Below are 48,817 nucleotides of genomic sequence, written 5' to 3'. Positions count from 1 at the left end.
CTCTTGGGCACACAGCCCAAGAGCCGGAGCTTTTTTGCGTTGGGGTAAGGTCAGGGGGCATCGTTGGCTCATTTCCTACTGGAGGCCCCCGGGTGGAGGTCCAGGAGACCCGTGTCCAGACAGACCGGGTCCTCACCATCCCGAACATCCTCAGCATGGCGCGTCTCGTCGGCGTACCCCTGTTCCTGTGGCTGATCCTCCGGCCCGAGTTCGGAGGCCCGCAGAGCGACGGCTGGGCCCTGCTCGTGCTGGCTTTCAGCGGGATCAGCGACTACCTGGACGGCGAGCTCGCGCGGCGCTGGAACCAGATCAGCCGACTCGGCCGGCTCCTCGACCCGGCCGCTGACCGGCTCTACATTCTCTCGACTTTGGTAGGTCTCACCTGGAGGGAGATTCTTCCCGTCTGGTTGACCGCTGTACTTCTCGCCCGTGAGCTGGTTCTGCTGGTCATGGTCGGCATCCTCAGACGTCACGGCTATCCGCCGCCGCAGGTGAACTTCCTGGGGAAGGCGGCCACCTTCAACCTGATGTACGCCTTCCCGCTGCTCCTGCTCAGTGACGGAAGTGGGTGGCTGGCGTCACTCGCTGCTATTTTCGGATGGGCGTTCGCCGGATGGGGTACAACCCTCTACTGGTGGGCAGGAGTCCTCTACGTGGTACAGGTCCGCCGCCTGGTTCGTGCGGACGCCACGGCCGCCGACTGACCTCGCCGATTGGCAGCTGAAGTGGCTCGATGGCCCGCCGACGAAAAGTGCGGGACAATCTGGACGGGTGAAGTCGGCTAGACCGTCATCTCTTTAGGAGGACGCTTCCGACATGAAGGCCGTCGTGATGGCCGGAGGCGAAGGCACACGCCTTCGCCCAATGACCTCGAGCATGCCCAAGCCGCTCCTGCCGGTGGCCAACCGGCCAATCATGGAGCATGTGCTGAGGCTGCTCAAAAGGCATGGGCTCAACGAGACCGTCGTAACTGTTCAGTTCCTGGCATCGCTGGTCAAGAACTACTTCGGTGACGGCGAGGAGCTCGGGATGGAGCTCAGCTATGCCAACGAGGAGAAGCCACTCGGTACCGCCGGAAGCGTCAAGAACGCAGAGGAGGCGTTGAAGGACGACACCTTCCTCGTCATCTCCGGTGATGCCCTCACTGACTTCGACCTCACCGAGCTGATCACCTTCCACAAGGAAAAAGGCGCGCTGGTCACCGTCTGTCTGACGCGTGTGCCCAATCCGCTGGAGTTCGGCATCACCATCGTCGACGAAGAGGGCAAGGTCGAGCGCTTCCTGGAGAAGCCGACCTGGGGCCAGGTCTTCTCGGACACCGTGAACACGGGCATCTACGTGATGGAGCCCGAGGTCTTCGACTATGTCGAGGCCGACGTGTCCGTCGACTGGTCCGGAGACGTCTTCCCGCAGCTGATGAAGGAGGGCAAGCCGGTCTACGGCTTCGTCGCCGAGGGCTACTGGGAAGATGTGGGCACGCACGAGAGCTACGTGAAGGCCCAGGCCGACGTGCTCGAAGGCAAGGTCGACGTCGAGATCGACGGATTCGAGATCTCGCCGGGCGTGTGGGTGGCCGAAGGCGCGGAAGTGCATCCCGATGCCGAACTTCGCGGCCCTCTCTACATCGGGGACTACGCCAAGGTCGAGGCCGGCGCCGAAATCCGCGAACACACCGTCATCGGGTCCAACGTCGTCGTGAAGACCGGGGCCTTCCTGCACAGGGCCGTCGTGCACGACAACGTGTATGTCGGTCAGCACAGCAACCTCCGCGGCTGTGTCGTGGGAAAGAACACCGACATCATGCGGGCGGCCCGGATCGAGGACGGCGCTGTCATCGGCGACGAATGCCTGATCGGTGAAGAATCGATCGTGCAGGGCAACGTACGGGTCTATCCCTTCAAGACCATCGAGGCCGGCGCCTTCGTCAATACGTCGGTGATCTGGGAGTCCCGTGGGCAGGCGCACCTGTTCGGTGCGCGTGGGGTGTCCGGAATCCTGAACGTCGAGATCACGCCCGAGCTGGCCGTGCGCCTGGCCGGCGCTTATGCCACGACGCTCAAGAAGGGGTCCACCGTCACCACGGCCCGTGACCACTCGCGTGGTGCCCGTGCGCTGAAGCGGGCGGTCATCTCCGCGCTTCAGGCCAGCGCCATCGACGTACGGGACCTGGAGAACGTGCCGCTGCCCGTGGCGCGGCAGCAGACCGCGCGGGGGAGTGCCGGCGGGATCATGATCCGGACCTCGCCCGGAGTGCCGGACTCCGTCGACATCATGTTCTTCGACGGGCAGGGCGCGGATCTGTCGCAGGGGAGTCAGCGCAAGCTGGACCGGGTGTTCGCGCGCCAGGAGTACCGGCGGGCGTTCCCGGGAGAGATCGGCGACCTGCATTTCCCGGCCAGCGTCTTCGACTCGTACACCGGGTCGTTGCTGCGCAACGTGGACACGACGGGGATCTCCGAGTCCGGGCTCAAGGTCGTGGTGGATGCATCGAACGGCAGTGCCGGACTGGTGCTGCCGAGTCTCCTGGGCAAGCTCGGGGTGGACTCGCTGACCATCAATCCCGGCCTGAACGAAGCCAGGCCCACGGAGACGGGTGACCAGCGGCGCTCCGGGCTCGTCCGACTCGGGGAGATCGTGGCCTCGTCGCGGGCGGCGTTCGGCGTGCGGTTCGACCCCGTGGGTGAGCGGCTCTCCCTCGTCGACGAGAAGGGCCGGATCATCGAGGACGACCGGGCGCTTCTCGTGCTGCTCGACCTGGTGGCCGCCGAGCGGCGCAGCGGCCGGGTCGCCCTGCCGGTGACCACGACGAGGATCGCCGAGCAGGTGGCGGCGTACCACGGGACGCAGGTCGAGTGGACGACGACCTCGCCGGACGACCTCACCCGGGTGGGGCAGGACGAGACGACCATCTTCGGCGGGGACGGCAAGGGCGGGTTCATCGTCCCGGAGTTCAGCAGTGTCTTCGACGGCACGGCGGCCTTCGTGCGGCTGATCGGGCTGATCGCGCGGACGCAGCTCACCCTCAGCCAGATCGACGCGCGGATTCCGCGGGCGCACGTCCTGAAGCGGGATCTGGCGACCCCGTGGGCGGTCAAGGGCCTGGTCATGCGGCGGGTCGTCGAAGAGGCCGGAGACCGTTTCGTGGACACCACCGACGGTGTACGGGTGGTGGAGACGGACGGGCGTTGGGTGATGGTGCTGCCGGACCCGGCCGAGGCCGTCACCCATCTGTGGGCGGAGGGGCCTGACGACGCCTCCGCGCAGGCCCTGCTCGACGAGTGGGCGTCGGTCGTGGACAGCGCCGGGCGCTGAACCACGCGCACGCGTGCGTGCCGGACAAGTGTCCCCAAGGGGGCCTGTCCGGCACGCCGGTGGGGCCATTCGGAGGTACTGGGCGCGACGTGCGACGATGTGCGGCATGCCGCAGCAGCCCCCCGTTCGGAGCACACCCGCGCGCGTGTCGCGTCCGGACGCGTCCATGTCGCTGCTCACCAACGTCATGGACCACAGCCTCGACGACGGGTATGCCGAGGCCGCCGCCCGTAAGCGGGCCGAAGGCGTCGGCGGTCTGCCCAGGACGGTGCGGGCGAAGCTCGGTCTTGCCGTGGGCCTGGTGCTCGCGGCTCTCGTGGTCACCGTCGGTGCGGCGCAAGCGCGGGTGGCCGCACCGGTCGTGGCCAAGGAGCGCGAGGAGCTCATCGACCGTATCGACAGCGAGACCGATGCGGCCGACAAACTCGAGAGCACCGTCGACAAGCTGCGCGACGACGTGAGCGACCGGCAGCAGGAGGCGCTCAAGCAGAGCGGCGGCAGTGGCCAGGGGGGCCTGGTGGGCATCCTGTCGGGCGCGGTCGAGGTGCACGGGCCCGGCGTCAAACTGGTCGTGGACGATGCCAAGGAAGCCACCACGGGCGGTGACGGTGACCCGCGCGAGACCTCCGGTTTCTCCGACACCGGGCGGGTCCGGGACCGTGACATGCAGCGTGTGGTGAACGGTCTGTGGGCGTCGGGTGCCGAGGCCGTCTCCATCAACGGGCAACGGCTGACGGCGCTGTCGGCGATCAGGGCCGCGGGCGAAGCGATACTGGTCGACAACAAACCGCTGGTGCCGCCGTACACGGTGTTGGCGGTGGGGGACGGGAAGAACCTCAGCACGCGGTTCCAGAACAGTGCCGACGGGCTTTACCTGAACGCCTTGCAGGAGAACTACGGCATCCGGACGGCCATCTCCGTGGCGGACGACGTCCGGCTGCCCGCCGCACCGAGTGTGATCGTACGCACAGCGCAGCCGAGAACTGAGAAGGGCACATCGTGATCGCCGTACTGGGCCTCGTCGTGGGAGTCGTGGCCGGCCTGTTGGTCCAGCCCGAGGTTCCGGCAGCCGTCGTACCGTATCTGCCGATCGCCGTGGTGGCGGCGCTGGACGCCGTGTTCGGCGGGCTTCGGGCCATGCTCGACGGCATCTTCGACGACAAGGTGTTCGTGGTGTCGTTCCTGTCGAACGTGGTGGTGGCCGCGCTGATCGTGTTCCTGGGTGACGAGTTGGGCGTGGGATCGCAGCTGTCCACCGGAGTCGTGGTCGTCCTCGGTATCCGGATCTTCTCCAACGCCGCGGCGATCCGTCGACACGTCTTCCGGGCGTGAGGTCGATGAGCAACCAGGACGAGACGCCCGAGTACCGGCTGCGCAAGGAGCTGCCCGACGAGGTCCCCGTGACGTCGTCCGCGGACGGACCGGCCGAGAAGCCGGCCGAGCCCGTGCTGACCGGCCGGCAGCGGCTCGTGCAGGGCCTCTGGCCGCCGCGGGTGTCCAGGGCCCAACTCATCGTCGCCCTGTTGCTGTTCGGCCTCGGGTTCGGCCTGGCCGTCCAGGTCGCGTCCAACAGCGACAGCGGAAACGCGCTGCGCGGTGCGCGTCAGGAAGATCTTGTCCGCATCCTGGATGAACTCGGCGACCGCAGTCAGCGTCTTGAGGACGAGAAGCAGGGACTCGAGAAGCAGCGGCAGGAGCTGGAGAACAGCTCCGACCAGGCCGAGGAGGCCCGTAAGCAGACGGTCGAGAAGGAGAAACAACTCGGCATTCTGGCGGGCACCGTGGCTGCTCAGGGGCCGGGGATCACGATGGCCATCGATGACACGAAGGGGACGGTCGAGGCGGACATGTTGCTCGACGCGATCCAGGAGCTGCGCGCGGCCGGGGCCGAGGCGATCCAGGTGAACGGTGTGCGTGTCGTCGCCGGCACCTTCCTGACGGATTCCGGCAAGAGCGTGAGCGTCGACGGGAACAAGATCAACACGCCCTTTCGTTTCAAGGTCATCGGCAACCCGCAGGACCTTGAGCCGGCGCTGAACATCCCTGGAGGAGTGGTGCAGACTCTTGAGAAGGAGCAGGCCACGGTAACCGTCGAGCGGTCGGACAAGATCGTCGTGGATGCCTTGCGAGCGGCGAAGCAGCCTGACTACGCTCGGTCGTCGGGCCGGTGAACCGGGGGCGGATGGGGGGTATCCGGCAGGGGCATGAGGTTGCGGGGGGTCGACGCACCGATCGCGTGGTGCGTGGTGGAAACTGTCTGGTGGGCACGGACGTTGTGAAGGTGTCCGGGAAGACCGGTGTATTCAGTCAGGGTTCGTCCTGCCCCACGGGCGGGTCTGTTTCGGTCAAGGGGAATCGCCCGTGAAGTTGTTTGCGAAGTTGTTCGGCAAGAGCGCGCGAGAGGGCAGCGACAACGCGACCGCTCGTCATCGCGCACAGCCCGACGCGGAAGGTCAGCGGCCGCTTTTCAGGGATCAGGTGGGTGGTCCGGGTGGCGACATTTCCGGTGGCCAGGGCGCGGCGTCTGTTGACCCTGCGCAGGCCGGCGGCATAGGTTTCGGCCAACCGTCAACCTCGAGTGCGGGTGGAGGGTTTTCCCCTATGTCGGCCCTGGTGTGTACGAGGTGCGGTAACCGCAATGCGGAGAACAGCCGCTTCTGTTCCAACTGCGGCGCGCCGCTGCGCCCCGGGCTGACGCCCGAGCGTGCGTCGGAGACGACCTCCACGATCTCCATCTCCGGTCTCGAGGCCTACGACGCCGAGGTCACCGGTCAGACGCAGTTGCCCGCGCTCTCGCCCGAGGCGCAGGCCGCGGTCGACGCGCTGCCGCTCGGTTCCGCCCTGCTCGTCGTGAGGAGGGGCCCGAACTCGGGCAGCCGGTTCCTTCTGGACGGTGATCTGACCACGGCCGGTCGGCACCCGCAGAGCGACATCTTCCTGGACGACGTGACGGTCTCGCGTCGCCATGTGGAGTTCCGGCGCAATCCGGACGGCACGTTCAAGGTGGCGGACGTCGGCAGTTTGAACGGCACGTACGTCAACCGGGAGCGGATCGACGAAGTTCCTCTGTCGAACGGTGACGAGGTGCAGATCGGCAAGTACCGGCTGGTCTTCCACGCAAGCCAGCGGGGCTACTGACCCTCCTCCGGGCGCCGTCCGGGGGGACTCCCCAGGGAAGGTCCATGCTTCAAACACCGAGGGGCGGTGTCGGACACGGCACCGCCGCCGCGGACGGTGGTCCGATGAGCATCGGCGCCGTGCTGAACGCGCTGCGCGACGAGTTTCCCGAAGTCACCATCTCCAAGATCCGTTTCCTGGAGTCGGAAGGCCTCATCGAGCCGCAGCGGACCCCTTCGGGGTACCGGAAGTTCAGCGTGCAGGACGTCGAGCGCCTCGGCCACGTCCTGAGGATGCAGCGGGACCACTATCTGCCGCTCAAGGTCATCCGTGAGCACCTGGACGCCTTGGAGCGCGGTGAGGCCGTGCCGGTGCCCACCGTGGGCCGGCAGCGGGACGGCGAGGCCGTTCCGGAGCCGTCGGAGGGGCCGACGGCCCCCCGGATCGGCCGGTCCGAGCTGCTGGCGGCCGCGGGGATCGGTGAGCCGGAGCTGGCGGAGTGGGAATCGTACGGTCTCGTCACGCCCTTGGAGGACGGGGTCTACGACGCGGAGGCGGCCACGGTGGCCGCGCTCGTGGCCGAGCTGGGCAGGTTCGGGATCGAGCCCCGGCATCTGCGGGTGATGAAGGCGGCGGCCGATCGTGAGGCCGGGCTCGTGGACCAGGTGGTCGCCCCGCTCAGGCTCCACCGCAATCCGCAGACCAGGGCGCACGCGCAAGCCCGTACCAGGGAGCTCGCGGGGCTCACGGTGCGGCTGCACGCGGCGCTGGTGCAGACGGCGCTCGGGGTACGGCTGCCCTGAGCGGGCGGTCTGGCCCTGGGCGGATCGGTCACCCGTTCCCGGCCCGACTACCCAAACGTCCCGGGCACGGCCTAGGGTTGCTGTGTGAACGAGCTCGATGTCGTAGGTGTCCGGGTCGAGATGCCCTCCAACCAACCGATCGTGCTGCTGCGCGAAGTGGGAGGCGACCGTTACCTTCCCATCTGGATCGGGCCGGGTGAGGCGACGGCGATCGCCTTCGCCCAGCAGGGCATGGCTCCCGCGCGACCGCTGACCCACGACCTGTTCAAGGACGTGCTGGAAGCCGTCGGCCAGGAGCTCACCGAAGTGCGCATCACGGACCTGCGGGAGGGCGTCTTCTACGCGGAGCTGGTCTTCGCCAGCGGGGTCGAGGTCAGCGCGCGTCCGTCGGACGCCATAGCGCTGGCGCTGCGTACGGGGACACCGATCTACGGCAGTGACACGGTGCTCGACGACGCGGGGATCGCCATCCCGGACGAGCAGGAGGACGAGGTGGAGAAGTTCCGCGAGTTCCTCGACCAGATCTCGCCCGAGGATTTCGGCACCAGCAACCAGTAGTCGGCGGCGACCAGGAGCCGGCACGTACGCGAAACGCGGGCGTCCCGCACGGGGGCGCCCGCCCGGTTTTTGGGCAAATGCCAATGGCGAGTGAGAGCGTCCTACGGCTACTTCTCAGCGCATTCGGCTAGCCTTTCCCCGCGGCGGGGTGCGGGAAACCACTCTCAGGGTGATTATCACTCGGCGTGCCGAGTGTGGCGATCGTTGACGCACCCCTGGTGACTGCCTACCGTCGACAAGGCAGGTCAAGGACGGAGGTCGGCGTGAGAAGCAGCGGCGACGGTACGGCTGGGGGTGCCCCCGGACTCGGTCTCGGGGGGAGCGGTCCGTACCCTCCCTCAAGCTCTCAACCGCGCTTGAGCAGGGGGTACCCCCAGCAGAGCAGCGCGGCCGATCACGCTCCCCAGCGACCGGCGGCCGTGCCGAGCAGCGGAGGGGCGACGTCCATGGCGTCCGAGCAGATCGGCTATCGAGGTCCGACGGCCTGCGCGGCCGCAGGGATCACCTATCGGCAACTGGACTACTGGGCCCGCACCGGGCTGGTGGAGCCGAGCGTGCGACCCGCCCACGGGTCCGGCACGCAACGTCTGTACAGCTTCCGCGATGTCGTCGTCCTGAAGATCGTCAAACGGTTCCTCGACACCGGGGTGTCGCTGCAGAACATCCGCACCGCCGTGCAGCATCTGCGGGAGCGCGGGTTCAGCGACCTGGAGCGCATGACGCTGATGAGTGACGGCGCCACGGTCTACGAGTGCACCTCGCCGGACGAGGTCCACGCGCTGCTCCAGGGCGGTCAGGGCATCTTCGGGATCGCCGTGGGCGTGGTGTGGCGGGACGTCGAGAGCGCGCTGTCGCAACTGCACGGCGAGCGCGTCGACACCGGGGAGACGCTGGTCGGGCACAACCCGGCGGACGAGCTGGCACGTCGGCGCAACCGGGCGGTCTGAGGTCCTGCGAGAGGGCGACGGGCGGCTGTGCGACGTCATTGTCAGTGGTGTGGTGCAGCATCGGACATGTGAGAAACGCGCCCACCATCCTGCATCTCGACATGGATGCCTTCTTCGCTCAGGCGGAGCAGGCATCCAAGCCGAGTCTGCGCGGGAAAGCCGTGGTCGTGGGCGGTCTTGGGCCCCGCGGAGTGGTGGCGACCGCGTCCTACGAGGCGCGGGTCTTCGGGGTGCACTCGGCGATGCCCATGGCCCAGGCGCGTCGGCGGGCTCCGAACGCGGCGTATCTGGTGCCGCGCTTCGCGTTCTACCGGTCGATCAGCGAGCAGGTCATGCAGCTTCTGCGGGCGCTGTCGCCGCTCGTGGAACCGCTGAGCCTGGACGAGGCCTTCGTGGACCTGGATGCCGGGGGAGCGGCCTGGGACGGTGAGTCGGCCCGGCTGGCAGGCATCCGACTGCGCGAGGACATACGGGCCGTGACCGGGCTCACGGGTTCGGTGGGGCTGGCTTCCTGCAAGATGCTGGCGAAGATCGCTTCCGAGCAGGCGAAGCCCGACGGACTGGTGCTCATCGAGCCGGGGACCGAGCGGGCCCTGCTCGGCCCCCTGTCGGTGCGGACGCTGCCGGGGGTCGGCCCGGCGACGGGGGACCATCTGAGACGGGCCGGAATCATCACGATCGACGAGATCGCCGAGGCCGGTGAGGACGAGCTGGTGCGGCTGCTGGGCAAGGCGCACGGGCACGCGCTGTACGCCATGGCGCTGGCCCGCGACGACCGGCCCGTGGTGGCCGAGCGGGAGGCCAAGTCGGTGTCGGTGGAGGACACGTACGACGTGGACATCCACGACCGGGTCCGGGTGGAGCTGGAGGTGCAGCGACTCGCGGACCGGTGTGTGCGCCGGCTGCGGGGGGCCGGCCTGTCGGGGCGGACCATCGTGCTGAAGGTGCGGCGGTACGACTTCTCCACGCTCACCCGGTCCGAGACCCTGCGCGGGCCCACCGACGATCCGGCCGTGGTCCGGGAGGCGGCGGCCCGGTTGCTGGACTCCGTGGACACCACGGGCGGGGTGCGGCTGCTCGGTGTGGGCGTCAGCGGGCTGGCTGACTTCACGCAGGAGGATCTGTTCGCGCAGGCCGCTGAGGAGCGGGCGGACGGGCATGAGGAGGATCCAGCGGACGAGCCCGTCCGCGAGGTGCCGGTGCCGGTCGAGCACCAGTGGCGCCCCGGCCACGACGTGCGGCATACCGAGCTCGGGCACGGCTGGGTGCAGGGGAGTGGGTTGGGTCGGGTCACCGTGCGGTTCGAGACACCCGAGTCGGAGCCGGGACGGGTACGGACCTTCCGGACAGACGATCCGGGACTCCAGCCTGCGGATCCCCTGCCGTTGGTGCGACGAAGGCCTGATGCCGAGGGCGGGGAGGCGTCGGGAGAGGCGTCCGGGCCGTCGGATGCGGAGGGGGAATTACCGATGGTGGAGTTCGGGAACTCTCTGCGAGGCGGATCTGTTACACAGAGTGAAGATGTTCGAAAGTGTGGGGTGAGTCGGAGTGGTGGCGGTGTCCCGCGGGGTGGCGCCGGTGACGGATGAGGAACCGCATGAATCTGCACGGAGGTCGGTTCACGGACCCGGCCGGGGTGTCGTCGGCGCGTGAAGCCGAGATGCGGCGGGTGGTGGACCGCGTCACCCGGTGGGCCGCGAACCGGAGCGATGTGGTGGGGCTGCTTCTCGTCGGGTCCTGTGCGCGTGGGGCCGCGCGTCCCGACTCGGACGTGGACCTCGTGGTGTTGTCGACGGCCCCTGCCCGGTACGCCGAGGACGACGGGTGGACGCGCGAGCCGGCCCTGGGTGAGGTGGTCCGGGTCCAGGAATGGGGGCCCCTCACCGAGTGGCGGTATGTCACCGTGTCCGGTCTGGAGGTCGAGGTGGGCGTCGCTTCCGTCCGCTGGGCACGGATCGATCCCGTCGACGACGGCACCCGCAGAGTCGTCACGGACGGCGCCCGGCCGCTGTACGACCCGGCCGGGATTCTCGGCGCGCTGATACGGGCCTGTGCCTGAGTCTCAGTCTCAGGGCCTGTGCCGGAGGCTCCGTGCCAGGAGACCAGTGTCAGGACCTGTGGACCTGTGCCTGTGGACCTGTGCCTGAGGGGCTGTGCCCGGGAAGCTCAGCTCTCGTCGGTGCCCGCCAGGCGGCCGAAGTCGTGGTCGGGGAGTGGTGGAGGGGCGCCCACGTCCAGGCCGTAGTGGTGGTAGAGCTGGAGTTCCTGTTCCGGGGAGAGGTGGCGGCCGACGCCGAAGTCGGGAGCGTCCTTGATCAGGGACCGGTCGAAGGGGATGTGCAGGGTGCCCTCCACCAATCGGCTGGGCTCCAGAGGGACGAAGGCGTCGCGGGAGAACAGACCGGTACGTATGGCAGCCCACTCCGGTGCGCCGGTAGCGTCGTCGAGGTAGACCTCGTCGATCGTGCCGATCTTGGTGCCGTTGCGGTCGAACGCCTTGCGGCCGATCAGGTTGCGCGGATCGATGTCCGTCTGCACGGGCCCTCCACTTGGTCGCAACTCATCCGTAAGCACTACAAAAGAGCACATTGGGACGGGCGGCCACTCGAGCGAGCCTCCATGACCTCGCTGGTAGTCTGACAACGGCTGCTGACACCGCGCGGGAGAGTCCTCCGGACACCATCGGAGGCGCCGAAGGAGCAAATCCTCCCCGGAATCTCTCAGGCTCACGTACCGCGCGGTCGAGGTCACTCTGGAAAGCAGGGCGGGTCGCCGACGGCGTCGACGGCTTCCGCTCTCACCGACGGTGAAAGCCGGGCGCTCTCGGGCGGCCGGTGAAGCTCTCAGGTTGAGATGACAGAGGGGGAGGCCGTCCGGGTACCCGCCGTGGTGACCCTCGCAGGTCGTGTCAGACCAGGAGGCCTCCGTAATGACCGCCCATCGCATTCCGCTCGCAGAGCTCGAGCAGGGAATTCCCTTCGAACAACGCCACATCGGGCCCGACCATGAGGCACAGGCCAAGATGCTCGCGCAGGTCGGCTACGGCTCGCTCGACGAGCTGACCGCCGCCGCGGTCCCGGATGTCATCAAGAACGCCGACGCGCTGGACCTGCCGGGCGCGCGGACCGAGGCCGAGGTGCTGGCCGAGCTGCGCTCGCTGGCCGACCGCAACCAGGTTCTCGACTCGATGATCGGCCTCGGCTATCACGGGACCTTCACGCCGCCCGTCATCCTGCGCAACGTCATGGAGAACCCCGCCTGGTACACGGCCTACACGCCGTACCAGCCGGAGATCTCCCAGGGCCGGCTCGAGGCGCTGCTGAACTTCCAGACCATGGTCGCCGACCTCACCGGGCTGCCGACCTCCGGTGCGTCGCTGCTCGACGAGGGCACGGCCGCCGCCGAGGCGATGGCGCTGTCCCGGCGCATGGGGAAGAACAAGAAGGGCCTCTTCCTCATCGACGCGGACGCGCTGCCGCAGACCATCGCCGTGATCGAGACCCGCGCCGAGCCGACGGGCGTGGAGATCGTCGTCGCCGACCTGAGCGACGGCATTCCGGCGGAGATCGCCGCGCGGGAGATCAACGGCGTGCTCGTCCAGTACCCCGGTGCCTCCGGTGCCGTACGCGACCTCGAAGCGATCATCAAGCAGGCGCACGGGCTCGGCGCGCTCGTCACCGTGGCCGCGGATCTGCTCGCGCTGACGCTGCTGAAGTCGCCGGGCGAGCTGGGTGCGGACATCGCGGTGGGTACGACGCAGCGGTTCGGGGTGCCGATGGGCTTCGGCGGGCCGCACGCCGGTTACCTGGCCGTCCGCGAGCAGTTCGCGCGCAGCCTGCCTGGGCGGCTCGTGGGTGTGTCCGTGGACGCCGACGGGCACCGGGCCTACCGGCTGGCGCTGCAGACGCGTGAGCAGCACATCCGGCGTGAGAAGGCCACCAGCAACATCTGCACGGCGCAGGTGCTGCTGGCGGTGATGGCGGGGATGTACGCCGTCTATCACGGTCCCGACGGACTGCGTGCGATCGCTCGGCGTACGCACCGGTACACCGCGATCCTCGCCGCCGGGCTCGAGGCCGGCGGCGTCGAGGTCGTGCACGGTGCGTACTTCGACACGCTGACCGTGCGGGTGCCCGCGAAGGCCTCCGCAGTCGTCGCCGCCGCGCGGGAGCACGGGGTCAACCTGCACCTCGTCGACGCCGACCACGTGTCGATCGCCTGCGACGAGACGACCGCTCGGGCGCAGGTGGCCGCCGTCTGGGCCGCCTTCGGGGTGGACGGCGACATCGAGGCGCTCGACGTGGCCACCGGGGACGCCCTGCCCGACGGGCTGTTGCGCTCCGACGAGATCCTCACGCACCCCGTCTTCCACCAGCACCGCTCCGAGACCGCGATGCTGCGCTATCTGCGCAGGCTCGCCGACCGGGACTACGCGCTCGACCGGGGCATGATCCCGCTGGGCTCCTGCACCATGAAGCTCAACGCGACCACCGAGATGGAGCCGGTCACCTGGCCCGAGTTCGGGCAGCTGCACCCCTTCGCGCCGGCCGAGCAGGCGGAGGGATACCTGACGCTCATCCGTGAGCTGGAGGAGCGGCTCGCCGAGGTAACCGGGTACGACAAGGTGTCGCTGCAGCCGAACGCCGGGTCGCAGGGTGAGCTGGCCGGGCTGCTCGCCGTCCGGGGGTACCACCGGGGCAACGGGGACGAGCAGCGGACCGTGTGCCTCATCCCGTCCTCCGCGCACGGCACGAACGCGGCCAGTGCGGTGATGGCGGGCATGAAGGTCGTCGTCGTGAAGACCGCCGAGGACGGCGAGATCGACGTCGAGGACCTGAGGACGAAGATCGAGCGGCACCGGGACGAGCTGGCGGTGCTGATGATCACCTACCCGTCGACGCACGGAGTGTTCGAGGAGCACGTCGCCGACATCTGCGCCCAGGTGCACGAGGCCGGCGGACAGGTGTACGTCGACGGCGCCAACCTGAACGCCCTCGTCGGTCTCGCCAAGCCGGGGCACTTCGGCGGAGACGTCTCGCACCTGAACCTGCACAAGACGTTCTGCATCCCCCACGGGGGCGGCGGCCCGGGTGTCGGACCCGTCGCCGTACGGTCGCATCTGGCGCCCTATCTGCCGAACCACCCGCTTCAGCCCGCCGCCGGGCCGGAGACCGGGGTGGGACCGATTTCGGCCGCCCCCTGGGGTTCCGCGGGGATCCTGCCGATCTCGTGGGCGTATGTGCGGCTCATGGGCGGCGAGGGGCTCAAGCGGGCCACGCAGGTGGCCGTGCTGAGCGCCAACTACATCGCCAAGCGGCTGGAGCCGCACTACCCGGTGCTCTACAACGGGCCGGGCGGGCTGGTCGCGCACGAGTGCATCATCGACCTGCGGCCGCTGACCAAGGCGACCGGCGTGAGCGTCGACGACGTGGCCAAGCGGCTCATCGACTACGGGTTCCACGCGCCGACGATGTCGTTCCCGGTGGCCGGGACGCTGATGATCGAGCCCACCGAGTCCGAGGACCTGATCGAGCTGGACCGTTTCTGCGAGGCGATGATCGCCATCCGCGCGGAGATCGAGAAGGTCGGGGCGGGCGAGTGGCCCGCCGAGGACAACCCGCTGCGCGGTGCCCCGCACACCGCGGCCGCGCTGGGCGGGGAGTGGGAGCACGCGTACACGCGTGAGGAGGCCGTCTTCCCGGCCGGTGTGTCGGCCGGCGACAAGTACTGGCCGCCGGTGCGCCGGATAGACCAGGCCTTCGGCGACCGGAACCTGGTCTGCTCGTGCCCGCCGCTGGACGCGTACCAGGACTGAGCGAGCGGGTGAGGGCCCCCGTCCGTTCCGGGCGGGGGCCCTCGCGCGTTCTACGCCGTCGCCAGGGCCACCTCGGTCGCCTTGATCAGCGCGATGACATCGGAGCCCACGAAGAGGCCGAGGTCCTCGGCTGCTTCCTTGGTGATCACGGCGGTGAGTTCGCCCTGGTCCATGGAGATCTTCACGGAGGCCATGACCCCGCCGGTCACCAGGCCCGTGATTGCGCCGGTGAGCTGGTTGCGGATCGACAGGCCGTCGACCCGGGCGGTGGCCAGGGAGACCTCCGTCGCCTTCACCAGGGCTCGGACGGCGGTGCCTGTGGTGAGGGCGAGCTGGTTCACGGCTTCCAGAGTGATGGCCGCGGTGAGGTCCTGGCCGCCGTCCAGACGGATCTTGACGGTGGCCATGACCTCGCCGGTCCGGACGGCGGTGACGGTGCCGGGGAGTTGGTTGCGGATGCTCAGGCTCATGAGCGTCCACGGTAGGCCGCCGGGCACCTTATGTGGGGTATGTGCGGTATGCGTCGCCAGGTCGGGGTCAACCCGTGTGGACGCGGGGGCGGCGGGCGCGGTCCGGTTCGGCCTCGCGCAGCACCTCCCGGGTGACCGGAGCGACCTCGCCCTGGCCGAAGAGGAAGAAGCGCAGGAAGTTGGCGAAGGGGTTGCCCTCGGTCCACTCGAAGTAGATGTGGGGGATGCAGCCGGTGACGTCACGGGTGTGCAGCAGCAGCGCGGCCAGGGCGTTGGAGATGGAGGAGGACTCCAGGGTCAGGACGCGGTAGCGGTTGTGCAGGACCTCGCCGCGCACGGTCAGACCGGCTTCGAACTCGGACGGGTCGACGACGGTGACCTCTAGGAACACGAAATCCTCGCCGGGGATGTCGTTGTCCTGCCGGATCTGTTCGATCTTGTCGCGGTACTCGGCCTTGTCGCGCTGGTCGGGCTCGTTGGCGATGAACCGTATCTTGCGGCTGGCCATGTCGCGGATGAAACGTTCCGCCATGTCGTCCAGCGTCACGCTGGTCACGCGGAGCTCGAAGGCGCGGGCCAGCCGGGACAGCAGGGAGACCAGGATGATCCCGGCGATGAAGCAGGCGCCGATCTTCACGCCGTCGGGGCGCTCGATGACGTTCACGACGGTCACGTAGAGCAGCACCGCCGAGACCACGACGAAGCCGACGGTCCAGCCCCGCTGCCGGGCGCGGCGGGCGGCGATGGTCACCGCGATCGCGGCGGAGGACATCAGGACGAGGACGCCGGTGGCGTAGGCGCCGCCCTGGGCGTCGACGTCGGCGTCGAAGATCCAGGTGACCAGGAAGGCGACGAGGGTGAAGACGATGACCATGGGGCGGACGGCGCGCGCCCAGTGCGGGGCCATGCCGTAGCGGGGGAGATAGCGGGGCATCAGGTTGAGCAGTCCGGCCATCGCGGAGGCGCCGGCGAACCACAGGATGGCGATCGTCGACACGTCGTACACCGTGCCGAAGACGTTGCCCAGATACTCGTGGGACAGGTAGGCGAGGGCGCGTCCGTTGGCCCGGCCGCCGGGCTCGAACTCCTTCTCCGGGATCAGCACCGTGGTGATGAAGCTGGTGGCGATGAGGAAGACGCTCATGATCAGGGCGGCGGTCGTCAGCAGCTTCTTGGTGTCCCGGATACGGCCCGCGGGGTTCTCCGCGGTGTCGGCCGGGTCGCCCTGCACGTGCGGCATGACCGCCACGCCGGTCTCGAAGCCGGACAGGCCGAGCGCGAGCTTGGGGAAGACCAGCAGGGAGACGCCGATCATCGCGAACACGTTGCCGTGCTCGGCGGTCAGGGCGTCGGCCCAGTCGGTGACCAGGTGGCCCTCGGTGAGCACATGCCACAGTCCGACGAACACCACGACGACGTTCAGGCTCAGATAGATCACGACCAGGGCGACCGCGACGCCGATGGCCTCCAGGAACCCCTTGAGGAACACCGCTCCGAGCAGGGCGACGAGGACGAGCGTGATCATCATCTGCCGGTCGTGCAGGGTGCTGGTCAGGTGCGGGTTCTCGACCAGGTGGGTGGAGGCGTCCGCCGCGGACAGGGTGATCGTGATCAGGAAGTCGGTGGCGGCGAAGCCGAGCAGCGTCAGGACGAAGAGTTTGCCCTTCCAGAAGGACAGCAGCCGTTCCAGCATCGCGATCGAGCCCTCGCCGTGCGGGCTCTCCTCGGCCACGCGCCGGTAGACCGGCAGGGCGCCCGCCAGAGTGACGATGACCAGCACGACCGTCGCGACCGGGGAGAGCAGACCTGCCGCGAGGGCGGCGATGCCCGGCTGATAGCCGAGGGTCGAGAAGTAGTCGACACCGGTCAGGCACATCACCCGGTACCAGCGCTGGCCCTTGTGCGGGGGCTCGGGTTCGGCATGCGGTCCCTGGTGGCCGCCCTGCTTGCCCATGTCGGACAGCCCCTCCAGCATCCAGGCGCGCAGGCGGGTGGGAGGCGGGTGCTCGGTGGTGGCCATCGGCGGGCTCCTGATGCGCGGCTCAGCGTGCGGTTTCGGCCATCACGCGGACGGCGGAATCAGCGTAAGCGGAGAGTGATGCCGGGGCCCCTGGATCATGGGCGGGACGGCGTCAAGCTTCCGTTAAGACTGGTCGGAGGTCGATCGGAGGGGCCGTAGGACCCATACACAGCGTCACACGCCGCCGGAATTGTTTCCGACCGCCGGAGCTTCGTCGCGAAGCGCTTCGTAATGTTCGCCGATGATTTCGAATGTTTCGATGACTCTGGACGCCTCGCTGGGCCTTCCTTCGTGAACAGAGCCCCGGATTCCCTGCGTTCAAGGGGTTGCCTCCCGTCGGAGGGTGTCTCTAGGGTGCGGCAGCAGCGAAGCTTTCTGGATCTGGTTCGAAACTTTCGATCTATCAAGGAGCGCATGATGGGCGACCCGGCACTCTCCCGCCGCGGCTTCCTGGCGGCCTCCGCCGCGGCCGGTCTGAGCATGACGGCACTGAGCGCCTGCGGCGGCGACTCGGACGGAGGGTCGTCGGGGACGACCACCATCGAGTGGTGGAACATCTCCACCACCCAGCCGACCAAGGACGTATGGGCCGCTCTGGCCAAGCAGTTCGAAGCCCGGAACCCCAAGGTGAAGGTCAAGATCGTTCAGCTGGAGAACGACGCCTACAAGTCGAAGATGACGGCGCTGACCGCCTCCGGGAAGCTGCCCGACATCTTCCACACCTGGGGCGGCGGTGTCCTGAAGCAGCAGGTCGACGCCGGTCTGGTCGAGGACCTCACGGAGAAGACGAAGGGCTGGGGCGACAGCCTGCTCTCCGTCGCCCGCGAGCCCTACCTGATCGACGAGAAGGCGTACGGCATCCCGTTCGACATCGGCATGATCGGGTTCTGGTACAACAAGGCCCTCTTCAAGCAGGCCGGCGTCAGCGCGCCTCCCACCACCTGGAGCGGCTTCCTCGATGCCGTGCGCAAGCTGAAGGCCGCCGGGATCACACCGCTCGCGCTGGCGGGCAAGGAGAAGTGGCCCGGCATGTACTACTGGGCGTACCTCGCGATGCGCACCGCCGGTGTCGACGCCCTCGGCAAGGCCGGGAACGACAAGGACTTCACCGGGGACGGCTTCGTGAAGGCCGGGCAGCACCTCCAGGACCTCGTCGACCTCCAGCCGTTCCAGAAGGGCTTCCTCGGCGCCGCCTACTCCAGCCCCACCGGCCAGGCCGCCGCCGTCGGCAACGGCAAGGCGGCGATGGAACTCATGGGCCAGTGGGCGCCGGTGGTGGAGGCCGACGCGGGCAAGGGGCTCGGGGCGAACCTCGGCTTCTTCCCGTTCCCGGCGGTCGACGGCGGCAAGGGTGTGATCACCGAGGTGTTCGGCGGCGGCGGCGGGCACGCGCTGCGCAAGGACGCCCCACAGGCGGCCGTCGACTTCCTGAAGTTCTTCGCCTCCGTGGCCACGGACACCGAACTGGTCAAGAAGACCGGGGTGCTGCCCGTCGTACCGGCCGCCGAGAGCGCCATCACCGACCCCAACATCAAGGCCGTACAAGCCCAGTTGAAGGCCGCCACCGGCTTCCAGCTCTACCTCGACCAGGCGTACGCGCCTGCCCTCGGCCAGGAGGTCAACGACAGCGTCGCCGCGCTCATCGCCGGGTCCAAGTCGCCTCAGCAGGTCACCGAGTCGATCACCAAGGTCGCCAAGGAAGAGCAGTAGCAGTCGATGACCTCCACCTTCCTCCCGGACAAGCGAAGCGGCCCGGACGTCGGCCCGCCGCCTCCGTCTCCCGGCTCGGGCCGGGGCCGGACGCGGCGGCGGGCGCTGCACTGGCTCACCGCCGTCGGCTTCCAGGTGCCCGCGCTGGTGCTGTTCGGCACGCTCGTGCTGCTGCCGATGCTGTTCGCGCTGTACGCCTCGTTCTTCCGCTGGGGCGGCTTCGGCATGCCCGACGACTACATCGGCGGCGACAACTTCACCCGGCTCTTCCAGGACCCGGTGTTCCTGGGCGACCTGTGGCGCTGCCTGCTTCTGGTCGGCCTCTCGCTCGTCCTGCAACTGCCGTTCGCGCTCGCCCTTGCGGTCGCGCTCAACCAGCGGATCCGCGGCCGGGCCGTGTACCGGATGCTGTTCTTCGCGCCGTACATCCTCTCCGAGGCGATCACCGGCGTGCTCTTCAGCATGATCTTCGCCCCGGACGACGGCCTCGCCGACCACGTGCTCGGGGCGATCGGCCTGGACGGGGTGGGCGGGCAGTGGTTCGCCGACCCGTCCACCGTCATGGCGACCCTCTTCCTGGTCATGACGTGGAAGTACTTCGGCTTCCACATGATGCTCTACCTGGCCGGACTGCAGTCCGTCCCGGCCGAGTTGACGGAGGCCGCCCTGATCGACGGAGCGGGCCCCTGGCAGCGCTTCCGCCATGTCACCCTGCCGCTGCTCGCGCCGACCCTGCGGATCAGTGTCTTCCTGTCGGTCATCGGCTCGATCCAGCTCTTCGACCTGGTGTGGGTGGTCACCGCGGGCGGTCCCGACCACCACTCCGAGACGATGGCCGTGACCATGTTCCAGTACGGCTTCAAGCGCTACCAGGTCGGCTACGCCAGCGCGATCAGCGTCGCCATGTTCGGCATCAGTCTCGTCTTCGCCCTCGCCTACCAGCGGTTCGTGCTCCGCCGGGACCTTCAGGGCGCCACCACGACCATGCGAGGAGGCGGCTCGTGAGCGTCGTCAAGACCGGCCGGGCGGCTCGCGGGACCGGCCGTACAGCGCGCAGGACCGGCCGGACGCTTCCCCTGCACCTCGTCCTCGGGGTCGTCGGCGCGGTGATGGCCGTACCGCTCGTCTACGCCGTGCTGTCCGGCTTCAAGTCCACCGACCAGCTCTCCCGCAACCCCATCGGCCTGCCCGATCCCTGGATCACCTCCAACTACACGGACATCCTCGGTTCCGGCTCCTTCTGGCAGCTCGTCGGCAGCAGCACGCTCATCGCGGCCGGTACGACGGTGGTGGTCGTCGCGGTGTCCGCGCTCGCCGCGTTCTCCTTCGCCCGGTTCGCCTTCCGCGGCCGGGAAATGCTCTTCACCCTGTTCACGATGGGGCTGATGTTCCCCTTCGCGGTGGCGGCGCTGCCCCTGTTCCTGCTGTTGCGCTCGATGGACCTGCTGGACAACCCGCTCGGCGTGATCCTCCCGCAGGCCGCCTTCGGGCTGCCGATGACCATCGTCATCCTGCGCGGGTTCTTCCGGCAGATCCCCGCCGAGCTGGAGGAGGCGGCCACCCTCGACGGCTGCGGCCCCCTCGGCTTCTTCTGGCGGATCCTGCTGCCCATGGCAAGGCCCGCCCTCGGCACGGTCTCCGTGCTCGCCGTGGTCGGCAGCTGGAACAACTTCCTCCTCCCGTTGCTGGTCTTCAACGAGCCCACCTGGTGGACCATCCCGATCGGCGTCCAGCAGTTCCAGGGCCAGTACTCCGCGGAGTACGCGCGCGTGTTCGCCTATCTCGTCCTCGCCATGGTGCCCGCCCTGGCCTTCTACGCCGTCGCAGAGCGCCAGCTCGTCGGCGGCCTCACCGCCGGCGCCACAAAGGGATGACCCGCGCCCGCGGACCCGTACGGCTCACCCCAGCCCTATCGTGAGGAGTCGCACCATGCCCAGCACCGCCCACGGCACCGCCGCACGCACCCGGCTCAGACTCGCCGGAGCCCTCGCAACCGTCCTCGTCGCCGCCGGTGTCGCCGGCGGGCCCGCCGCCCAGGCGCACGAGGGCCCGGCGCACGGAAAGCCGCGTACGACCCTCGCCGGCCTCGCGCAGCGCCACGGCCGCTACTTCGGCAGCGCCACCGACAATCCCGAGCTCACCGACACCGCCTACACAAGGATTCTGGGCCACGAGTTCGACATGATCACCCCGGGCAACGGCATGAAGTGGTACGCCACCGAGCCGCAGCAGGGTGTCTTCGACTGGACGGCCGGGGACGAGATCCTCGGCCTCGCGCGCGCCCACCACCAGCAGGTCCGCGCCCACACCCTCGTCTGGCACAGCCAACTGCCCGGCTGGCTGACCGGCAAGGAGTGGACGGCGGACGAGCTGCGGGCCGTCCTGAAGAACCACATCCAGACCGAGGTACGCCACTACCGGGGCAAGGTCTACTCCTGGGACGTCGTCAACGAGGCGTTCAACGAGGACGGCACCTACCGCGAGACGGTCTTCTACAAGACCCTCGGCCCCGGTTACATCGCCGACGCCCTGCGGTGGGCCCATGAGGCCGACCCGAAGGCGAAGCTGTACCTCAACGACTACAACATCGAGGCGGTCGGCCCGAAGAGCGACGCCTACTACGCTCTGGCCAAGGAACTGAAGGCCCAGCGCGTTCCGCTGGACGGCATCGGCCTCCAGGCCCACCTCGCCCTCCAGTACGGCTATCCGACGACGCTCGAGGACAACCTCCGCCGCTTCTCCCGGCTCGGCCTGGACACCGCGCTCACCGAGGTCGACGTACGGATGCTGCTGCCCGCGACCGACGAGAAGCTGGCGCAACAGGCCGACTGGTACCGGGACTTGACCGAAGCATGCCTCGCGGTGCGGCGGTGTGCCGGCATCACCGTCTGGGACTACACCGACAAGTACTCGTGGATCCCGGCGTTCTTCCCCGGCCAGGGCGCGGCGCTGCCCTGGGACGAGCAGCTCGCGCCGAAGCCGGCGTACCGGGCGATCCGGGAGGCGCTCAGCTAGCCGGCGCCGCAAGGTGGCGCGTGCTCGAACGGACCACCAGCTCCGTGCCCGGTTCCACCCGCGGCGAGTCCGGGCGCTCGCCGCGGGCCAGGCTCAGGACGGTGCGGGGGGCGAGTCTGCCCATGTCGGCCAGGGGGGTGACGGACGACGGTCAACGGCGGTGCGGACCAGCGGACTTCCGGAGGTCGTCGAAGCCGACCACGCCCATGTCCTCCGGGGCCCGCAGGCCGCGTCGGCGCAGCGCCTCGATCGTGCCGAGCGCCGTCCGGTCGTCCGCCGTGAACACGGCGGTCGGCGGTTCGGGCAGACCGAGCAGGGCGGTGCAGCCGGTGAGGCCGGACTCGGGGCGGAAGTCGCCGGGGACGACGAGGGTTCGTCGACGGCGAGACCGGCCGCCTCCAGGGCGGGCCCGATAGCCACCGAAGCGGGCGCGGGAGCACAGCAGCCGGGGCGGGCCGGCGATCAGGCCGATCCTGCGGTGGCCCAGCGACAGCGGATGCTCGGTGGCCGCGAGGCCGGCGCCCAGTTGGCGGCGCCGACGGCCGGGGTGTCGACGGCGGGGGAGCCCGTCGGGTCGACGACGACCAGCGGGACGCCCAGGTTGCGCAACTGCTCGTGCAGGGTGGGTTCAGAGCCAAAGTGACGAGGATGACGCCGCCGGAGGCGCGGGAGCGCAGGTGCGCCTCCACTGGCGGGCGACGCCCGAGTGGTCGTGGGTCGCGGACACCACCGTGCCCACCCCGGGCGCGTGCGCGACCTCCTCGACCCCTCGGATTATCTCCATCCCCCAGGGGCTGCCGAGGTCCTTGAAGACCAGGTCGAGCAGCGAGGCGCGGGAGCGGGAGACGGCGGGGCGCTTGCGGTAGCCGTGCGGACGCGGCAGGTCCTCGACGCGGGCCCGGCGCCGCGGTGGGAATTCGTACCGGAGACGTGCAGGAGGAGATATCACACCGAGGCGGGTCGGCTACGGGGAGTGAGCGACCCCGGAGACGCGTCGGGGCCGGTTCGCGTGCGGTCCGCGGGCCGGCCCCTCATGTCTGCGGACGGCGGTCCCGCGCCGTCCGGCTGGTGCTCAGGCGGCGGTCACGACCCGGTGGGGGGCGATGACCTGGCCGTCCGGCAGGAGCTCACCGGTGTCCTCGAAGAGCAGGACGCCGTTGCACAGCAGGCTCCAGCCCTGTTCCGGGTGGTGCGCCATGAGGCGCGCGGACTCCCGGTCGGCTGAGGTCGCTGTCGGGCACGGTGGCTGGTGCTGGCACATGGATGGGAACTTCCGCTCTGGCGTGAGGTGTGAGATGGCTGTCGTGTCTGTTCCGCGGCGTGAAACGTCGTTCATGGCCGCCCCCCGTTGTGATAAGTCCGTCGGAACCCAGTGTTGCCCCACGGAGGTCGATCCGCAGGGATTTCGCGGCACCGCTTCTCACAGGTTCATGACGCATCACCCACGCGGGCGGTTCATCTCAACCGCACTGTCACTTCGGATGGTTCCTGGTAGCCGGATGGGGCTAGTCCGGACGGTACGGGGGCGGATTCCGCGCCGCCGGACGCACCGTACCCCGCCACCGGGGCCTCGGTGGCGGGGTACGGGGTGAGGGGTCTGCCGGTCGGCCGGTCGAGCGGTCAGGCCGGTGAACCGAGCAGCGGTGGCGTCGCCGGTGTCACCCGCAGGGTGAGCAGCGGGAGCAACTCGGCGACCCGGTGCGCGCGGTGTGCGGCGATCCCGGGCGGCGCCGGGGCCAGCGGTACCAGGATGTCTGTCGGGGCCGGATGGCCCGTGGTGCCGTCAGAGGCGCTGTCGCCGTGCAGCCAGAGGGTGAGCATGTAGAGCCCGGGCACCGAGAGCAGCCGCGCCTGGAACGGCTGGGCCGTCGATTCGGCCTGGCGCAGGGCGCGTTCGGTGGAGGCGACGTAGGGGCCTTCGAAGAAGTGCGAGAACGCCCAGCCGTCCGGGGTGAGCCGGGTGTCGGCCGCGGCCACGGCGCGGTCGCCGCAGCGGATCACGAAGCGCCAGCCGGCCAGCCGGGTCGCGGCCACGCCTTCGGGGGTGATCCGGTCCAGGACGTGCAGGGGCAGCGGGAGTTCGGGGGTGGTGTCGCCCTGGGCGGTACGCAGGGAGGGAGTACGAGCCTCGCGGACCGCGGTGGGGGAACCGAGTGCCATGAGGACGGAGCGCAGGGCGGGCGCGGGAGCCGGGGGGACATGCAAAGGCATGGTGGATCGCCTCTCATTCGACAGGCACGGTGGCGCGAGGGCGTGGGCGGACGGCGCTGTCAGCTTGCTCTCGACAGGTCGGAGAGGCGGCGGCCGGAGTCTGCGGGTGCGGGGGTGCGCGAGCGGCCCGCCGTCACCTCGACGGCAGGCTCCTTCGACCGTGGGCGCCAACCTTCTCTGCCTTGTTCGCGGAGTTTATACGACATGTGTTCAGACTGTGTTTCGTCTAGTCGATGCCGGGACACTCGGCAAGGGTTCATTCGGTCGGCGATAGGGGTGAATCATCCCGATTCAGAGCGGGTAGCACGGCGATGACCTCGGCTTATGCGCGCCCAGCGGTCGGCCCATTCCTGTCGGCGTTTTTCACGAGTTCCTGATTTCGTGAAAGGGCGCCCGGCGGCATGCCCGGTGAATGTGCCACAGGTCACCGCCGGTGGCTTTCGGTCAGCGTAGCGGGCGCGGGGTCGCGCGGGGGACGTTATCGATCGGCAGGGCTGGGCATCATCCACCCTGAACGGATCATCGGGCGGCCGGGACCCTCGGCCCGCCCACGTGAGGAGGGACGCTTCGATGGGGGAAAAGGTCGTGGCAGGCGCGTTCGACCTGTCCGATCGTCAGCACTACCGGGACAAGCTCCAGCGGTGTCTGACGGGGCTCGAGAGGCTCCTGGCCCAGAAGCGCTTCGACCGCCCCAAGAACCTCATGGGGCTCGAGATCGAACTGAATCTCGCGGGTGCCGACGGCCAGCCGAGAATGCTGAATGGGCAAGTGCTGGAGAGGATCGCAAGCCGGGATTTCCAAACAGAACTCGCCATGTTCAATCTGGAAGTCAACATAGCCCCACACCGATTGGGTGGCCGCGTTTTCGATCGACTCGCGGAAGAACTCCGCACGTCACTGGCATATGCCCATCGAAAGGCGGGCGAGGTCGACGCGGGCATCGTGATGATCGGTATTCTGCCGACCCTCGACCGGGACGACCTGGTCTCGTCGAACCTTTCCGAGGTCGACCGCTACACCCTCCTCAACGACCAGATCGTGGCCGCCCGGGGAGAGGACTTCGCCCTCGAGATCGACGGGGTCGAGCGGCTGTCGTGCACCTCGAAGTCGATCGTGCCCGAGGCCGCCTGCACCTCCGTGCAACTGCACCTCCAGGTCACGCCGGCCCGCTTCCCCGCGGTGTGGAACGCCGCGCAGGCGGTCACCGCGGCGCAGATCGCCGTCGGCGCCAACTCGCCCTTCCTGTTCGGGCACGAGCTGTGGCGGGAGTCCCGGCCCCCGCTGTTCCAGCAGGCCACCGACACCCGGCCGCCGGAGCTCCAGGCGCAGGGCGTACGGCCGCGGACGTGGTTCGGGGAACGGTGGATCAGCTCGGCGTACGAGCTGTTCGAGGAGAACCTGCGCTTCTTCCCGCCGCTGCTGCCCATCTGTGACGAGGAGGATCCCCTGGAGGTCCTGGAGGCGGGCGGCGTGCCCTCCCTCGCCGAGCTCGTCCTGCACAACGGTACGGTCTACCGCTGGAACCGGCCCGTGTACGGCATCGCCGACGGCGTCCCGCACCTACGGGTGGAGAACCGCGTCCTGCCCGCCGGGCCGACCGTGACCGACGTGGTCGCCAACGCCGCCTTCTACTACGGCGTCGTCCGGGCCCTGGCCGAGGAGTCGCGGCCGGTGTGGTCCCGGCTCCCGTTCGAGGCGGCCGCCGCCAACTTCGACGCGGCCTGCCGGTACGGCATCGAGGCGCGGCTGCAATGGCCCCGGCGCGGGCGGCTGGGCGGCGTGACCGAGGTGGACGCGGTGAGTCTCGTACGGGACGAGCTGCTGCCGCTGGCCGAGGCCGGGCTGGACGCGTGGGGCGTGGAACCGGCCGATCGCGATCTGTATCTGGGGGTCATCGAGGAACGGTGCCGGCGGCGGACCAACGGGGCGACCTGGCAGGTGGCCACGTTCCACCGCGCGGTGGAGGCCGGGCTGTCGCGGGACGCCGCGCTGGCGGCGACCACAAGGCGGTACGCGGAGCTGATGCACCTCGGTGAGCCCGTGCACACGTGGCCCGTGGGAGTGCCGGAGGCTGCGCCTCGGGGATGAGGGTCGGGGCGGTCGGGGCTGTCGCGGCTTTCAGGGGCTTTCGGTGTTTCGCCGGCTGCGGGCCGGTGGCCGGTGGGGGCCGGTCGGGCCCACGCGGCGGAGCCGCATATCGAGGCGGCCCCGCCCCTGGGTGGGTGAGCGGTGGGGGCGGGATCCGGTTCGGTTCGAGGTGGCCGGGTGGGTGAGCGGTGGGGGCGGATCCGGTTCGGTCCGGGCCGGTTCTCGCGTCCCTGGGCGGGTGAGCGGTAGGTGGGATGGGGTGTGGGACGGGGCCCCTGCCCGTGGGTGGGGTGGGTGGGGTGGGTGGTAGTGGGATGGGGTGCGGGCCGGGGCCGTACCCCATGGTGCGGGCTCCGTGGGTCCTTTGAGAGGCTCGGCACCCTCCTCGTGGGCCGTCGTGACGGTCGTCGTGGGCCGTCGTGACGGTCGCGGCGCGTCGGCGCAGTCGAGGGCGGGGGTCGCTGCCGCCCGGCCCGTACTGATCGGGCAAGCTGTGACGTCCCACGACGGTGGCGCCCCTCCCGGTCTGCCCGTGGCGCTTTTCCGCCGCACGGCCGACGAAGAGGGAGGTATGCCCCCGTACGGCGTCCGTCCCCCTGACGGCCTGTCGCGCACGATCTTCGTCACTTCTCCCGGGACTCCGGCGAGGCAGCGGTGGGGATGCGGTGGGCTTACGCAACTGGAGGCAGGTGTGCAGGTGGAGGCAGGGTCGGTGGCTGATTCTTTTCCGCGGGAACAGCTCTCGCGACGGATTCTCCGTGACGAGACGCTGCTCGTTCTGGGGGTCTCGCTCGGCGCGAGCGGTGTGTCCGCCCTGATCAGTTTTGTCGGATCGGTCACCAAGCCGGGAGGCTTGAAGGACCAGGCGGCGACCCTCAACGCCTCGGCCGCGCCCGGCCGCCCCTGGCTCGATCTCGCCTGGCAGCTGTTCGGGATCGCCACGGAGCTCGTCCCGGTGGCCCTCGTCGCGCACTTCCTGCTGCGCGAGGGGCAGGGACTGCGGACGCTCGGTTTCGACCGCACCCGGCCCTGGCCGGACCTCGGCCGCGGGGCCGCGGTCGCCGCGGTGATCGGCAGTACCGGCATCGCCTTCTACCTGGCGGCACGGGGCCTCGGCTTCAACCTCACGGTGGTGCCGGAGGCGCTGCCGGACGTGTGGTGGAAATACCCGGTGCTGGTCATGTCCGCTCTGCAGAACGCGATCCTCGAAGAGGTCATCGTCGTCGGCTATCTGCTGCGCCGACTGGGCCAGTCGGGCTGGACGCCGGGCACCGCGCTCGTGGCCAGTGCCGTGCTGCGCGGCTCGTACCACCTCTACCAGGGCATCGGCGGCTTCATCGGCAACATGGTGATGGGCGTGGTGTTCGTCTACCTCTACCGGCGCTGGGGCCGGGTGGGCCCCCTGGTGGTGGCGCACTCCCTGCTCGACATCGGGGCCTTCGTCGGGTACGCGCTGCTGGCGGGCAAGGTGGGGTGGCTGCCGACGGCGTGAGCCACCCCTCCGGCCGGCCCCGGAACCTGCCCTAAGCGAGCAGTTCGCCCTCGATGACGGTGATCGCGCGACCGGTCAGCAGGGTGCGGTCGCCGCGCAGTTCGGTGCGGACGCGGCCGGACCGGGGGGAGGCCTGGAGGCCGGTCAGGGCGGTGCGGCCGAGCCGCTCGGACCAGTAGGGCGCCAGGGCGGTGTGGGCGCTGCCCGTCACCGGGTCCTCGTCGATGCCGAAGTTCGGGAAGAAGCAACGCGAGACGAAGTCGTGGCCCAGGTCCGGGTCCTCGGCGCGGGCGGTGGCGATGATGCCCCGGCGGGAGTGGACGGCCAGGGCCTTGTGGTCCGGCCGCAGGGCGTGGACGGTCTGCTCGTCGGCCAGCTCGACCAGCAGGTCGCCGACGTGCGGACCGGTGTCGAAACAGGCGAGCGGCTCCGCGCCCAGGGCCTCGCCGACCCCGTCGGGGATCGCCACCTCCGTCAGCGGGGCGGTCGGGAAGTCCAGGGTGATCGAGCCGTCCTCGGCGGGCGTCGCGACGAGCACACCGCTGCGGGTGGCGAAGCGCACCGGGCCCAGGTGGGTGCCCGTGGTGTGCAGGACGTGGGCCGTGGCGAGCGTGGCGTGGCCGCACAGGTCGACCTCGGCCGCGGGCGTGAACCAGCGCAGAGCCCAGTCCGCCGCGCCGCCCTCGGGGAGCGGGTGGGCGAACGCCGTTTCGGCGTGATTGACCTCCAGAGCGATCTTCTGGAGGCGGTTGTCGTCCGGGAAGGCGTCCAGCAGCAGGACCCCGGCCGGGTTGCCGGCGAAGGGGCGGTCGGTGAAGGCATCGACGATTCGAATCCGCATGCCGGTGACGGTAGGGGGTGCCCGATCCCTCGGCCACGGCCAATCCGCGAGTCCTGGCCCGGTCACCGAGGGGCCTCGCGGGGAGCACAGCACGCCGTGGCCGGATTTCGTCCGGCCATCGGCACGGGAGCGGGAGCGGGAGCGGGTGCGGGCGAGGTCAGAGGGCTGGGTTCTTGTTCGCCGCCCGGGGCGCGGGGACGTCGTGGCCCGGATCCCGTCAGCCTCCACCGGCCTCCGGCGCGAAGGGGCTTTGGTGCGGCTGGTGTCCGGCTACCGGCGCGCAGCGGCCTCGGCCGGGATGCGGTCGGTCCCGTTACGCAGGGGCCTCGGCCGGGATGCTGCCGGCCCCGTCGGGAACGGGCCTGGCCGGATTTTCGGTGGTCCGACGCTCGTACGCCGTGGCGTCGTCGTGTGTGGACCTTCCGCAGGGCGCCCGGGGCGGAACCCTGGGATGCTGAGGGGGCGCGCTACCCATGACCTGACGAACAGTGGCGGTGAGCGCCATGGCTGGGCTCGAGGACAGCGGTACCGATCCGACGGCGCCGTACGCCGATCCACAGGGGGATCCCTTTCTGCGCACGCGGTTCGTCGCACCGGCCCGGCCGGTGACGTTCCTGCGGCGTGAGCGGCTGGTCCGGCACCTCGACCAGGCCCTGGGGACCCCGTTGACGATGGTCAACGGCGCTGCCGGCGCGGGCAAGACGCTGCTGGTCGCCGACTGGGCCGCGATGTGCGACCGGCCCGTCGCCTGGCTCACCACGGACGCGGCGGGGCAGGGTCCGGGCATGCTGTGGGCGTACCTGCTCCAGGCCCTGCGCGCCTCGGGAACGTCCCTGCCCGCCGGAGTGGGCTGCCCCGCGGACGCGAGCCGTGTGACGCCCAAGCTGCTGGCGCGGCTCGCCGCAGAGCTGAGTACCCGGGACCGGCCCGTGATCGTGGTGCTCGACGAGTACGACCGGGTGGCCGACCCGGAGATCGCGGAGCAGCTGGAGTTCGTTCTGCGCCACGCGGGCGACGGCCTGCGCCTGGTCCTCGTCACCCGTACCGAACCGCTGCTGCCCCTGCACCGGTACCGGGCGGCCGGTGAGCTGACGGAGATCCGGGGCGCGGAGCTGGCCTTCACCTCCGAGGAGGCGGCCGAACTGCTGGAGCTGCACGGACTGCGGCTTCCGGCGCACGCGACGCAGGGTCTCGTGGACCGCACCCGGGGCTGGGCCGCGGGCCTGCGCCTGTGTGCCCTCGCCGCACGCCAGGACCCGGACCCGGAGACGTATCTGAAGGAGTTCGAGGCCGACCGCAGCACGGTCGCCGACTTCCTGCTGGCGGAGGTGCTCAGACGGCAGCCGCCCGCGACACAGGATCTCCTGCTGCGGGTCAGCGTCCTCGACCGGTTCCGTCCCGAGCTGGTGAACGCCCTGACCGAGCGCACCGACGCCGGGCCCATCCTGGCCGACCTGTGCCGCGAGAACGCGTTCGTCGAGCACCTCGGGCAGGACTGGTACCGCCTCCACCCGCTGTTCGGTGAGATCCTCCGGGCCCATCTGCGGATGCGCTCGCCGGGCCTGGAGCCGGAACTGCACCGGCAGGCCGCGCACTGGCTGCGGAGCTGCGGATCCCTCTCGGAGACGCTGGGCCAGGGCGCCGCCGCGGGTGACTGGGAGTTCACCGCCGACGCCCTGATCGACGACCTCGCCATCGGCTGGCTCTTCACCGGCTGGCGCTCGGACGAGATCGCCGACCTGTTCTCCCCGATGGGGCCGGAGACCACGAGCCCCGCCACGGACCTCGTCCGCGCCGCCCGTGACCTCTCCCGGCGCGATCTGGACCGCGGCCTGACGCACCTGCGGCACGCGGAGCAGAGCCTGGCGGCCGCACTGGGCCTGACGGCCGGGCCGGGCGACGTGGCGGACCAGGCACTGTCGGCGGGACGGAGTCCGGAGGGCGAGGTGCCCGGTCTCGTGGCGGCCCGGTTGAGCTGCGCGCTGCTCGAGGCGCTGGCCGCCCGGCTGACCGGCGCGCCGGACCGGGCGGAGAGGGCCGCGGCGGCGGCCGAGACGCTGTGCGACCAGGCACCCGCCCACCTGCTGGAGAGGCATCCCGAGCTCACCGCGCTCCTGCTGGCCCATCTGGGCTCGGCGCGCCTTTGGGCCGGGCGGTTCGAGGACGCGTGTGCCGCCCTGTCGAAGGTCGCCGGGGGCTCGGCCGGGGCTTCGACCGCGCTCGCCCGCGAGGACTCGCTCGGACGGCTGGCGCTGATCGACCACCTGAACGGCTGGCCGGGCAGGGCGGAGCGCAAGGCCCGGGCGGCCATGACCGAGACGGAGCGGTACGGCGTGCCCCAGCCGTCCGGTTCCGGCATGGGGCGGCTGGTACTCGCCGCCGTCGCCGTGGACCGCGACGACCTGGGCCGGGCGCGGACCCTCCTCGACGAGGCGGCCGAATCGCATCCGGCGCTGCGGGACCCCGTGATGGAGGCGGGCCGGGCCATCGCCACGGCCCGCCTGGAACTGGCCCGCGGCGACACACGAGCCGCCCTCAAAGCGGTGGAACGGGCCGTGCCGGCCGCCGTGACCTCCCCCTGGGCGGCGGGCCAGACGGCGCTCGTCGTCTCCGCGGCGCATCTGGCCGAGGGCCGGCCCGAGACGGCTGTCGACGTACTGCGGGCGGTGTCCGAGGAGCAGCCGGCATGCGCGGTGGGGGCCGCGCGGGCCCAGCTGGCGGCGGGCAGGCCCGGGGCGGCGATGGACCTGCTCGACGCTGTGCGGTCCGAAGGCCGTGCGGGGCCCGCGGTGACCGTCCGGGCCACGCTGGTGAGAGCCCAGGCGGCGAACGAGGCGGGGGACACGGCCACCGCGCACAGGCTCGTCGCCCACGCCCTGCGCGAGGCGCGACGTGACGGGCTGCGACGGCCATTCCGCGAGGCCGGTCCATGGATCCGACCGGTGCTGGACGCCGTGTCACCACGGGTGTCGGCGGCGGACCGGCTCAGCCCGGGCGGCCCGGTGTCCGGCGGCCCGCCGATCCCGGTCGTGGAGGAGCTGAGCGGTCGCGAACTCGACGTACTGCGCAGGCTCGCCCTGACCATGTCGACCGAGGAGATCGCGGCCGATCTGTACGTCTCCGTGAACACGGTCAAGACCCACCTCAAGAGCGCCTACCGGAAACTGGCGGTCAACCGTCGCAACGAAGCGGTGCGCCGGGCCCGCGAACTGAAGCTGTTGTGACGAAGACGCACGACACCAAGGACACCGGGCCCTCGCGTATCGCCCGTTGCGGGTGAGGCCGGACCCCGGTGGCAGGACGGACGATCGCAGGGTGAGTGCGCAGCCCGCCAGTCCCAGGCCACCTTGGGGGAGAGCAGCTCATGCGCTACGAGATCCGCGTCGACGGACACCTGTCGGAGGCACTGACCAGGTCGTTCCCGGAACTGGACCATGTGGTCATGTCCGGTCAGACCGTCCTGTTCGGCTACGTCGTCGACGAGGCGCACCTGTACGGGCTGCTCGCTCGCTGCCAGTCCCTGGGGCTGCGGGTGCTGGAGATGCGCCAACTGCCGGAGTGACGAGCCGGGGACCGTCGTCCCCGGCCGTGCGCGAGGAGGAGTCATGAGCGTTTCGCCTGGTCCCGCACCGCACACCGGACCGGACGACCTGTCCGGCGGACCGGACCCCCGGCCGTCCGGCGGGTCGGCTTCCGGGCCGGTGGGCATCGATCCCGCCGCGGCGCTGGGCGTACTCGGGCGGTCCTGGACATGGATCCTCGGCTCGGCGGTCGCCACGCTCGTGCCGGGCATCCTGATCCTGGTCTGGCCGGACGAGACCCTGCACGTCCTCGCGGTCCTCATCGGTCTGTACCTGCTGGTGACCGGCGTGTTCCGGTTCGTCGCGGCCTTCGCCAGGGGGGACCACGGCGAACGCCTCACGGGGCTCCTTCTGGCGGTGCTGTACGTCGTCGCCGGTGTGCTGTGCCTGAGGAACCCACTGCAGACCATCGCGACCCTCTCGCTGATCGTCGGCGTCCTCTGGCTGGTGTCCGGCATCCTGACCCTCTTCACGGCGCTCGCGACCAGGGAACTGCCCCACCGAGGGGTCGTCCTCGGCGCCGCCGTGTTGGCCATCGTCGCGGGGATCGTGGTCCTCGCCCTGCCCACCGAGTCGGCCCGGGCTCTGACCCGGCTGCTCGGTCTGTGGCTGATCCTGCTCGGCCTGGTCGAGGCGGCGGTCGCCTTCGCCTGGCGCGCCGCGCTGCGCAGGGCGCGCCCGGCCGCCGGGCCCGGGGCTCCCGCGGGGCCGGTCTGAGACGGCCGGCGCACTCACCCGCATCGGGTGAGCCGCCGGAACCCCGCCACGCACACCCTGAGAACGGCACCCAACGCCATGTCGGGCCCCGGCCCGGAACGGAGAAAAGACATGAGTGGGGACACGTACCTCGCATACGACTATCCGCTGCTGAGCGCCTTCTGGACGATGCTGGTGTTCTTCCTGTGGATCACGTGGTTCGTCCTGCTGTTCCGGATCATCATGGACATCTTCCGCGACGACGAGCTCAGCGGCTGGGCCAAGGCCGGCTGGCTGGTGTTCTGCATCGTCCTGCCCTTCCTGGGTGTCTTCGTCTACGTGATCGCGCGGGGCAAGAACATGGGGCGCAGGGAGATCGCTCAGGCGCGTGACCAGCAGAAGGCCTTCGACAGCTACGTCCGCGAGACCGCCAAGGGCACGGACAGTCCCAGCAGCAGCGTGGACGAACTCGCGAGGCTCTCCGAGATCCGGGCCCGCGGGGACATCACGGACGAGGAGTTCAACAGGGCGAAGCAACTGGTCCTGAGCGGCTCCGGCCGCTGAACACACAGGACCGGGCCATACGGGACCGGGCCCTACGGAGCCGGGCCCTACGGAGCCGGGCCACGCAGGACCTGGCGGCCCTACGGAGTCGGGCCATACAGGCTCGACCCACACGGACCCGATCCACACGGACGCGATCCACACAGGTCCCAGCCACACAGACCCGATCCACACAGGTCCCAGCCACACAGACCCGATCCACACAGGTCCTGGCCACCCAGACCTGAGCCACACAGAACGAAGCCGAACGAAAACGGAATCGAGGCATCGGGATGACAGCGACACACCCCACCCATGCGGCGTCGGCCGGGCAGCGCACGGCCAAGCAGAACTGGGCCGAGGGCCTGATGGCCTTCGCCGCCGTCATGCTCCTGCTCGCCGGAGTGCTCGACATCTTCCGGGGCATCATGGGGATCGCCGAGGACGACGTATTCCTCTCGACCCGCAACTACGTCTTCGCGTTCGACCTCACCGGCTGGGGCTGGATCCACCTCGCCCTGGGCGTGGTCGCGGTGATCGTCAGCCTGGGACTGTTCCAGTCGGCGATGTGGGCGCGGGTCACGGGCGTGGCCATCGCCGGGCTGATCGTCATCGGCAACTTCCTCTCCCTGCCGTACTACCCGGTCTGGTCGGTCGTGATGATCGCTTTCTCCGGGTTCGTCATCTGGGCGCTGTGCGTGGTGAAGCCGGACCGGTCCGCGGACTGACCCGTGCGGGGCCCGTCCTGTCCGGCACCCTCAGGAAGGCGGTAGACGATGTGCCGTTGGCTCGCCTACTCGGGAACCCCTGTCCTGCTCGAAACGATCCTCTACCGGCCGACGCATTCGCTGATCGACCAGAGTCTGCACTCCAAGATGGGCGTCGAGACGACCAACGGTGACGGCTTCGGTGTCGGCTGGTACGGGCCCGGCGCGGACGACGGGAGCCCCGCCGTCGTCAGGGAGATCGGGCCGGCCTGGAGCAACCGCAATCTGCGGGAGATCGCCGGCCATGTCCGCTCACCGCTGTTCTTCGCCCACATCCGGGCCTCGACCGGCTCGGCGGTGCAGCAGACCAACTCGCACCCGTTCCGGCACGGCCGCTGGATGTGGATGCACAACGGCGCGATCGCCGACTTCCACCGGATCCGCCGGGACCTCGCTCTCGCCGTCGACCCGCAGCTCTTCCTGGACATCGAGGGATCGACGGACTCCGAGATGATGTTCTTCCTGGCGCTCACCTTCGGCCTGGAGGAGGATCCCCCGGGCGCCGTCGCGCGGATGGCGGGCATGGTGGAGCGCACCGGCCACGCGCACGGTGTGGAGTTCCCGCTCCAGATGACGGTGGCCGTGACCGACGGAGAACGGCTGTGGGCCTTCCGTTACTCCAGCCAGGGAGCCTCACGCTCGCTGTTCTACAGCACCCGCGTGGAGACACTCCGGTCGCTCCATCCCGACATGGCGTTCCTGCGCGGGGTCTCCGACGAGACCCGGCTCATCGTCTCCGAGCCCCTGGGCGACCTGCCCGGCGCCTGGAACAAGGTCCCCGAGAGCACCTATGGAGTGGTCCAGCCCGGCGGGGACGAGATCGTGCCCTTCGTCCCGCAGGCGGCGTAGCGCGCAGGAGTCATCGTGCGGTGCCGGGCTCCGCTCAGTGGACGGAGAACCCGCCGTCGACGAAGAGCGCCTGCCCGGTGACGTAGCCGGAGGAGCGGCCGGCCAGGAACACGGCCGCTCCGGCGAAGTCCTCGGCGAGGCCGTTGCGCCCGGCCATCGTGCGCGCGGCCAGCGCCGCCACCCGCTCCGGGTCGGACTGCAACCGCATGTTGAGCGGCGTCAGGACGAAGCCGGGCACCAGCGTGTTGCAGGTGACGCCGGAGGGCGACCACGCCTCCGCCTGGGAGCGGGCCAGTGACTCCAGGGCCCCCTTGGAGACGCCGTACGCACCGCTCTGGACGAACGCCCGGTGCGCCTGCTGGGAGCTGATGTGGATGATCCGCCCGAAGCCCCGCTCTGCCATGCCCGGCCCGAACCGCAGGCCCAGCAGGTAAGGCGCCTCCAGGTTTACCGCCATCGTGGCGTCCCACACCTCCTCGGCCAGCTCGCCCATCGGCGGCCGCAGATTGATCCCGGCGCTGTTGACGAGGATGTCGGGCTCGCCGAACACCTCTGCCGCCTGCTCCGCCGCGGCGCGCACTCCGTCGCGGGTGCTCAGGTCGGCGCTCACCCAGGCCGCCCGGCAGCCGTCCGCCACGAGCTCGTCGACCGTGGCGGCCAGCTCCGCCTCCTTGCGCGCCACGATCACCACGCTCGCCCCCGCCCGTGCGAGAGCTCCGGCGATGGCCCGGCCGATGCCGGAACTGCCGCCGGTCACCACGGCGACCCGGCCGTCCAGCGAGAAGAGCTCGGAGAGGTAGGAAGCCGAAGTGCCGTGCGCGGGGCTGCTGGATGTCATGTCCGCAGCCTAGATGTCCGGACGGTACGACCCTTGCCAAGCGAACAGTACCGATATATCGTTGACGCATCGCGACAGATCAACGATGGAATGAAGGAGTGGTTTGCGATGCGTACCCACGGATTCGAGCGTGGACATGGACAGGACGGCCCCGGGCGCGGCCGAGGCGGCTTCGAGGGACGACGGGCGGCTTTCGGGCCCTTCGGTCCGGGTGGCCCCGGCGGCCCGGGGTTCGGGCCGGGCTTCGGGCCGGGCTTCGGAGGCCCCTGGGGCGGACGAGGGCGCGGCGGGCCCAGGGGGAGGGCGCGGCGCGGTGACGTACGGGCCTCGATCCTGGCTCTGCTCAAGGACCGGCCCATGCACGGCTACGAGATGATCCAGGAGATCGCCGAGCGCAGCGGCGGGGCGTGGAAGCCCAGCCCGGGCTCGGTGTACCCCACCCTCCAGTTGCTGGAGGACGAGGGCCTGATCAGCAGTGCGAGCGACGGCGGCAAGAAGCTGTTCTCGCTCACCGAAGAAGGCCGCACGGCCGCCGAGGACGGCCCCGAGGCCCCCTGGGAGGAGGCCACGCGCGGGGTCGACTGGGAGGCCCTCGGCGAGATCCGCCAGGCCGGCTTCGGTCTGATGGAGGCCTTCGGGCAGGTGTGGAAGACCGGCAGCAAGGAACAGCGCGAGAAGGCGCTCACGGTCATCAACGAGGCCCGCAAGAAGCTGTACCTGATCCTCGCCGAAGAGGGCTGAAGGACCGATAGGCCGTACGGCGATGCCGAGGCGCCCCGCGGAGTCGTCCGCGGGGCGCCTTCGTACGGGGTCCGGGGTGAGCGCCCCGCCCCGGACGAGCGGCACCCGGCCCGGTCAGCCGACCAGTCCGCCCAGCTTGCGCAGCGACTCGTTCAGTGCGGCCGTACCCGAGTCCTTGAGCCTGCCCGCCATCAGTGACACGGCCGCGCCCGTGAACTCGCCGTGGATGCGGACCGTGGTGGCGTCCCCGTCGGGGATCAGGGTGTAGCGGGTCGCGACGGACACCGCCATCGGGCCCTTCCCGTGGATGGCGAGCACCCTGGCGGGCTCCAGTTCCGCCACGGTCCACTCGACCTCGGCCGGAAAGCCCATGAGCTTCATGTTCTCCTGGAAGGTCGCGCCCACTTCGAGGGTCGCGGGGCCGCCCTTGGGAAAGTTGGTGTGGGTCGCGTTCCACTCCCCGTACGTCGGCCAGTCGGTGAGCTGGGCCCACACCTTCTCGGCCGGTGCCTGGATGCGTGCCTCCGCGCTGACTTCGGCCATGCGACCACCTCTTCGTGTCCGGCAACTCGGCTGCGGTGTCGCGGAACGTAGCTCCAGGACCGCCAACATTCAATACTGACGAACCGTCAGGAAATATGGATTCTCTCGGCACCCTACCCGCTCCCCACGTCCGTGGGGCACGTGCGGACGGGCCCGGGTGGTCGCGCGGGGGCGTGTGGCAAGGCGGCGCGCGCTCCGGCGGAGGGAACGGCCTGATCTCATCCCCAGGGAGGAGATCTCGGCGGTCCTGGTCCGCTCTGCGTGGGACGCGAAGATGCTTCCAGCCGGGGATGACGGCACCCGGCCGGGACTGATGGGGTGGGCTGGTGCAATTCCGTACTTCCCGGCTGTCGCCTCACTACCCGGCGACGCACGGCACGGACGACGACCCGAGGCTCGCCGCGGAGCCCGCGGCGGCGCTCGCCGCCGCCCGCCGCCGCGCGGTGCGGGACGGGGACCGGCAGATCGACACCGCCCACCTGCTGCACTCGCTCCTGGAGCAGGATCCGCAGGTGCGGGCAGCCTTCGACGGCGGACCCCGGCTCGCCCGGCTGCTCGGCTACCTCGTCCAGCGCAGCATCGGCTACGGCCTGCGCTGGCGGAGCGGTGTCGAGGACTCCGGGGCCCTGCCCGTCGTGACGGTCGTCGAGGGTCTCTCACCGCTGGCCGCGGCCGCGCTGGAGCACGCGTGCGTGCGGGCCGCCCGGCGCGACGGAGCGCAGGCCCGCGGCGTCGATCTGCTCGCGGCGATCGTCGCGGACCCGCGGGCGCGAGCCGTCGAGGTGCTGACCCACGCGGCCGTCGACGTAGACGAGCTGCGCGCCCGGATCGAGGACGGTCCCGCGCAGTACGAGACCTTCGCCGAAGACGGCGAACCCGCCTCCTGAACCTCCTGTCCGTGCCCCCTCGCCCCACCTCCCTCTCGCCCCACCCCCCTCGCCCCGCCCCGCGCGTCCAGCCGCTGAGACAGGTGTCAACGGGGGTGACGCTCATGTCATCGCCTGTCATCATGTGCCGGTGCGTACGTATGGGAGCAGTGAGAGAAGCCGCGGGAAGGGCGTCGGGCTCGGCCTTGCAGTTGCTTCGGCCATCGCCTTCGGCGGTTCCGGGGTCGCCGCCAAGCCGTTGATCGAGGCGGGTCTCGACCCACTTCACGTGGTGTGGCTGCGGGTGACCGGCGCGGCCCTGGTGATGCTGCCGCTCGCCTGGCGCCACCGTGCGCTGCTGCGCAGCCGCCCCGCGCTGCTCGCCGGGTTCGGCCTGCTCGGGGTGGCCGGAGTGCAGGCGTTCTACTTCGCCGCGATCTCCCGTATCCCGGTCGGCGTCGCGCTGCTCGTCGAGTACCTCGCGCCCGCGCTGGTGCTCGGCTGGGTACGGTTCGTGCAGCGACGGCCGGTGACCCGCGCCGCCGCGCTCGGTGTGGTCCTCGCGGTGGGCGGGCTGGCCTGTGTCGTCGAGGTCTGGTCGGGGCTGAGCTTCGACGCCCTCGGGCTGCTGCTCGCGCTCGCGGCCGCCTGCTGCCAGGTCGGCTACTTCGTCCTGTCCGACCAGGGCAGTGACTCCGGGGACGACGTCCCCGACCCGCTCGGCGTCATCGCGTACGGCCTCCTCGTGGGCTCCGTCGTCCTGACCGCCGTCTCCCGCCCGTGGGGCATGGACTGGTCCGTGCTCGCGCACACCGCGGGCATGAACGGCACCGAGGTCCCCGCCTGGCTGCTGCTCGCCTGGATCGTGCTCATCGCGACCGTGGTCGCGTACGTCACCGGCGTGGTCTCCGTGCGGCGGCTCTCTCCCCAGGTGGCGGGAGTGGTGGCCTGTCTGGAGGCGGTCATCGCGACGGTCCTGGCGTGGGTACTGCTCGGGGAGCATCTCTCGGCGCCGCAGATCGTGGGCGGTGCTGTGGTGCTCCTCGGGGCGTTCATCGCGCAGTCGTCCGCGCCGGCCAAGAACTCCCCGCAGCCGGTGGCCGGCGGTGGTCCCGAAAGGGAGCTGTCGGCCCGTGGCACGGCCGCCTGAGGTGGCGCTCACGTCTTCGGACCGGGTCCGGCGCGCCGTGCGGCCGGGTCGGTCCCGCGTCGGTTGATCACCGTCTGACGGCCGGATCCCCCTCCTACCCGGACGGTCGGGACGCAGCATCTCGCCGGACCGTCCCTACGGCGGCCGAGTGTGCCGACCCGATGGTGGCCGAACGCGCCGTCCCGTGCGTCACCCCGCGCGGTCAGGTCCGGCGTCGCCGCGACAGGTGCTCGTGGGCCGCCGCGTCCCGTGGGCCGCCGCGGGCGGCCAGGCCGGCCGCGATACGGTCCTGGGTCTCGCTCGGCCGGTGGGCCGCGTACTTGAACTTCGCACGTACGCCGGTCACTTCGAGCCGGATGCCCCGGATGCCGGAGAGCATCCGCCCGTACGGTGCCTCACCGACCGCGGGCCGTGCGGAGCCGCCTTCCGGCTGGAAGTGGCCCAACTGGCGTTCGAGCAAAACGGCCTTGGCGGTCGGCTCGTCCACGATGTGCGCCGTGCAGCGGAGTTGGACCGCCGCGTAGAAGCTCGTCGGGGTGCCGTGCTCGGCGGGGGCGCCCGGCGGTGCCTGCCACGGACCGGGTACGAACACGTAGTCGTCGACCACGCTCAGTACCACGGTCGGGTTGGCCTCCAGGGCCGGCCACACGGGGTTGGGGCGGGCCAGATGGGTGACGGCATCCCCGACGGCGCGGTCGTAGGCGAAGTGCAGCGGCTGGACGAACGGGGGCTCGCCCGCCGGTCCGTTGACCGCGAGCTGGCCGAAGTCGTGGGCGGACAGCCAGCCTTGCCACTCGGCGTCGTCGTGGGGCGCGTCCCAGGGGTGGACGAGCATCACAGCGCCCCGAGGTAGCCGGGGAGTTCGGTGCCCGGGGCGAGGTCGGCCTCCGGGAGGGGGGTGCCGTAGCCCTTGCGCAGCGGGAGCACCCCGGCCCAGTGGGGGAGGGCGAGGTCCTCCGGTTCGTCGTTCACCCCGCCCGTGCGGGTCTTGGCCGAGACCTCGGTCAGGTCGAGGCGGATCACCGCGGTCGCCGCCAGCTCCTTCTTGTCGGCGGGGCGCGAGTCGGCGGCACGGCCCGGTACGACGTGGTCGACGAGGGCGTCGAGGGCCGCGAGCTTCTCCCGCGGGTCCGTCACGTCGTACGCGACGCCGTGCACCACGACCGAGCGGTAGTTGATCGAGTGGTGGAAGGCCGAGCGGGCCAGCACCAGGCCGTCGACATGCGTCACCGTCAGGCACACCGGCAGCCCCGGGTCCGCCTGCCCCGTCATCCTCAGTGGACGCGAGCCCGTGGAGCCGTGCACGTAGAGCGTCTCGCCGACCCTGGCGTACAGGGTCGGCAGCACGACCGGCGCGCCGTCGCGGACGAAGCCGAGGTGGCAGACATAGCCCTCGTCCAGTATCGCGTGCACCAGTTCCTTGTCGTACGAGGCCTTCTGCGCGGACCGGGTGGGGACCGTGCGGTCGGTCGGGGTGTAGGCGGCGGCTCGTGTCGTCGTCTCCGGGGTCCCCTGCATGGCGTTCTCCATTGCACTAGTGCATAATATGCTTTGTGCTAGGAGAATATCGGATCAAAGGCCGACGCGCAGTGGACATTTCCGCGAGCATCGAGGCGGCGGTGGGTGCGGGCGAACTCGAGCCGGGGCAACTGCTGCCGCCGATGCGGGAGTTGGCGACCACGCTGGGGGTGAACCCGAACACCGTCGCGGCCGCCTATCGCACCCTGCGTGAGCGCGGAGTGATCGAGACCGACGGCCGGCGGGGCAGCCGGGTGCGTTCGAAGCCCGCCACGACCGGCCGCGAGTTCCTCCGGGTCGAGGTACCGGAGGGCGTACGGGACGCGGCCGCGGGCAACCCGGACACGGCTCTGCTGCCACCACTGGCGCCGGCGTTCGCGTGGGCCGCCGCGCAGGGCGACCGGGAGCCGGTCCTGTACGGGCACGCTCCGGTGGAAGCCGAGCTGGCGCGGCTGGCCCGGGCCGACCTGGACGCGGACGGCGTGCCGGCCGGGCCCGTGGCCGTCACCTCCGGTTCGCTGGACGCGATCGAACGCGTCCTGGCCGCCCATGTGAGGCCGGGCGACACCGTGGCCGTCGAGGACCCCGGCTGGGGCTCCCTGCTGGACCTCGTCCCGGCGCTCGGGCTGCGCCCGGTTCCGGTCGGCGTCGACGACGACGGTCCGCTGCCCGGGCAGGTGCGCCGCGCCCTGGAGGCCGGGGCTCGCGCCCTGATCGTCACCGACCGGGCGCAGAACCCGACCGGCGCGGCGGTGAGCGCCGCACGCGCGCGTGCCCTGCGTGCCGTACTGCGGGAGCACCCCTCGACCGTGCTCGTCGAGGACGATCACGGTCATCGGATCGTCGATCTCCCCCTGCACCCTCTCGCGGGCGTCACCCGGCACTGGGCCTTCGTGCGCTCGGCGGCCAAGGCGTACGGACCCGACCTGCGCTTCGCGGTCCTCACCGGGGACGACCTCACCCTCGACCGGGTGCGGGGGCGGCAGCGGCTCGGACCCGGCTGGGTCAGCCGGATCACCCAGCGCGCGGTGGTGCGGCTGTGGGCCGACGGCACGGTGGACGCGCGGGCGGTGGCCGGGGCGTACGGGAGCCGGCGTGACGCGCTGATCGCCGCGCTGGCCGCGCGGGGGGTCGAGGCGCACGGGCGCAGCGGGATGAACGTGTGGGTTCCCGTGCCGGACGAGACGGGGGCTGTCGCCCGGCTGTTCCAGGCGGGGTGGGCGGTCGCGCCCGGGGCGCGCTTCCGGATCGAGGCTCCCCCCGGGATCCGGATCACCGTCTCGACGCTCGGCCCGGAGGAGGTCGGCCCACTGGCGGACGCCGTCGCCTCCGCTGTCCGGGTTGGCGGGGTGCGCGGGTACGTGTAGCGCGCGGAACGTCCGGGCGAGGGCGAGGGCGAGGGGGAGGGCGAGGGGGAGGGCGAGGGCGATGCGGGCGGGTGAGCGCCCGGTACGGCGCGCCGCACCCACCCGCCCTCAGGACTTGCCGCGTGCCTGGGTCAGGGCCGCTCCCGCCAGGACGATTGCCGCGCCCACCGGGGTCGACCAGCTCAACGGCTCGTTCAGGATCGCGACCCCGGCCGCCGTCGCGATGACCGGGATGAAGTACGTGACCATCTGGGCCGTCGTAGGACCGACCTCCGCGACCAGGCCGTACTGGATCAGCAGGGCGAGGCCCGTGCCGAGGGCGCCCAGAGCGGCGGTCGCGAGCAGCGGGACGAGGGGGAATCGGCTCGGGAAGGTGGTGAACACCGGGGTGACCACGGCCAGTTGGAGTGTGGCCAGCAAGAGCTGCGCGCCGGTCATCGACAGGGCCGACGAACCGGTGTGCGCCAGGGTGCGGCGGAGGTAGATCCAGCCGATGGGGTAGCTGAGCGAGGCCAGCAGGGCGAGGGTCGTGCCCCGGGTGTCCAGGCCGTGGAAGCCCTGCCAGGCGCCCAGTACCGTCAGGACGCCCAGGAAGCCGAGGCCCAGGCCCGCGACGCGCAGCCGGGTCGGCCGGTCCTCCGAGAGTGCCACCAGGGACAGGGCCATGCCCCACAGGGGTGAGGTCGCGTTGCAGATACCGGCCAGCGCGGACGGGATGCTCAGTTCGGCGTAGGCGAAGAGGGAGAAGGGCAGGGCGTTGAGCAGGAACGCGGCCACCGTCAGATGGGCCCAGGTGCGGGCCCCGCGCGGCAGCCGTTCGCGCTTCACCGCCATCGCGACCGCCAGTATCGCCGTACCGAACGCCAACCGGCCCAGAGTGACCTGAAAGGGCGCGTAGCCCCCGGTGCCGACCTTGATGAGCAGGAAGCTGAAGCCCCAGATCAGCGACAGCGCGCCGAAGCGGAGCCGCCAGTCGAGGGCGCGGCGGGAGGGGGCGGGGGCTTGCGGGGAGGTCTGCGCGGGGGCGGTGACAGTAGTCATGAGCGTAACGATGCTGTACGCCCTCTCGTAACACAATCGAGAATTTCCGAGGGATATCTCGTAGCATCGCTTACATGTTGAACCTGGAGCGCCTGCGCACCCTCGACGCCCTGGCCCGGCACGGCTCGGTCAGCGGCGCCGCCCTGGGCCTGCACATCACCACCTCGGCCGTCTCGCAGCAGATGGCCAAGCTGGAGCGCGAGGTCGGGCAGCGGCTCCTGGCCAAGCACGGGCGGGGGGTGCGCCTCACGGACGCGGGACGGCTGCTCGCCGAGCACGCGTCCCGGATCCTGTCGCAGGTCGAACTCGCCCAGTCCGATCTGGAGGCCCAGCGCGGACAGGTGGTGGGAGAGCTCCGGCTCTCCGCGTTCCCGACCGCGGCACGCGGGCTCTTCCCCGTCGCGCTCGCCGGGCTGCGCAAGGCGCACCCCGGGCTGCGGCTGCGCACGTGCGAGCTGGAACCGGAGCGGGGCATCGCCGGCGTGGTCCGCGGCGACCTCGACCTGGCCGTCGTCCTGGACTGGTACAACAAGCCGATGCCGGTGCCGGACGGCCTGGTCAAGGCGCCCATCCTGGACGACCCCGCCGACGTCGCGATGCCGGCCGGGCACCCCCTGGCGGGCCGCGACGAGGTGGACCTCGGGGAGTTCGCCGAGGACGAGTGGATCACCTGGGGCGAGGGCGAGTTCTGTCACGAGTGGCTGATGTTCACGCTGCGCTCACGGGGCGTCGAGCCGATCGTCGGCCACCGTGCGGCCGAGACGCACACCCAGCTCGGGCTGGTGGCCGCCGGACTGGGTGTGTGCATCGCACCGCTGCTCGGCCGCCACCCGGTGCCCGAGGGCGTCGTGACGGTTCCCCTGCGGCAGCGGGTGCGCCGGCATGTGTACGTGGTCTGGCGGGCGGACGCCGACCGCCGCCCGTCGATCAGGGCGGCGGTCGCGGCGCTCAAGGCGGCGGGTACGTCCGTGGGATAAGGGCGGCGGGGGACGTTCCTGGGCCGTTGGCGACGGGGAAGCCCGCCGGCCGGAGGGTTCTACGCGCCGCCCAGCTTGCGGAAGTCCCAGGACACGATCTTCTGCGGTGTGAGACGCACCCACGCGTGCCGGCCGTCGTGCGGCATCGCGTCCAGGCCGAAGTTCTTGCGCGCGAACAGCGTCTCCACGGCGTCGAGTTCGGCACACAGCTCCCCGGTGCGCGGACTCTCGCCCACGAACTCCACCGCACCGGACAGCTCGACGCCCCGCAGCGCGTCGTACTCCTCGCCCGTGTCGATCACGATCGCGACGCGCGGATCACGGTTCAGGTCCGCCCAGCGCTTGCTGCGCACCACCGAGTACAGCCACAACGAGGTGCCGTCCCAGAGAAACCACAGGGCGCTGACGTGCGGGGCGCCGTCGGTGGACACGGTCGCGACCCGGCAGGTGCGCTGGAGGGTGAGGAACGCGTCAAGTTCACCCGGCGACATCATGATCTTCCGGCCCCGGCGCTGAGTGACGGTCATCCGGCCCCCTCATTCTTCTCTTCATTGGGTGTACGTGCCGCTTTCCTGAAACTCCGTCAGGAAAGCATGGGTGTTCTTCCTTCTGCGCGCAATGGCGGTTAGTGTCGCCCGCCCCACACCGACGCCAGGGGGAGTCATGCCGTCGTACGAACAGCTCAGCGCCCTCCTCGACCCGGCGAGCACCGTCCTGATCACGGTGGAGTGCCAGCAGGGCGTCGTCGGACCCGGTGCGGCGCTGCCCCAGCTGGCCCGTGAGGCACGGGACTCGGGAGCCCTCGCCAACGTCGCCCGGCTGGTGGCGGCCGCCCATGCCGGCGGCGTCCAGGTCCTGCACGCCGTGGCCGAGCGCCGCCCCGACGGCCGGGGCGCCAACCGCAACGCCCGGTTGTTCCGCGCGGCCGAACGCCTGCCCGTCCAGCAGCTCACCGGCACCGCCGCGACCTGCCTCGCGCCGCCGATCGAGGTCGCCGAGCAGGATCTCGTGATACGGCGGCTGCACGGGCTGTCGCCCGTCCAGGGCACCGAGGCCGACGCCCTGCTGCGCAACCTGGGCTGCCGGACGCTGGTCGTGACCGGGGTCTCGGCCAACGTGGCGATCCCGAACACCGTCTTCGACGCCGTCAACCGCGGCTACACCGTCGTCGTGCCGTCGGACGCCATCGCCGGGGTGCCCGCCGACTACACCCCCGCGATGATCCGCCACACCCTCGCGTTGGTCGCCACGGTCGCGACCACGGACGAGGTGCTGTCCTGTCTCCGGCGAACCGCCCGGCCGGGACCGGCCGTCAGGCCAGTGTGATCGAGTCGCCGCTGACCGTGATCGCCACCTCGGGCAGCGACTTCTGCGCGGGACCGCTCTTCACGCTGCCGTCGGTGATCGAGAAGTTGCTGTTGTGGCAGGGGCAGTTGATCACGCCGTCCGCGATGCTCTTCACCGCGCAGCCCTGGTGGGTGCAGACGGCCGAGAACGCCTTGTACGTGCCCGCCGTGGGCTGTGTGACGACCACCTTCTCGGCGTCGAACACCTTGCCACCGCCCTCGGGTATGTCGGCCGTGGTGGCGAGCGCGGCGCCGGCCGCGGTGGTGTCCCCGCCGCCCGTGCCGCCGGTGCTCGCGGCTTCGGTGGAACCGGTGGAACCCGACGTGCCGGCCGGGGCGGACGAACTCGACGAGTCGTCGTCGGAGCCTCCGCACGCGGTCAGCGCGACGGTGAGCCCCGCGGCTCCGGCGGCTGCCACGACGGCGCGGCGGGCGGGCCCCGAAGCGGACTTGATCGATGCGCTGGTCATGCTGGAGGTTCCTTCCAGGGGGATGCGTGGATCTGCCGAGAGGTACGGGCCGCGGGCACCGCTCGTTCAGTGCCCCCGCCAAGTCCGGACAGTGTCGAGATCTTGACCCGTTCGAGATGAGTGCGGCGTAAGCCAGAGCTGTCGCGGAGCTGTCGGCCGCGCATCGTTCCTGGCCCAGTAGCCTGGGGCGATGCTCAAGGAAGTCACCGCGACCCGCTTCGTCACACCCCTGCGTGAGGGCGGCTCCCTGCCGGGACTCGTCGAGGCCGACGACTTCGGTCTGTACGTCATGAAGTTCACCGGCGCCGGGCAGGGCCGCAAGACGCTCGTCGCGGAGGTCGTCTGCGGCGAACTCGCCCGCAGGCTCGGTTTCCGGGTGCCCCGCCTCGTGACCGTGGAACTCGACATGGTGCTGGGGCTCGGTGAACCCGACCAGCAGGTGCAGGAGTTGCTGAAGTCCAGCGGTGGCACCAATCTCGGCATGGACTTCCTCTCCGGAGCCCTCGGCTTCGACCCGCTCGCCTTCCCGGTGAGCCCCGAGGAGGCCGGCCGGATCGTCTGGTTCGACGCGCTCGTGAACAACGTCGACCGGTCCTGGCGCAACCCCAACCTGCTGGTCCATCGCGGCGACCTGTGGCTGATCGACCACGGGGCCACCATGATCTGGCAGCACAACTGGCCCACCGCCGAGACCTCCGCGGACCGCCCGTACGACGTCTCCGATCACGCGCTCACCCCGTTCGCGCCGGACGTCGCGGCCGCGGCGGCGGAGCTGGCGCCGCTGGTCACCGCCGACCTCCTCGCCGAGGTCACCGCCGAGATCCCCGACGTCTGGCTGGCGGACGAGCCCGGCTTCGACACCCCGGACGCGCTCCGGTGCGCCTACGCCGCCCCCCTGCTCGCCCGCGCCGCCGTCATCCACGACCGCATCAAGGGGACCAAGTGAACGAGCGCCACATCATCCGGCCGGGCCAGGGCGGCGACCGGGACGTCTTCGAGTACGCCGTGCTGCGCGTCGTACCGCGCGTCGAGCGCGGCGAGTGCATCAACGCGGGCGTGCTGGTGTACTGCCGCGGCCAGGACTACGTGGGCGCCCGCACCCATCTCGACGAGGCGAGGCTGCTGGCGCTGGACCCGCACGCGGACGTGGCCGGGGTGCGGGCCGCCCTGCGTGCGGTCGAGGGCGTGTGCGCCGGCGGCGCATCGGCCGGACAGGCGGCGCGCGACGACGCCGGACGCCGCTTCCGCTGGCTGATCGCGCCCCGATCGACGGTCGTCCAGCCGGGACCCGTGCACACCGGGCTCACCACCGATCCCGCCGCCGAGACCGAGCGGCTGCTGACACTGCTGGTGAGGTAATGGATCACACCCCCGCCGTGTGGCGTTGACACCGGGTGCCAGGACTCCTACCGTCACGTCTGCCGAAGGTACTAAGCGGTCGCTCACCACTCGGGCGCATCCGGAATTTCTCAAGGGCGAGGAGAACCAGCAATGTCCACCACTGAGCAGCGGGTCGCCGTGGTCACGGGCGCGGCGCGCGGCATCGGAGCCGCCACCGCCGTACGGCTGGCCGCGGAGGGCCGCGCGGTCGCGGTCGTCGACCTCGACGAGGCCGCCTGCAAGGACACCGTCGAGAAGATCACCGCGGCGGGCGGCAGGGCCGTCGCGATCGGCGCCGACGTCTCCGACGAGGCCCAGGTGGAGGCGGCGATCGCACGCGTCGTCCAGGAGCTCGGCGCGCCGACGATCCTCGTCAACAACGCGGGCGTGCTCCGCGACAACCTGCTCTTCAAGATGAGCGCGTCCGACTGGGACACGGTCCTGAACGTGCACCTGCGCGGCTCGTTCCTGATGACCAAGGCCGTCCAGAAGCACATGGTCGACGCCGGCTTCGGCCGGGTCGTCAACCTGTCGTCCTCCTCGGCGCTCGGCAACCGCGGCCAGGCCAACTACTCCGCCGCCAAGGCCGGTCTCCAGGGCTTCACCAAGACCCTCGCCATCGAGCTCGGCAAGTTCGGCATCACCGCCAACGCCGTCGCCCCCGGCTTCATCGCCACCGACATGACCGCCGCGACCGCCGCCCGGGTCGGCATGGGCTTCGAGGAGTTCAAGGCCGCGGCCGCCACCCAGATCCCGGTCGCGCGCGTCGGTGAGCCCGACGACATCGCCAACGCGATCGCCTTCTTCACCAACGAGGCCGCCGGCTTCGTCTCCGGGCAGGTGCTGTACGTCGCCGGCGGACCGCTCGACTAAAGGCCACCAGGGAGCACTAGGAAGCACTGGGGATCACGAAATGACTGAACTGCCCGCACTCTCCGGCAAGGTCGCCCTCGTCACGGGCGCCAGCCGCGGCATCGGCTACGGCGTCGCCGAGGCCCTCGTCGCCCGCGGCGACCGGGTCTGCATCACCGGCCGCAACGAGGACGCCCTCAAGGAGGCCGTCGACCGGCTGGGCGCCGACCGCGTCATCGGCGTCGCCGGCAAGGCGCACGACCTGGAGCATCAGGCCGCCGCCGTCGAGCGCACCATGGAGGCCTTCGGCCGGGTCGACTTCCTGGTCAACAACGCCGGTACGAACCCGGTGTTCGGGCCGATCGCCGACCTCGACCTGGACGTGGCCCGCAAGGTCTTCGAGACCAACGTCGTCTCCGCGCTCGGCTTCGCGCAGCGGACCTGGCACGCCTGGCAGAAGGAGAACGGCGGCGCGATCGTCAACATCGCCTCCGTCGCGGGGCTCTCGGCCTCGCCCTTCATCGGCGCCTACGGCATCAGCAAGGCCGCGATGATCAACCTGACCCAGCAGCTGGCGCACGAGTACGCGCCGCGGGTGCGGGTCAACGCGATCGCCCCGGCCGTGGTGAAGACGAAGTTCGCCCAGGCCCTGTACGAGGGCCGCGAGGAGGAGGCGGCCGCCGCCTACCCGCTCGCCCGGCTCGGCGTGCCCTCCGACATCGGTGGCACCGCCGCCTTCCTGACCTCGCAGCAGTCGGACTGGATCACCGGCCAGACGCTGGTCGTCGACGGCGGCATCTTCCTCAACGCCGGCGTCGGCTGATCCCGGCGTGCGCTGACCTCGTCGTGGCCTGAATTCGACGTCGACACGGGTGCCGTTCCGACAGGAACGG

Annotated in this window: 50 protein-coding genes and 1 riboswitch; of the genes, 34 read left to right on the top strand and 16 right to left on the bottom strand. The window is 70.6% G+C overall.

Annotated elements, in window-relative coordinates; genetic code table 11:
- The first annotated feature begins 92 nt into the window (after positions 1-92).
- The 11 genes from ACFWBB_RS32810 to ACFWBB_RS32760 all read left to right on the top strand — a co-directional run bounded on the left by ACFWBB_RS32810 (position 93) and on the right by ACFWBB_RS32760 (position 10,796).
- Positions 93-704 carry a CDP-alcohol phosphatidyltransferase family protein gene (locus tag ACFWBB_RS32810; protein ID WP_385279689.1) on the top strand — a complete coding sequence of 204 codons (612 nt, stop codon included), beginning with the start codon at positions 93-95 and terminating at the stop codon, positions 702-704.
- A 112-nt stretch (positions 705-816) separates the two neighbouring features.
- Positions 817-3,312, top strand: a complete 2,496-nt coding sequence (locus tag ACFWBB_RS32805) for a sugar phosphate nucleotidyltransferase (RefSeq protein WP_385279685.1) — start codon at positions 817-819, stop codon at positions 3,310-3,312.
- 97 nt (positions 3,313-3,409) lie between these two features.
- Complete coding sequence (locus ACFWBB_RS32800; protein WP_385279682.1) at positions 3,410-4,315, top strand: DUF881 domain-containing protein; 906 nt, start codon at positions 3,410-3,412, stop codon at positions 4,313-4,315.
- Positions 4,312-4,644: a small basic family protein gene (locus ACFWBB_RS32795; RefSeq protein ID WP_020133151.1), complete on the top strand. Its 333-nt coding sequence runs from the start codon at positions 4,312-4,314 to the stop codon at positions 4,642-4,644. Before ACFWBB_RS32800 ends, ACFWBB_RS32795 begins: the two co-directional genes overlap by 4 nt.
- 5 nt (positions 4,645-4,649) lie before the next feature.
- Positions 4,650-5,483, top strand: a complete 834-nt coding sequence (locus tag ACFWBB_RS32790; protein WP_385279679.1) for a DUF881 domain-containing protein — start codon at positions 4,650-4,652, stop codon at positions 5,481-5,483.
- Between the two features lie 190 nt (positions 5,484-5,673).
- Positions 5,674-6,450, top strand: coding sequence for an FHA domain-containing protein (locus ACFWBB_RS32785; protein ID WP_385279676.1), 777 nt, complete (start codon positions 5,674-5,676; stop codon positions 6,448-6,450).
- A gap of 44 nt (positions 6,451-6,494) precedes the next feature.
- Positions 6,495-7,232 carry a MerR family transcriptional regulator gene (locus ACFWBB_RS32780; protein ID WP_385279673.1) on the top strand — a complete coding sequence of 246 codons (738 nt, stop codon included), beginning with the start codon at positions 6,495-6,497 and terminating at the stop codon, positions 7,230-7,232.
- 84 nt (positions 7,233-7,316) lie between these two features.
- Positions 7,317-7,790: a bifunctional nuclease family protein gene (locus ACFWBB_RS32775; protein ID WP_004934251.1), complete on the top strand. Its 474-nt coding sequence runs from the start codon at positions 7,317-7,319 to the stop codon at positions 7,788-7,790.
- A gap of 263 nt (positions 7,791-8,053) precedes the next feature.
- Positions 8,054-8,737 carry a MerR family transcriptional regulator gene (locus ACFWBB_RS32770; RefSeq protein ID WP_385279670.1) on the top strand — a complete coding sequence of 228 codons (684 nt, stop codon included), beginning with the start codon at positions 8,054-8,056 and terminating at the stop codon, positions 8,735-8,737.
- 68 nt (positions 8,738-8,805) lie between these two features.
- Positions 8,806-10,326: a DNA polymerase IV gene (locus tag ACFWBB_RS32765; protein ID WP_385279667.1), complete on the top strand. Its 1,521-nt coding sequence runs from the start codon at positions 8,806-8,808 to the stop codon at positions 10,324-10,326.
- A gap of 8 nt (positions 10,327-10,334) precedes the next feature.
- On the top strand, positions 10,335-10,796 hold the full coding sequence (locus ACFWBB_RS32760) for a nucleotidyltransferase domain-containing protein (protein ID WP_385279664.1): 462 nt from the start codon (positions 10,335-10,337) through the stop codon (positions 10,794-10,796).
- A 107-nt stretch (positions 10,797-10,903) separates the two neighbouring features.
- Here ACFWBB_RS32760 and ACFWBB_RS32755 read toward each other — a convergent pair whose 3' ends face one another.
- Positions 10,904-11,275: a PRC-barrel domain-containing protein gene (locus ACFWBB_RS32755; protein ID WP_385279662.1), complete on the bottom strand. Its 372-nt coding sequence runs from the start codon at positions 11,273-11,275 to the stop codon at positions 10,904-10,906.
- 112 nt (positions 11,276-11,387) lie between these two features.
- Positions 11,388-11,483, top strand: a riboswitch (glycine riboswitch).
- Between the two features lie 183 nt (positions 11,484-11,666).
- Between ACFWBB_RS32755 and gcvP the strand changes: the two genes are divergently transcribed.
- Positions 11,667-14,552, top strand: a complete 2,886-nt coding sequence (gcvP, locus tag ACFWBB_RS32750; protein ID WP_385279659.1) for an aminomethyl-transferring glycine dehydrogenase — start codon at positions 11,667-11,669, stop codon at positions 14,550-14,552.
- Positions 14,553-14,602: 50 nt separating this feature from the next.
- Here the strand turns inward: gcvP and ACFWBB_RS32745 are convergent, their stop codons facing one another.
- Positions 14,603-15,022, bottom strand: coding sequence for a molybdopterin-binding protein (locus tag ACFWBB_RS32745; protein WP_385279656.1), 420 nt, complete (start codon positions 15,020-15,022; stop codon positions 14,603-14,605).
- 67 nt (positions 15,023-15,089) lie between these two features.
- On the bottom strand, positions 15,090-17,042 hold the full coding sequence (locus ACFWBB_RS32740) for an APC family permease (RefSeq protein WP_385279652.1): 1,953 nt from the start codon (positions 17,040-17,042) through the stop codon (positions 15,090-15,092).
- A 417-nt stretch (positions 17,043-17,459) separates the two neighbouring features.
- On the opposite strand from ACFWBB_RS32740, the gene ACFWBB_RS32735 reads away from it, so the two are divergent.
- The 4 genes from ACFWBB_RS32735 (at position 17,460) to ACFWBB_RS32720 (ending at position 21,767) form a co-directional block, all read left to right on the top strand.
- Complete coding sequence (locus ACFWBB_RS32735) at positions 17,460-18,752, top strand: extracellular solute-binding protein (RefSeq protein ID WP_385279698.1); 1,293 nt, start codon at positions 17,460-17,462, stop codon at positions 18,750-18,752.
- 6 nt (positions 18,753-18,758) lie between these two features.
- Positions 18,759-19,757, top strand: a complete 999-nt coding sequence (locus tag ACFWBB_RS32730) for a carbohydrate ABC transporter permease (RefSeq protein ID WP_385279649.1) — start codon at positions 18,759-18,761, stop codon at positions 19,755-19,757.
- A gap of 104 nt (positions 19,758-19,861) precedes the next feature.
- The gene (locus ACFWBB_RS32725; RefSeq protein ID WP_385279695.1) at positions 19,862-20,626 is read left to right on the top strand and encodes a carbohydrate ABC transporter permease; all 765 of its coding nucleotides are present in this window, start codon (positions 19,862-19,864) and stop codon (positions 20,624-20,626) included.
- A 55-nt stretch (positions 20,627-20,681) separates the two neighbouring features.
- Positions 20,682-21,767, top strand: a complete 1,086-nt coding sequence (locus ACFWBB_RS32720) for an endo-1,4-beta-xylanase (protein WP_385279646.1) — start codon at positions 20,682-20,684, stop codon at positions 21,765-21,767.
- Between the two features lie 151 nt (positions 21,768-21,918).
- On the opposite strand, the gene ACFWBB_RS32715 is transcribed toward ACFWBB_RS32720, so the two are convergent.
- From ACFWBB_RS32715 to ACFWBB_RS32695, 5 genes are all read right to left on the bottom strand, one after another.
- Complete coding sequence (locus ACFWBB_RS32715) at positions 21,919-22,230, bottom strand: substrate-binding domain-containing protein (RefSeq protein ID WP_385279692.1); 312 nt, start codon at positions 22,228-22,230, stop codon at positions 21,919-21,921.
- Complete coding sequence (locus ACFWBB_RS32710) at positions 22,230-22,376, bottom strand: hypothetical protein (protein ID WP_385279643.1); 147 nt, start codon at positions 22,374-22,376, stop codon at positions 22,230-22,232. The genes ACFWBB_RS32715 and ACFWBB_RS32710 overlap by 1 nt, the downstream gene beginning before the upstream one ends.
- 19 nt (positions 22,377-22,395) lie before the next feature.
- Positions 22,396-22,716: a hypothetical protein gene (locus ACFWBB_RS32705; RefSeq protein ID WP_385279640.1), complete on the bottom strand. Its 321-nt coding sequence runs from the start codon at positions 22,714-22,716 to the stop codon at positions 22,396-22,398.
- 123 nt (positions 22,717-22,839) lie between these two features.
- Positions 22,840-23,028: a DUF5999 family protein gene (locus ACFWBB_RS32700; protein WP_328483150.1), complete on the bottom strand. Its 189-nt coding sequence runs from the start codon at positions 23,026-23,028 to the stop codon at positions 22,840-22,842.
- 359 nt (positions 23,029-23,387) lie between these two features.
- Positions 23,388-23,978, bottom strand: coding sequence for a hypothetical protein (locus ACFWBB_RS32695; protein WP_385279637.1), 591 nt, complete (start codon positions 23,976-23,978; stop codon positions 23,388-23,390).
- 570 nt (positions 23,979-24,548) lie between these two features.
- Here ACFWBB_RS32695 and ACFWBB_RS32690 point away from each other — a divergent pair.
- On the top strand, positions 24,549-26,066 hold the full coding sequence (locus ACFWBB_RS32690) for a glutamate--cysteine ligase (RefSeq protein WP_385279634.1): 1,518 nt from the start codon (positions 24,549-24,551) through the stop codon (positions 26,064-26,066).
- A gap of 691 nt (positions 26,067-26,757) precedes the next feature.
- On the top strand, positions 26,758-27,558 hold the full coding sequence (locus ACFWBB_RS32685; protein ID WP_385279631.1) for a CPBP family intramembrane glutamic endopeptidase: 801 nt from the start codon (positions 26,758-26,760) through the stop codon (positions 27,556-27,558).
- A 31-nt stretch (positions 27,559-27,589) separates the two neighbouring features.
- Here ACFWBB_RS32685 and ACFWBB_RS32680 read toward each other — a convergent pair whose 3' ends face one another.
- Entirely contained in the window at positions 27,590-28,399 is an 810-nt protein-coding gene (locus ACFWBB_RS32680) for a PhzF family phenazine biosynthesis protein (protein ID WP_385279628.1), read from the bottom strand.
- Between the two features lie 503 nt (positions 28,400-28,902).
- On the opposite strand from ACFWBB_RS32680, the gene ACFWBB_RS32675 reads away from it, so the two are divergent.
- The 6 genes from ACFWBB_RS32675 to ACFWBB_RS32650 all read left to right on the top strand — a co-directional run bounded on the left by ACFWBB_RS32675 (position 28,903) and on the right by ACFWBB_RS32650 (position 34,835).
- The gene (locus ACFWBB_RS32675) at positions 28,903-31,623 is read left to right on the top strand and encodes a LuxR C-terminal-related transcriptional regulator (RefSeq protein ID WP_385279625.1); all 2,721 of its coding nucleotides are present in this window, start codon (positions 28,903-28,905) and stop codon (positions 31,621-31,623) included.
- Positions 31,624-31,763: 140 nt separating this feature from the next.
- A complete protein-coding gene (locus tag ACFWBB_RS32670; protein ID WP_189927356.1) occupies positions 31,764-31,961 on the top strand; it encodes a hypothetical protein in 198 nt (65 codons plus the stop codon).
- Positions 31,962-32,004: 43 nt separating this feature from the next.
- Positions 32,005-32,697 carry an HdeD family acid-resistance protein gene (locus ACFWBB_RS32665; RefSeq protein ID WP_385279622.1) on the top strand — a complete coding sequence of 231 codons (693 nt, stop codon included), beginning with the start codon at positions 32,005-32,007 and terminating at the stop codon, positions 32,695-32,697.
- A 111-nt stretch (positions 32,698-32,808) separates the two neighbouring features.
- Positions 32,809-33,240 (top strand): SHOCT domain-containing protein, encoded by a 432-nt coding sequence (locus ACFWBB_RS32660; RefSeq protein ID WP_385279618.1) that lies wholly within the window; start codon positions 32,809-32,811, stop codon positions 33,238-33,240.
- Between the two features lie 272 nt (positions 33,241-33,512).
- On the top strand, positions 33,513-33,947 hold the full coding sequence (locus ACFWBB_RS32655; RefSeq protein ID WP_385279615.1) for a hypothetical protein: 435 nt from the start codon (positions 33,513-33,515) through the stop codon (positions 33,945-33,947).
- Between the two features lie 48 nt (positions 33,948-33,995).
- Positions 33,996-34,835, top strand: a complete 840-nt coding sequence (locus ACFWBB_RS32650; RefSeq protein ID WP_385279612.1) for a class II glutamine amidotransferase — start codon at positions 33,996-33,998, stop codon at positions 34,833-34,835.
- A 34-nt stretch (positions 34,836-34,869) separates the two neighbouring features.
- On the opposite strand, the gene ACFWBB_RS32645 is transcribed toward ACFWBB_RS32650, so the two are convergent.
- Positions 34,870-35,673: an SDR family NAD(P)-dependent oxidoreductase gene (locus tag ACFWBB_RS32645; RefSeq protein ID WP_385279609.1), complete on the bottom strand. Its 804-nt coding sequence runs from the start codon at positions 35,671-35,673 to the stop codon at positions 34,870-34,872.
- 108 nt (positions 35,674-35,781) lie between these two features.
- Between ACFWBB_RS32645 and ACFWBB_RS32640 the strand changes: the two genes are divergently transcribed.
- Complete coding sequence (locus ACFWBB_RS32640) at positions 35,782-36,414, top strand: PadR family transcriptional regulator (RefSeq protein WP_385279607.1); 633 nt, start codon at positions 35,782-35,784, stop codon at positions 36,412-36,414.
- A gap of 114 nt (positions 36,415-36,528) precedes the next feature.
- On the opposite strand, the gene ACFWBB_RS32635 is transcribed toward ACFWBB_RS32640, so the two are convergent.
- On the bottom strand, positions 36,529-36,957 hold the full coding sequence (locus ACFWBB_RS32635; protein ID WP_385279604.1) for an SRPBCC family protein: 429 nt from the start codon (positions 36,955-36,957) through the stop codon (positions 36,529-36,531).
- Between the two features lie 326 nt (positions 36,958-37,283).
- Between ACFWBB_RS32635 and ACFWBB_RS32630 the strand changes: the two genes are divergently transcribed.
- Positions 37,284-37,844 carry a Clp protease N-terminal domain-containing protein gene (locus ACFWBB_RS32630; protein WP_385279601.1) on the top strand — a complete coding sequence of 187 codons (561 nt, stop codon included), beginning with the start codon at positions 37,284-37,286 and terminating at the stop codon, positions 37,842-37,844.
- A 124-nt stretch (positions 37,845-37,968) separates the two neighbouring features.
- Complete coding sequence (locus ACFWBB_RS32625; protein ID WP_385279598.1) at positions 37,969-38,973, top strand: DMT family transporter; 1,005 nt, start codon at positions 37,969-37,971, stop codon at positions 38,971-38,973.
- 202 nt (positions 38,974-39,175) lie between these two features.
- Here ACFWBB_RS32625 and ACFWBB_RS32620 read toward each other — a convergent pair whose 3' ends face one another.
- The gene (locus tag ACFWBB_RS32620; protein WP_385279596.1) at positions 39,176-39,808 is read right to left on the bottom strand and encodes an FMN-binding negative transcriptional regulator; all 633 of its coding nucleotides are present in this window, start codon (positions 39,806-39,808) and stop codon (positions 39,176-39,178) included.
- Positions 39,808-40,491, bottom strand: a complete 684-nt coding sequence (locus ACFWBB_RS32615) for a pyridoxamine 5'-phosphate oxidase family protein (RefSeq protein ID WP_385279593.1) — start codon at positions 40,489-40,491, stop codon at positions 39,808-39,810. Before ACFWBB_RS32615 ends, ACFWBB_RS32620 begins: the two co-directional genes overlap by 1 nt.
- 35 nt (positions 40,492-40,526) lie before the next feature.
- Between ACFWBB_RS32615 and ACFWBB_RS32610 the strand changes: the two genes are divergently transcribed.
- The gene (locus ACFWBB_RS32610) at positions 40,527-41,858 is read left to right on the top strand and encodes an aminotransferase class I/II-fold pyridoxal phosphate-dependent enzyme (RefSeq protein ID WP_385279589.1); all 1,332 of its coding nucleotides are present in this window, start codon (positions 40,527-40,529) and stop codon (positions 41,856-41,858) included.
- A 108-nt stretch (positions 41,859-41,966) separates the two neighbouring features.
- Here ACFWBB_RS32610 and ACFWBB_RS32605 read toward each other — a convergent pair whose 3' ends face one another.
- Positions 41,967-42,899, bottom strand: coding sequence for a DMT family transporter (locus ACFWBB_RS32605; protein ID WP_385279587.1), 933 nt, complete (start codon positions 42,897-42,899; stop codon positions 41,967-41,969).
- Between the two features lie 74 nt (positions 42,900-42,973).
- Here ACFWBB_RS32605 and ACFWBB_RS32600 point away from each other — a divergent pair, with 74 nt between their 5' ends.
- Positions 42,974-43,876 carry a LysR family transcriptional regulator gene (locus ACFWBB_RS32600; RefSeq protein ID WP_385279584.1) on the top strand — a complete coding sequence of 301 codons (903 nt, stop codon included), beginning with the start codon at positions 42,974-42,976 and terminating at the stop codon, positions 43,874-43,876.
- A 59-nt stretch (positions 43,877-43,935) separates the two neighbouring features.
- Here the strand turns inward: ACFWBB_RS32600 and ACFWBB_RS32595 are convergent, their stop codons facing one another.
- Positions 43,936-44,403, bottom strand: a complete 468-nt coding sequence (locus ACFWBB_RS32595) for a pyridoxamine 5'-phosphate oxidase family protein (protein WP_366884380.1) — start codon at positions 44,401-44,403, stop codon at positions 43,936-43,938.
- Positions 44,404-44,539: 136 nt separating this feature from the next.
- Between ACFWBB_RS32595 and ACFWBB_RS32590 the strand changes: the two genes are divergently transcribed.
- Positions 44,540-45,202 (top strand): cysteine hydrolase, encoded by a 663-nt coding sequence (locus tag ACFWBB_RS32590; protein ID WP_385279579.1) that lies wholly within the window; start codon positions 44,540-44,542, stop codon positions 45,200-45,202.
- On the opposite strand, the gene ACFWBB_RS32585 is transcribed toward ACFWBB_RS32590, so the two are convergent.
- Entirely contained in the window at positions 45,189-45,692 is a 504-nt protein-coding gene (locus ACFWBB_RS32585) for a Rieske (2Fe-2S) protein (RefSeq protein ID WP_385279576.1), read from the bottom strand. The genes ACFWBB_RS32590 and ACFWBB_RS32585 overlap by 14 nt on opposite strands.
- Before the next feature lie 190 nt (positions 45,693-45,882).
- Between ACFWBB_RS32585 and ACFWBB_RS32580 the strand changes: the two genes are divergently transcribed.
- The 4 genes from ACFWBB_RS32580 to ACFWBB_RS32565 all read left to right on the top strand — a co-directional run bounded on the left by ACFWBB_RS32580 (position 45,883) and on the right by ACFWBB_RS32565 (position 48,747).
- Positions 45,883-46,638 (top strand): HipA family kinase, encoded by a 756-nt coding sequence (locus ACFWBB_RS32580; protein ID WP_385279573.1) that lies wholly within the window; start codon positions 45,883-45,885, stop codon positions 46,636-46,638.
- Positions 46,635-47,051, top strand: coding sequence for a DUF3037 domain-containing protein (locus ACFWBB_RS32575; RefSeq protein WP_385279570.1), 417 nt, complete (start codon positions 46,635-46,637; stop codon positions 47,049-47,051). Before ACFWBB_RS32580 ends, ACFWBB_RS32575 begins: the two co-directional genes overlap by 4 nt.
- Positions 47,052-47,183: 132 nt before the next feature.
- Positions 47,184-47,945 carry a 3-oxoacyl-ACP reductase FabG gene (gene fabG, locus ACFWBB_RS32570; protein ID WP_385279567.1) on the top strand — a complete coding sequence of 254 codons (762 nt, stop codon included), beginning with the start codon at positions 47,184-47,186 and terminating at the stop codon, positions 47,943-47,945.
- Between the two features lie 40 nt (positions 47,946-47,985).
- Positions 47,986-48,747, top strand: a complete 762-nt coding sequence (locus tag ACFWBB_RS32565) for an SDR family oxidoreductase (RefSeq protein ID WP_385279564.1) — start codon at positions 47,986-47,988, stop codon at positions 48,745-48,747.
- The last annotated feature ends 70 nt before the right edge of the window (positions 48,748-48,817 follow it).

Source organism: Streptomyces sp. NPDC060000, assembly GCF_042737375.1.
Classification (GTDB): Bacteria; Actinomycetota; Actinomycetes; order Streptomycetales; family Streptomycetaceae; genus Streptomyces.
The sequence above is the reverse complement of the archived record's forward strand: the minus strand, read 5'-3'. Positions and strand labels throughout refer to the sequence as shown.

Bases quoted from the DNA above. Each gene is read 5' to 3' on its own strand.
- ACFWBB_RS32805 (WP_385279685.1), top strand. From the start codon at position 817: ATGAAGGCCGTCGTGATGGCCGGAGGCGAAGGCACACGCCTTCGCCCA.
- ACFWBB_RS32800 (WP_385279682.1), top strand. From the start codon at position 3,410: ATGTGCGGCATGCCGCAGCAGCCCCCCGTTCGGAGCACACCCGCGCGC.
- ACFWBB_RS32790 (WP_385279679.1), top strand. From the start codon at position 4,650: ATGAGCAACCAGGACGAGACGCCCGAGTACCGGCTGCGCAAGGAGCTG.
- ACFWBB_RS32780 (WP_385279673.1), top strand. From the start codon at position 6,495: ATGCTTCAAACACCGAGGGGCGGTGTCGGACACGGCACCGCCGCCGCG.
- ACFWBB_RS32760 (WP_385279664.1), top strand. From the start codon at position 10,335: ATGAATCTGCACGGAGGTCGGTTCACGGACCCGGCCGGGGTGTCGTCG.
- gcvP (WP_385279659.1), top strand. From the start codon at position 11,667: ATGACCGCCCATCGCATTCCGCTCGCAGAGCTCGAGCAGGGAATTCCC.
- ACFWBB_RS32745 (WP_385279656.1), bottom strand. From the start codon at position 15,022: ATGAGCCTGAGCATCCGCAACCAACTCCCCGGCACCGTCACCGCCGTC.
- ACFWBB_RS32740 (WP_385279652.1), bottom strand. From the start codon at position 17,042: ATGGCCACCACCGAGCACCCGCCTCCCACCCGCCTGCGCGCCTGGATG.
- ACFWBB_RS32735 (WP_385279698.1), top strand. From the start codon at position 17,460: ATGGGCGACCCGGCACTCTCCCGCCGCGGCTTCCTGGCGGCCTCCGCC.
- ACFWBB_RS32730 (WP_385279649.1), top strand. From the start codon at position 18,759: ATGACCTCCACCTTCCTCCCGGACAAGCGAAGCGGCCCGGACGTCGGC.
- ACFWBB_RS32725 (WP_385279695.1), top strand. From the start codon at position 19,862: ATGGCCGTACCGCTCGTCTACGCCGTGCTGTCCGGCTTCAAGTCCACC.
- ACFWBB_RS32720 (WP_385279646.1), top strand. From the start codon at position 20,682: ATGCCCAGCACCGCCCACGGCACCGCCGCACGCACCCGGCTCAGACTC.
- ACFWBB_RS32700 (WP_328483150.1), bottom strand. From the start codon at position 23,028: ATGTGCCAGCACCAGCCACCGTGCCCGACAGCGACCTCAGCCGACCGG.
- ACFWBB_RS32695 (WP_385279637.1), bottom strand. From the start codon at position 23,978: ATGCCTTTGCATGTCCCCCCGGCTCCCGCGCCCGCCCTGCGCTCCGTC.
- ACFWBB_RS32690 (WP_385279634.1), top strand. From the start codon at position 24,549: ATGGGGGAAAAGGTCGTGGCAGGCGCGTTCGACCTGTCCGATCGTCAG.
- ACFWBB_RS32680 (WP_385279628.1), bottom strand. From the start codon at position 28,399: ATGCGGATTCGAATCGTCGATGCCTTCACCGACCGCCCCTTCGCCGGC.
- ACFWBB_RS32675 (WP_385279625.1), top strand. From the start codon at position 28,903: ATGGCTGGGCTCGAGGACAGCGGTACCGATCCGACGGCGCCGTACGCC.
- ACFWBB_RS32670 (WP_189927356.1), top strand. From the start codon at position 31,764: ATGCGCTACGAGATCCGCGTCGACGGACACCTGTCGGAGGCACTGACC.
- ACFWBB_RS32665 (WP_385279622.1), top strand. From the start codon at position 32,005: ATGAGCGTTTCGCCTGGTCCCGCACCGCACACCGGACCGGACGACCTG.
- ACFWBB_RS32660 (WP_385279618.1), top strand. From the start codon at position 32,809: ATGAGTGGGGACACGTACCTCGCATACGACTATCCGCTGCTGAGCGCC.
- ACFWBB_RS32655 (WP_385279615.1), top strand. From the start codon at position 33,513: ATGACAGCGACACACCCCACCCATGCGGCGTCGGCCGGGCAGCGCACG.
- ACFWBB_RS32650 (WP_385279612.1), top strand. From the start codon at position 33,996: ATGTGCCGTTGGCTCGCCTACTCGGGAACCCCTGTCCTGCTCGAAACG.
- ACFWBB_RS32645 (WP_385279609.1), bottom strand. From the start codon at position 35,673: ATGACATCCAGCAGCCCCGCGCACGGCACTTCGGCTTCCTACCTCTCC.
- ACFWBB_RS32640 (WP_385279607.1), top strand. From the start codon at position 35,782: ATGCGTACCCACGGATTCGAGCGTGGACATGGACAGGACGGCCCCGGG.
- ACFWBB_RS32635 (WP_385279604.1), bottom strand. From the start codon at position 36,957: ATGGCCGAAGTCAGCGCGGAGGCACGCATCCAGGCACCGGCCGAGAAG.
- ACFWBB_RS32620 (WP_385279596.1), bottom strand. From the start codon at position 39,808: ATGCTCGTCCACCCCTGGGACGCGCCCCACGACGACGCCGAGTGGCAA.
- ACFWBB_RS32615 (WP_385279593.1), bottom strand. From the start codon at position 40,491: ATGCAGGGGACCCCGGAGACGACGACACGAGCCGCCGCCTACACCCCG.
- ACFWBB_RS32605 (WP_385279587.1), bottom strand. From the start codon at position 42,899: ATGACTACTGTCACCGCCCCCGCGCAGACCTCCCCGCAAGCCCCCGCC.
- ACFWBB_RS32600 (WP_385279584.1), top strand. From the start codon at position 42,974: ATGTTGAACCTGGAGCGCCTGCGCACCCTCGACGCCCTGGCCCGGCAC.
- ACFWBB_RS32595 (WP_366884380.1), bottom strand. From the start codon at position 44,403: ATGACCGTCACTCAGCGCCGGGGCCGGAAGATCATGATGTCGCCGGGT.
- ACFWBB_RS32590 (WP_385279579.1), top strand. From the start codon at position 44,540: ATGCCGTCGTACGAACAGCTCAGCGCCCTCCTCGACCCGGCGAGCACC.
- ACFWBB_RS32585 (WP_385279576.1), bottom strand. From the start codon at position 45,692: ATGACCAGCGCATCGATCAAGTCCGCTTCGGGGCCCGCCCGCCGCGCC.
- ACFWBB_RS32580 (WP_385279573.1), top strand. From the start codon at position 45,883: ATGCTCAAGGAAGTCACCGCGACCCGCTTCGTCACACCCCTGCGTGAG.
- fabG (WP_385279567.1), top strand. From the start codon at position 47,184: ATGTCCACCACTGAGCAGCGGGTCGCCGTGGTCACGGGCGCGGCGCGC.
- ACFWBB_RS32565 (WP_385279564.1), top strand. From the start codon at position 47,986: ATGACTGAACTGCCCGCACTCTCCGGCAAGGTCGCCCTCGTCACGGGC.